The sequence below is a fragment of the Mesorhizobium sp. M8A.F.Ca.ET.165.01.1.1 genome, from assembly GCF_004792065.1.
Classification (GTDB): Bacteria; Pseudomonadota; Alphaproteobacteria; order Rhizobiales; family Rhizobiaceae; genus Mesorhizobium.
The window spans coordinates 1-57,671 of sequence record NZ_SRTH01000024.1 but is presented as its reverse complement, the minus strand read 5'-3'; the positions used below and the strand labels follow the sequence as shown (position 1 = coordinate 57,671).

Sequence of the window (57,671 nt, the reverse complement as noted above, 5' to 3'; positions counted from 1 at the left end):
TCAGCCCAGCCAGTGCTTCGGCATGCTGCAGGGTCAGGGCGCCGGCCACCGTGATCGGCGCCATCGCCCCGGCCAGGCAGAACGGCGTGATGATCAGCACCTGCCCCGCCTTGGCGAAATCGATGATGCCTTGCGCCATGGGAATGTCGAGCTGGCGCGGCGAGTTTGTGTTGATGACGGTGTAGCAATGCGCGCCGGAGCGGAACTCGTCTTCGGACAGCCCGCGGGCCAGCCTGATCATCTCGAAACTGTCATCGACCTGCGGCGTGCCGCGCGCGAACACGAATGGGAACTTGTCCGACAAGGTCAGTTGCGCCCGGTTGACGGCATAGTGGCGAAAACGATTGTCGATGTCCTGCGGCTCGATGCACGGCCCCAGCATGTGCAAGACATCGAAATGCTGCACCAGCTTGATGAGTTCTTCGAAGGCGACCAGCGTTCCGGGCCGCCGGCCGCGGTCGAGATCGGTGACGTTGGGCGCGCCGGAGCCCGCCAGGAATGTCATGGAACCCAGTTCGAGCGACAAATCGCGAGCACGCGCGCCTGCATTGGCGTGGATCGATCGCGGCGCCGAGGCCAAGGCTGCCATCACCATGTCGCGGCCGATGCGCACCATGTCGGTGTCCAGATCGACCAGCGCGCCGGCGCGGGCGAGCACTTCGCGCGCCTGCGGCAGCAGCACCTTGATGCCGAGCTCTTCCAGCACCCGCAGCGCCGTGTCGTGGATCGACGCCACCTGGTCGTCGGAAAAGATCGGCTGCGGCAGGAACGGGTTCTTCAGCGACCGGTAATTGGGCTTGCGGCTGGATTCGCTGCCCGCCTCGCCGGTGCGTCCGCGCCGGCGTTCGCGCCTGCTGTCTCGTGCCGCCTCATCGATCATCGGAAGTTCCTCCTCATTGCCGCATCGCCTTGCCCTGGGGATCATAGGGCGAGGCAGAGATGACGCGCGCAGGCCGTTCGACGCCGACAATGTGTACCGAAAGCGCCGTCCCCTCCCCGGCGAAATCGTCGTCCACCAACGCCAGCGCGACGCTCTTGCCGATCGTGTAGCCGAATCCGCCCGAGGTGACGAAGCCGACGCGCCGGCCGCCATGCCAGACCGGCTCGAAGCCGCTGGCATCGGCATCGACGGCGTCGATCTCCAGCGTCACGATCCGCTGCGCGGCGCCGGCGTCTCGTTCCTTCAGCGCCGCGTCGCGGCCGACGAAATCGCCCTTGTCGAAGGCGATGAAACGATCGAGCCCGGTCTGGCCGGGCGTGTAGCCCTGCGTGAATTCGCGCGACCAGATGCCGAAGCTCTTCTCCAGCCTGAGCGCATTGAGCGCGTAATAGCCGATCTCGGCCAGGCCGAGGTCCTCGCCGGCGGCAAGCAGCGTTTCGCGCAATGTGGCGTGCATGGTCATGGGGCAGCTGATCTCGAAGCCGAGTTCGCCGGCGATGGAGAGACGGGCAACCCGCGTGTGCACCATGCCGACATCGAACGCGCCGCAGGCCATGAACGGCAGCGCCTTGCCCGACACGTCCTGATGCGTCGTTCGTTCCAGGATCTTGCGCGCATTCGGTCCGGTCAGCAGGAAGCCGCTCATGGCATCCGAAATGTCGGTGACCGTGACGCCCTCTCGCGCCTGTCTCTCGAACCAGCGCAGGTGGAACTCCCGGAGATAATAGGAGCCCGTCAGCCAATAGTCGCCGCCGCCCCAGTTGATGACGGTCAGATCGCCCTTCAACCGCCCGTCCGGCCCGAGCATGGGCGCCAGCCGCGCCTGGCCGGCTTTCGGCAGCCGGCAGGCGAGCAGCCGGTCGAGCCACGCCTCGGCGCCCGGCCCTGAAATCGCGTAGCGCGAATAGGCCGAGATATCGATGAGGCCGGCGGCACGGCGCACCTGCAGCGCTTCGTCGCCGACGATGTCGAAGGCGTTGGAGCGCTTGAGCGTCGTGTTCTCGCAAAAACCCATCGGCGCGAAATAGGCCGGGATTTCCAGCCCCCAGGAGGCCGTCCATTCGCAGCCGGCAGCAGCCATGCCGTCATAGGCGCCCGGGCGCTTCAAAGGCCGGCCCGCCGGCAATCGCTCATTGGGAAAGGTCATGACGAAGCGGCGTGAATAGAACTGGCGTGTCGTCTGCCTGAGATATTCGCGGTTGGCGGCGAAGGCGCCGTAGCGGGCGATGTCCATGCCGAAGATGTCGGCCTGCGGCTCGCCGTAAATCATCCACTCGGCCAGCGACTTGCCGACGCCGCCGCCCTGGCTGAAGCCGGCCATGACGCCGCAGGCGACCCAGTAATTTTTCAAGCCGCGCACCGGACCGACGATCGGATTGCCGTCGGGGGTGAAGGTGAAGGCGCCGTTGACCCATTTGCGGATGCCGGCCGTCGCCAGGCAGGGAAAGCGTTCATGCGTCTTGGCGAGTTCCGGGCTGATGCGGTCGATGTCTTCCGGGATCAGCTCGATGCCATAGTCCCACGGCGCGCCGTCCATGTTCCAGTGCTTCGGGTTCTGCTCGTAAACACCGAGCAGCACGCCCTTGCGCTCCTGGCGCAGGTAGGAGAAGCCGTCGAGATCGACGGCGAGGCCGATTTCGCTGTCCAGCGCCGCGATCTCGGGAATGTCCTCGGTGACGAAATAATGGTGCTCCATCGGTGTCACCGGCAGGTCGACGCCAGCCATGCGGCCGAGCTGCTTGGCCCATAACCCGCCGGCGTTGACGACATGCTCGGCAACGATGGTGCCCTGCTCGGTGACGACATCCCACTGGCCGTCGGCGCGCGCCTTCAGCTCGACCACGCGGTTGCGCAGGATGACATCGGCGCCACGCTTCTTGGCGGCGCCGGCATAGGCGTGCGTCGTGCCGTATGGATCGAGATGGCCTTCGTTGGAGTCATGAAGGCCGCCGAGCACGCCGGTGACGTCGACGATCGGGCAGATCGCCTTGATCTCGTCGGGCGTAACCAGCCGGGCCGTCTCGATGCCGACCGACTGGAACACCGCCCAGGCCGATTTCAGCCACTCCCAGCGCGCCGGATCACTGGCGATGTTGACGCCGCCGGTCATGTGCAGCCCGATATCCCAGCCGGATTCGGCCTCGATCTCGCGGTAGAGGTTGATGGTGTAGTCCTGCAGCGCAGCGACATTGGGATCGGCGTTGAGCGCATGGAAACCGGCCGCCGCGTGCCAGGTCGAGCCGGCGGTCAGTTCGGCGCGCTCGATCAGCGCCACATCGCTCCAGCCGAACCGCGTCAGGTGGTAGAGCACCGAGGCGCCCACCACGCCACCCCCAATGACAACTGCGCGGTAGTGCGACTTCAAGACTTCCTCCCGGTCTGTCAGAGCCAGCACTCTATATGCACTGTACATAAGTGTCTAGTACGTTGAATGCGGCAGATGGGCCATCAGCAATCTCATGCCGTCCAGCGTTTCATCGGCACTTGGAGACCGCTGCTGGTCGGCATGGCGCGCTGTCACGCAAGCATCATGTTGACGCCTTAGATCGCTTTCGGGGAGGCGCGCGCGGCATCATCGATGCGGCACCTCTTTCCGTTTGTCCTTCGGCCGCTCCGGCATGCTTCGTCACAAAGAGGATTGTCCATGAAACATCTGTCCCGAACCGCCTCGCTCGGCGTCGCCCTGGCCTTTTTCACCGCTCTCACCCCGGCGCTTGCCGACGGCGTGGCCTACATCAACAAGGGCCTGGTCGGCGTCGGTCGCATCCCGGCCGACCAGCGCGGCAAGTTCGGCGAGACCTTCGGCTCGGGCTCCGGCATGGCGATCGACACATCCGGCTGGACACATGATGCGGGCACCTACAAGGGATCGCTCTGGCTCCTGCCCGACCGTGGCTACAATGTCGCCGGCACCACCGACTACCGGCCGCGCCTCAACACCATCGGCATCGAGTTCACGCCTCTCGCGCCGGGCGCTGCTCCCGCCGCCGGCCAGGAGCAGACGGGCGTCAAGGCGACGCTTGCCGAAACCATGCTTCTCACCGACGACAAGGGCGCCGATGCCACCGGCCTCGATCCGCTGTCGGATGTGCGCCCGGCCGCCGGCGACATGCCGATGCTGCCCGTCGCCACCAACGGCAAGCTCGCCCTCGACACTGAGGCTATCGTGCGGCTGCCCGACGGTTCGATGTTCATCTCCGACGAGTACGGCCCCAACATCTACAGGTTCTCCGCGCAAGGCCGCCTGATGTCGGCGACCCAGCCGCCGGCGGCCCTCGTGCCGATGCGCAAGGGCGCGCCGAACTTCTCCTCCGACAATCCCGGCCCTGGCGCCGCCGATCCTGATCCGAAGGATCCCGAAACCGGGCGCCAGAACAACCAGGGCCTCGAAGGCATGGCGATGACGCCGGACGGCAAGTTCCTGATCGCCGTGCTGCAGTCGGCTCCGAGGCAGGATGGCGGCGATTCGCCCTCGACACGGCAGAATACCCGGGCGCTGGTCTATGATGCCTCCGACCTCGCCCATCTGAAGCTCGCGCATGAATATGTCGTGCCGCTGCCGGTGTTCAAGGATGCCAAGGGCAAGACCAAGGTCGCCGCGCAAAGCGAGATCGTGGCGCTTTCGGACACGTCCTTCCTGATGCTGGCGCGCGACAGCGGCAACGGCCAGGGCCTGAAGAAGGGTGACGCGTCACTCTACCGCCAGATCAACATCGTCGACCTGTCCGGCGCGACCGACATCGCCGGCGGGCCTTTCGATGCCGCCGACAAGCCGGTCGCGCCCAAGGGCGTGCTCGACCCGTCGGTGACGCCGGCCAAGCTAACACCGTTCATCGACATCAACGACGCCGCTGAGCTTGGCCGCTTCGGCCTGCACAATGGTGGGGCGAAGGACCACAATGAGCTCTCGGAAAAGTGGGAAGCGATGTCGGTCGCCAGCGTCCTCGATCCGAAGCTGCCCGACGACTATTTCCTGTTCGTCGGCAACGACAATGACTTCCTCGCCCAGGACGGCTTCCAGGTCGGCGCCCCCTACAAGGCCGATGACGGCGCCGATGTCGACACCATGTTCCTGGTCTATCGGGTGACGCTGCCGGGTCTCGGCAAGAAGTAACGATCACCGCACAAGCGGGCGCGCCTGGCGCGTCCGCCTGAGCAGGTCGTGAAGGCAGTTACTTCAAGAACGCGGCGTCCTTCGGCACGCCCGCATCGATCGGCTTGGCCGTCCTGCTCGACACGGCCATGATCTTGCCGGCGGCCGACAGGTTGGGCCGCACGAAGACCTGGGCGGGCTCCGTTGACCCGGCTGTCGAGGTCGATGATGTCCCATCATGGCGCGAGCGCCTTGGACCGTCCGCCTACATCGACCTGTCAGGTTGAATCTGCGATCATCGCGCACCGGACTAGAGATAGGCCTTAGTTATGGACGAAAAAATGCCCGCGCGTCGGCGCACCGGCGACCTGACCAGCGGCCCGATCCCGCGCACGCTGCTGCTGTTCGCCCTGCCGGTGCTCGGCTCCAATGTGCTGCAATCGCTGAACGGCTCGGTCAATGCCGTCTGGGTGGGCCGATTCCTCGGCGAATCGGCGCTGACCGCGACCTCCAACGCCAACCTCGTTCTGTTCCTGATCCTCGGCACGGTGTTCGGCATCGGCATGGCGGCCACCATCCTGGTGGCGCAGTCGGTCGGCGCTCGCGACCTGCCCGAGGCGCGCCGCATCGTCGGCACCAGCGCCACTTTCTTTTTCCTCGTTTCGGTGGTGTTCGCGGTCTTCGGCTGGATCTGGGTCGATGCCATCCTGGGCGCGCTTGGCACGCCGGCCGACGCCTTGCCGCTGGCGCGCTCCTACCTGCGCATCATCTTCGTCGCCGTGCCGATGATGAACCTTCTGTCCTTCGTCATGACCGTGCTGCGCGGTGCCGGAGATTCCCGCACGCCCTTCATCTTCATGGCGCTGGCGGTGGTGCTCGACATCGTGCTCAATCCCCTGCTCATCCGCGGCATCGGCCCGTTTCCCGAACTCGGCATCGCGGGTTCCGCCACCTCGACGCTGATCGGCCAGACCGTGAGCGTCATCGCCATCCTCGTCGTGCTCTATGCGCGCAAGCATCCGTTGCGGCTGGCCGGCGCCAATCTCGCTCTGCTGCGCCCGGATCCGGCATTGCTGCGCATCGTCGTCTTCAAGGGCGTGCCGATGGGCTTGCAGATGATCGTCATCTCGGCGGCGGCGCTGACGGTGATGGGCATCGTCAACTCCTATGGTTCGCAGGTCGCCGCCGCCTACGGCATCGCCGCGCAGCTCTGGACCTACATCCAGATGCCGGCACTCGCCATCGGCGCCGCGGTCTCTTCCATGGCGGCGCAGAATGTCGGCGCGGGCCGCTGGGACCGGATCGGCCGCGTTGCCGCCTCCGGTGTCGGCTTCAACCTCGTCCTGACCGGCGCCCTCGTCGCGCTGCTATGGGTCTTCGACCGCTCGATCCTGGGCCTGTTCCTGAGCAGTGACAGCGCCGCCATCGATATCGCCGCCCACATCAACACCGTCGCGTCCTGGTCGTTCATCCTGTTCGGCATCACCATCGTGCTGTTCGCCACGGTGCGCGCCACGGGGGCCGTGATGCCGCCGCTGATCATCCTGGTGATCTCGGTGCTCATCGTGCGCACCGGATTCGCCTATTACATGCGCGGCGTGATCGGCGAGGAAGCACTGTGGTGGAGTTTCCCGGCCGGTTCGATCGCCTCGCTGGTCCTGGCCGCGGCCTACTACCGCTTCGGCGGCTGGCGCAGCTTGCACATGATCGAGAACAGGCCGGCTGCCGGCGAACCGCCCGACACCGGCCTTGGCATGCCGCGCCAGCGCGCGAACATGACGCCTGAAACGCCGCACGGGTGAAGCACGGCTGCCGGCCAGTTGACGGCTGTCTCAGCGTTTTTGTCTGAGCCCGAAGGCAAGCGCCACCAGCGCGAAGACGATGATCATGACCGCGAAGGCCAGGCTCGCCGCGACAGGGCTGGCATAGGTCGACACGACGCCGATGCCGATGACAGGCAGGGCGTTGCCGACAAAGCAGCAGACGAAGAAGCTGGACACCACTTCGGCACGGCGATCCTGCGGCGCGATCTCGTTCACCACCTGCAGGCCACCTCGGTAGCCAAGTGCGGCCACGACACCGCAGCAGGCCGTCGCCACGATCATCAGTGCCATCGAGGCCAGCATCTGCGCCGCCACCACCAGCAGCACGCTTGGGATCATCAAGGCCAGGGCGGCCAGCATGGCCTTGCTGCTCTGCACACGCATCAGCGCCACGATGCTGGCCGCCGCGACGATCGCCAGTTCAAAGAACAGAGCGCCGGCAACGGCATGGTTTGCCTCGTGCAGCTGCTGCGCCAGGATGCTCGGCGCCAACGCGGCATAGAAGCCGACCAACGCCATCGCGCCGAAACCGGTCACCGCCGGCGCGACGAAGCGCGTGCGTATCTTCTCAGGCACGGAGAGGTGCGGCCGCATCGAAATCCGCCCCAGGCCACCCGGCTTCGCCACGGTCTCACGAGTGCGCCAGACCAGGACCGCCACCACCGCGAGTGCCATGAGATAGACGATGAAGACCAGGCGCAGCGGCCAGGGCTCGTATTGAGCCAACAGTCCCGATATCAGCGACCCGAAACCGAGACCGAGGAAGTTGGTGCTGGTGGTGATGATGCTGGCACGTGATTTGTCGGCGGCCGGCAGAAGCTCGGCAATCCAGGCGGTCCCGGTCCCCGCGCCGATGCCGATACCAAGCCCGCTCAGGATGCGTGCCACGTCGAGCGACACGACATTTCCGGCGAACAGGAAGATAAGCGCGCTGACAATGGCCACGATCATCGCCGCCAGCGCTGCTGGCCGGCGTCCGACCACGTCCGACACGCCACCGAACACCAGCAAGGCGCCGAGATTGCCGACGACATAGACCGCGTAGATCAGCGTCAGAGTGATCTGCGAAAAGCCGAATTGCTGCTTGTAGATGATATAGAGCGGCGTCAGCACCGTGCTGCCGGCAAACAGCACCGCGATCATCGCCGCGACAGCCCGGATCGCGAGGACGTCGCCGCTGGCCTCGTTCTGGGTCTGCGCCAAATCGCGAAAGGCCATGGCCAACCTCGTCACCAGTTTCAGGGATCGCGACGTTAACGCGCCCTTACGACAGGCGTTCCGGTGAACGGCCACGCTCCTGACACCACGGTGGGCCTTGCCCCACCAGGCCCATTGCCAAAAACGCTGATCGGGGCCAGCGGCCCCGATCGGTCACGGCATCCCTTCGTGCCGTATTGGATGCAAGCGGTCTATTTGCAGGAAACCGGGCCTACTTGCAGGGAAAGCCGGGCGCAATCTTGCATTTGCCGGGACGCGGCTTGTGCGGCGGGCGGTGGTGCGGAGGACGGTGATGAGGCCGATGGTGCCAGTGCGGCGGCCGATGCGGCGGGCGCACGATGATGACCGGCGGATGCACGACATGGGTCCGCGAGAGATAGCCGGAACTGGCCCAGCCGCTGACACCGCCGCCATGGATCCTGCACCAGCCAGGCTGGCAGCCGGTCACGTCGACCCTGAAGCCGGCCGGCAGCGTCCCGACCTTGGCGTATCCCGCGCCAGGCCCGGTGCGCACGTTGAGGCTGGTCGTGGTATGGGCGCCGTAGGCGAAGGCGGCGGCGGACGTCCCCAAGACGGCGGCCAGAATGGTCGCTATCGCAAGCAGAAATCGAAGTTTCATCAGTCCCTCCATTCGGTCGCCGGCCGTTCGACTGCTTCGGCCGGGACTGCATCGCAAGGGGAGAGGCAGCGCCAAGAAAAGTCAACAAGTGGCCAACGCCAACCACCACGATCACCGGTCCGGGCGTATGGTTTCCCCTGATATAGTTGAGGATTTTTTCGTGCGCCGTTTATCGGCGCGCCAACATCCGCTAACGATTTACTATCTTTCGGCAATTCGTCGCGGACCGAGGCAGTGATCATGGGCAAAGGCAGGGTCGAGGCATTCACCGACGGTGTGGTGGCGATCATCATCACCATCATGGTGCTGGACCTGAAGGTACCGGAGGGCGAGGATTTTTCGGCCCTGCTGCCGCAGTGGCCGATCTTCCTGTGCTACGTGCTCTCCTTCATCAATGTCGGCATCTACTGGAACAATCTGCACAACATGTTCCACACCGTGCAGCGTGTCGACGGCCACGTGCTGTGGGCGAACCTGCATCTGCTGTTCTGGTTATCCCTAATGCCGGTGACGACCGCCTTCATGGGCGAGAACCATTTCGCCACGGTGCCGGTCGCGGTCTACGGTTTCGACCTTGTAATGTGTGCGACCGCCTACAGCATGCTGGTGATTGCACTGCATCGGCTGCATGGGCCGGATACCGGATTCGCCAAGGCCATCGGTCGCGACCGCAAGGGAAGGATTTCGCTTGCCGTCTACGTAGCGGCCGTTGGGCTGACCTTCCTCGACCGGTGGATCGGCGTGGCGCTCTATGTTGCCGTCGCCCTGGTTTGGCTGGTGCCGGACACCCGCTTTGCACGGGTATTGGAAAAATAGCTTCTTTGTCCGGCGCAATTCCTGAGGGAAAACCACCTCACACTTTCCTGGACTTGCTTAACCGCGCATCGCTTTCAGCTTCTCCGCCACGGAAGCGGCAAGGTCGGCGTAGCGCTCTTCCAGCCGCTCCGCCGCCTTGATGATCGAGAAATCATGGCCGAACTTCTCCAGCGCCATGCGCAGTTTCTCGACGAACTCGGCTTGCTTTTCCAGTGCGGAGAACAAGGTTTTCACCTGAGCTTCGCTGATATCAGGGTTGGCCAACATCTGTGGCACCTCGCGTCCCATCTGGTCGCCGGTGGCGGTCTGCTCCTTCAGAATTGCAACCCAATCCGTCAATCGGAAATCTCCCTTTTGGCGTCACAGCATGCGCAGCCACGACCGGACTGGTCAACCCGACGAGCCCCCACAAAGGCTTGCACAAGCCCGTTCCGGCGCTAAGTTCGGCGCCATTCGAAAAAAGGAAACCACCGCCGATGATCCCCGACGCCGAGATCCAGACTGCCCTGCCAGCGCTTGGCCGAGGCAATACCGCCGTCATCACCGGCGCCGCCAGCGGCATTGGCCTCGCGGCGGCCAAACGGCTGGCGTTGATGGGCATGAAGATCGTGCTCGCCGACATCGCTGGTCCGCGCCTCGACGATGCCTCGCGGGCCGTTGCCGCCATCGCCGGCGACGACGCCGTGCTTGCGGTTGCATCGGACGTTTCGAAGGCCGATGAGGTCGATCGCCTCGCCGACCGGGCATTCGGCGCCTTTGGCGAGGTCTCGCTGCTGATGAACAATGCCGGCGTCGGCGACAATCCTGGAAAGCCCTGGGAAAACCGCGATGGCTGGAAGCGGCTGCTCGACATCAATTTCTGGGGCGTCGTGCATGGCGTCGAAGCCTTCGCGCCGCGCATGCTGGCGGCGGCCAAGCCGGGCCTGATCGTCAACACCGGCTCCAAGCAAGGCATCACCACGCCGCCCGGCAACCTCGCCTACAATGTTTCCAAGGCTGGCGTGAAGACCTTTACCGAAGGCCTGGCGCACGCGCTAAGGAACGAGCCCGGCGGCCGCCTGTCGGCGCATCTGCTCATCCCCGGCTTCACCTATACCGGCCTCACCGAAGGCGCGACGGAAAAGCCCGCTGGCGCCTGGACGGGTGAACAGGTCGTCGATTTCATGCTGGAATCGCTGGTCAGGCGCGACTTCTACATCCTGTGCCCGGACAATGAGGCGGCGCGGCCGCTGGACGAAAAGCGCATGGCCTGGGCAATCGGCGACATTATCGAAAACCGTCCTGCCCTGTCGCGCTGGCATCCCGACCACAAGGACGCATTCGCGGCGTTCATGAAAGGCTGAGCTTCAAGCCGCGCTCTTTTTCGCGCCTCGCTTCTGGGCAACCGCCTTCTTTGCCGCCGTGGTTGCGATCTTCTCGTCGTGCCGCTTAGCGGCTCGCTCGCATTTGGCGCGGATCTCCTCGACCTCGGATTCGGTCAGGTGTTCGATGCCGATAAAGTTGTTGTGGCCCTCGCTGACCCGGATCAATTCGTCGAGCTTGGCCTGGATCGCCGCGCCGTCACGGTTCTGGGTGTTCTGGATGAGGAACACCATCAGGAATGTAATGATGGTCGTGCCGGTGTTGATCACCAGTTGCCAGGTGTCCGAGAAACCAAAGACCGGCCCGCTAACCGCCCAGACGATGACGACCAGGCAGCAGCCGGCAAAGGTCAGCGGCAGGCCGGTTATATGGGCGACCCAGTTGGCGGCCTTGGTGAAAAGCTTTTCCATGTATCGAGCGCCCTCAATGTTTGCGGCATTGAGAAACAAGCGGCGGACCTTTGGGTTCCCATCGAGAACCGAATGTAACCGGCGCAATTGAATGCACGCTCAGCGCGCATTCGGCGCAAAACACACCTTATCGGTTCAATGTCATGGTAACCGTGCAGGCAAAGAGCCTGTTCCTCCGCTTCACAGCGGTTTACCTCCAGCCCCTTCCGCCGCGCCACCCCCGCATGGCGGAAGGGGCTTCATTCCGGAAAGCGCGAAGAATAGTTCCCCGAAGAGCCAACTCGCACCCAGACAGCCGGCCGCTTCACTTACCCGCAAGGCATTGGCCTGTTGATACTCTGCACGGTCGCGACGGCCAGGCCCTGCCGTTCTCTGCCGGAACTCAAACGGCGTCGTTTTCCCAGCGGTCGAGGAAGGCCTCGATCGGCATCGCCTGCATGTCGGGAACCGCCCTGGCGAGTTTTTCGACCGGCCAGTCCCACCAGGCGAGAGCATCGATGCGCGCCGCTATTTCGGGGGCAAAGCGCGGCTTGATCGGCTTCGCCGGCACGCCGGCGACGATGGTGTAGGACGGCACGTCCCGCGTCACCACCGCATTGGCGCCGATGACCGCGCCATTGCCGATGGCGATGCCAGGCAAGATGACCGCGCCGTGGCCGATCCAGACATCATGGCCGATGGTCACGGCCTTCGAGCGCCGCCGCTCGCGGAATGCCGCATCGACGCCCAGCCAGCGAAAATATTCGTTCGGCCGATAGCTGACCTTGTGCTGGGTCAACCGCTCGATCGGATGTTCCAGCGCATTAATGCGGCTGTTGGCGGCGATCGAGCAGAATTTGCCGATCGTCGTATAGATCGCCTCGGCATGGCGTTCGAAATAGGAGAAGTCGCCGACGATGACCTCGCGCAGCACGACGCGTTCGCCGATCGCGGCGTAGCGGCCGAGCTTGCAGCCCTTCATCTCCGCGGTCGGGTGGATGCGCGGCTCAGGGTCTTTCGCGACGAGATCTTCGGAACGGTCCATGCCGGCGGCTTTACGCCGTGATGATTGGTCCCGCAAGCCGGGGCCGATCATCGGTCAGAACAGGACCAGGAAGACGTTCGCCCGCCTATTTCGGTTTGCCCTTGCTCCACACCACGTTCTGGCCGTAGAGCGGCACGGTCGTGACCGACATTTTGGCCGAGCCGTTCTGCACCTGGCGTGAATGCGACAGATAGATCAGCGTTTCGTTGGCCTTGTCGTAGATGCGGTTTACCACCTGCTTCTTCCAGATCAGGCTGATACCTTGCTTGAACACCTCCTCGCCGCCTTCGCTCGTATCAATATCGCCGATCGTGATCGGACCTGTCTGACGGCAGGAGATCGAGGAATCGCTGGGATCCTCGAACCAATTGCCCTTGTGCAGGCGGTCGATGACGCTGCGATCGAAATAGGAAACGTGGCAGGTGACACCCTCCACTTTCGGATCCTTGATCGCCTCGACGATGATGTCGTTGCCGATCCAGTCAACGCCGACCTTGCCGACTTCCTCGGCAACGGCGCTGCCGGCGCCAAGCACGACGCATGCGGCCAAGGCGCGGCCGATCAGTTTTCGCCCGGCCAGTTCGAGCCCAATCAGTTCGAGCAAAGAAGCCTCCTCGGTTCGAGTTGCCGGTCTCAGGTGGTGCAGACTGTGCGGCTTTGCAAGCAGATGGGTCAACACCACAACGGTTGCGGCAACGCGGCACTTTGCCTGCGCGGGGCCGAACCGCTAAGACTGTGGCCGAACAAGGCGCGCATGGTTTGGCCGGCGCCCCATGACGTTACAGACGGACATTTCTGATGATGCGTTCTATCCTGGTCGGCATTCTCGTTCTGATGGCCGCCGGCATCGGCTGGCTGACCTTCGACTGGTATCGCGGCCACTATGGCGGCGAACCGTTCGGCGCGCCCTTCACCCTGGTCGACCAGAAAGGCGCCCCGATCACCGAGGCTGCTTTCCGCGGACAGCCCAGCGTCGTCTTCTTCGGCTTTACCCATTGCCCCGAAGTCTGCCCGACGACGCTGTTCGAGCTCTCCGGCTGGCTGAAGACGCTCGGCGACGACGGCACGAGCCTGCACGCCTATTTCGTCTCGGTCGACCCGGAGCGCGACACGCCGCAGGTGATGAACGCCTATGTCAGCAATTTCTCCGACCGCATCACCGGCATCACCGGCGACCCGGACAAGGTCCACGCCATGGCCAAGTCGTTCGGCATCTACTGGAAAAAGGTCGACACCGGCGATGGCGATTACACGATGGACCACACCGCCTCTGTGCTGCTGCTCAACGCCAAGGGCGACTTCGCCGGCACGATCGCCTATGGCGAGAGTGCCGACACTGCCGTTGCCAAGCTGAAGCGCCTCGCCGCGAAGGGCTAGAGCTTGATCCCGAAAAGTGGAACCGGTTTTCGGACAAGATCAGGCCTGGAGGAACATAAATTCACATGACCCAGACGCGGCTCCATTTCACCACCGGAAAGATCGAGGCAGACCGCATCTTCGCGGCGCTCGAAACGGCCTTCGAGGATGAAGGCCTGCCGATCGCCGTGCTGGAGGTCGACGAAGACGCCGACATCCACGAGGTCTCGCTCTACGCCGATGGCGACGTCGACGCGGTCGAGGCGCGGCTGAAGGACATTCTCGCCGGCCTCGCTCTGTCGAGATCGATCGAGCGCGAGGCGCTGCCCGACATCGACTGGGTGGCACGGTCGCTGGAAGGCCTGAAGCCGGTGCGCGCCGGCCGTTTCTTCGTCCACGGCGCGCATGACAGCAGGAAGCGCCACAGTGGCGAACTCGCCATCGAGATCGAGGCGGGCCTTGCCTTCGGCACCGGCCATCACGGCACCACCGCCGGATGCCTCGAAATGCTGGAGAAGGTCGTGCGGCGCGAGCACCCGCGCAACGCGCTCGACCTTGGCACCGGCAGCGCGGTGCTGGCGATCGCCGTCGCCAAGCTGGCGCATATTCCGGTGCTGGCCACCGACATCGATCCGGTGGCGGTCAGGGTCGCCGCCGCCAATGCGCGGCTGAACCACGTCAAGGGCCTGATCGAGACAGTGACCGCGCCGGGCTTTCACCACCCGATCTTTGCCAGGCGCGCGCCCTTCGATCTCATCGTCGCCAACATATTGGCGCGGCCGCTGATGCGGCTGGCGCCGCAAATGGCCGGCCATATCGCGCTTGGCGGCTCGATCGTGCTGTCGGGCATCCTCGACCGTCAGCGTGACGCGGTGATCTCGGCCTATGTCGGCCAGAACTTCCGCCATATCAGTACCTTGCACCGCGAGGGCTGGGTGACGATCCACCTCAAGCATTGAGGCCGGCAAGCCGGTTGCCGATCCTCGTAGGTTAATTCCTAGAACTTGATGCGTGTTGGCAAGGCGGCATCACCGAGAGAATGCCGGCGCCGTCCCCTTTCACGCCATGGCTGGACCAGTCTCATTTGGTTGTCACCCGGCAGTCGCTGTAGCAGTTTGCGCCAGCTGGAAATCGATTCCGCTTTTCCAGGCCCATAGGTTACGGTCGCGCGGATACCAAGGAGGCCCACCATGTTCCAGACCTTCGATTCCGCGGGCGACCCGGCGGTCGGCAAGCCGCGCGTGGCGCTGCTGCGCCAATGGCTCAGCGACAATGGCCTCGATGGCTTCATCGTTCCGCGCGCCGACGAGCACCAGGGCGAATACGTGGCCGATCGATCCGCACGGCTGAAATGGCTGACCGGCTTCAGCGGCTCGGCCGGTGTCGCCATCGTGCTGCGCGACCGTGCCTTTGTCTTTGTCGACGGGCGCTACACGCTGCAGGTGCGGGGCGAAGTCGACCTCGGCATCTTCTCGATCGAAAGCCTCGTCGACAACCCGCCTGCCGTCTGGCTCAGGGATCACCTGGGCAAAGGGGCGCGGCTGGGCTTCGATCCCTGGCTGCACACGATCGGCGAGGTCAAGGCGCTGCAGGCCTCCGCCGACAAGATCGGCGCGGTGCTCGTGCCGCTCGACAGGAACCCGATCGACATCATCTGGAAGGATCAGCCCGGCGCACCCGTGACCCCGGTCGAGCTGCACCCGATCGGCTTTGCCGGCGAGCTCGCCAAGGACAAGCTGGCGCGGCTGGCGACGGCGATCGGCAAGGAAGGCGCTACCCATGCGGTGCTGACCGACCCCTCCTCCATCGCCTGGGCCTTCAACATCCGTGGCGGCGACGTGCCGCACACGCCGCTGGCGCTCGGCTTCGCCATCCTCGCCGCCGACGGGGCGCACCAGCTGTTCATAGACAGCCGCAAGTTCTCGCGCCAGGTCGCCGCCTACCTCACCCAGCTTGCCGATCCGCATGAGCCCGGCGAATTCGAGGCCGCGATCGCAGCACTTGCCAAGAGCGGCGCGAAAATCGCGCTCGATCCGGTGCTGGCGGCCGACCGGCTGCGCATGCTGGTCGAGGACAATGGCGGCACGGTGATTGCCGCGCCCGACCCCGCCCGCATCCCTCGCGCCACCAAAAACCAGGCCGAGATCAACGGCTCGCGCGCCGCGCATCGCCGCGACGGCGCGGCGGTGGCCAAGCTGTTGTGCTGGCTCGACCGGCAGAAGCCCGGCTCGCTCGACGAGATCGCGGTCGTCACCAGGCTCGAAGAGACGCGCCGGCAAACCGGCGAGGAAACCCAGATGCCGCTGCGCGATGTCTCCTTCGACACTATTTCCGGCGCCGGCCCGAACGGCGCCATCATGCATTACCGCGTCTCGCGCGCCACCAGCCGCAAGCTTGAGGCCGGAGAGCTGTTCCTGCTCGATTCCGGCGCGCAATACCAGGACGGCACCACGGACATCACCCGCACCGTGCCGATCGGCCAGCCGACCGAAGAGATGCGCGAACGCTTCACGCTGGTGCTGAAAGGCATGATCGGCATTTCCACGCTGCGCTTCCCCGCCGGCACGCGCGGCTCCGAGATCGACGCCGTCGCCCGCATGGCGTTGTGGAAGCATGGCTGCGACTTCGCCCATGGCACCGGCCATGGCGTCGGCTCCTATCTTGCCGTGCATGAGGGTCCGCAGCGCATCGCCCGCACCGGCACCGAAAAGCTGCTCGAAGGCATGATGCTGTCCAACGAGCCCGGCTATTACAAGGAAGGCGCCTACGGCATCCGCATCGAGAACCTCATCCTGGTGACGCCGGCCGAACAGATCGAGGGCGGCGACATCGCCATGCACGCTTGCGAGACGCTGACGCTGGCGCCGATCGACGTCAGGCTGGTGCGATCGGACTTGCTGACCCGTGACGAACTGCACTGGCTCGACGCCTACCACGCCCGCGTCGCGGCCGAGATCGGGCCGATGCTCGACGGCGAAACACTGGCCTGGCTGGAAAAGGCGACGGCACCACTGCCGCACGACGCGAAGATTTGAGCATCTTTCTCCCCGTTGCGCTAGGCGATGCACACATCTTTTGTGACTGCGGTGACGGATCTGTGCGAGGCTTGATTGCCAGGTGGTTCCCCCAATCCGTCGCTGCTTCGCAGCGCCACCTTTCCCCCCTCCGGAGGGAAAGGAAGGGAGCTTTGCTGGACGAGCGTTGACGGCATAAAACCTGGCGCCTTTCCTCTACCCCGTCGATCGGGGGAGAGGTGGCTCGGCGAAGCCGAGACGGAGTGGGGGTCGACCGACGCAACCTAGTCTGAGACCAATGCATGGGCCAAGCCGCCATGCACGCTGCGAAGGACGGCAGGTCAAATGGGGCAAACGATCACGCTGGCGAGATCATCCCACGAACTGCCGCGCCAGAATCAACACCGCAGCACCCGTCAAAAACATCGCCATCAACCCGCCACGCAACGAAACCGCCGCCGTGACAACCAACGCTGCCCACTCCGCCGGTCCGGCATTCAGCAGTTCCGGCGCCACCAGCGTCGTCAGCACTGCCGCCGGCACCGCGTTGAGGCCGGCTTCTACGCGCGGATGGATGTGGTCGAAGCGGGAGATGACCAGATGCCCGCCGATGCGCGTGAGATAGGTGGCGATCGCGCCGGCGATGATGATCCAGAATGTCGTGCTCATGGCCTTGTCTCCACGCCGCTATGGTGCGGCGGCAGGATGACAGCCAGCAGCACGCCGGCGATGGCGCCGATGGAGACGTGCCAGGGCGAACCCACCGTCTTGTAGGCAATGATGGACGCGCAGGCACTGGCGACGACCACCGGCAGCCACAGCGGCCGCTTGCGGAAGCCCATCACAAGGCCGAGGAAATAGATCGGCAGCAGGAAATCGATGCCCAGCGCATGCGTATCTGGAATGAGCTTGCCGAACAGCGCACCGAGCGCGCTTTCGACGATCCAGAACAGATAGACCGGCAGGCCAAGCCCCAGATACCAGGCGAAGCCCACAGTCTGGCCGGATTGCGCGCGTGCCTCGGCGACCGCGAATTGCGGATCGGTGAGGATGAAATAGCCGAGTGCTTGGCTGATGACAGGCCAGTGCGCGATGCGCCGGCCGATGCCGGCGGAATAGAGCACGTGACGGAAATTCACGGCGAAGATCGAGAGCACGACCAACCATGGCGCGACATGCTGGCCGAACAACTGGATGCCGACCATCTGGCTGGCGCCGCCATAGACCAGCGCGCTCATCAGGAAGGCTTCAAGGACCGAAAACCCATTGTCGACGGCGAGCGCACCGAACAGCACCGCGAACGGCGCCGACGCCACCACAACCGGCATGGAGAGCCTAACCCCTTGCCAGAAATCGCTTTTCGCGCCGCTCTCTGAAATCACGTCCGTCGCCATCGGCCACTCCATGAGGAGTGGCGGTATGTAGGGGGCATGCCCAGCCTTGTCACACGAATTCGCTTGAGCCAAACGATCAGCGGAAATCATCGGCAAGCCTTTCACGCCGGAATTTGGCCCGCGCTCCGTCATATCGACGCGAGATCACAATGGCTCTGCAGTTCCGCGTAAAGGCACGCTATTGTCCGGTGATTGCAGATTGGCGAAAAAAGGGGTTGCGGATGATCGTTTATAATTTCACCGGCAGGCATGCGGTCGTCACCGGGGCTGGCGGCGGCATGGGCGAGGCGATTACCCTGGCGCTGCTCGATGCCGGCGCTTCCGTCACCGCCATCGACATCAAGCCACGCCCGGCATCGCTCGCCGCCTATGACGACAGGCTCATTTTCGCGCAGGGCGATCTCACCGATGCCGCCTTTGTCGAACAGACCATCAATGCTGCGGGCCGTGAGCGCGGCGGCATCGACTATCTTGCCAATGTCGCAGGGGTGCTCTGGTTCGGCCGCGACAAGTCGGCCCTGGAGATGGACCTCGACGTCTGGGATCAGGTCTTCAACATCAACCTGAAATCCTTCGTGCACACGGCGCGGGCGGTCGTGCCACATATGCGCGCGGGCGGCCGCGGCGGCGCCATGGTGCATTTCTCGACCATCCAGTGGTATCGCGGCGATCCGACCCCGCAGGATGCCTACCAGGCCTCGAAGGCCGGCGTCTGCGCGCTCTCCAAGTCGCTCGCCATGCAACTGGCCGGCGATCGCATCCGGTCGAACGCCATCTGCCCGGGCATGGCGCTGACGCCATTGCAGGCGCGCTGGGACACCGAGGAGAAGCGCGCCGCCGTCGCCAGCTACACGCCGCTCGGCCGCATCGGCACGCCGCAAGACATGGCCAACGCAGCACTTTTCCTGCTCTCCGACGCGGCAAGTTACGTCACTGGAATTGAACTGGCCGTCGACGGCGGTCTTTTGATGCGGATGTAGCGCCGCAATCAAAGCGCTGGGCTACAGTATGTCGCGGCGAATAGGATTCGCCGACCTCCTGTAAGCTTCTGATTTTATGCATGTCGTTGTCCCGGAACCGAGGACATTTCCGGGCGACATGCATTAGCTTCCCGGCGCCGTGCCCTCGATCGCCCTGCCCCAGTCGAGCAGTGGCTTGGCGCGCATGGTGAAATCGACGAGTTCCTCGACCAGTCCCGGCCCGTGGATACCAGCCGGATCGATTGCGTGGCGAACGGCGAAGTGCCGGTTGCGGATGGCGGCGACAAGATCTTTGTCGGCGACGTGTTCGAAGCCGCGCGGCGTGCGTTTCATGCCGCCTTCGGCATCGAGTTCGAGGCCATTTTTCCCCAGCGCCGCCACCACGGCGCGAAACGTATCGGGATGGCTTGAGATGGCCTTGCGCATGGCCGTCAGCAGTTCCGGCGCCGGCTGCCACCAGGCGACGCCGGCAAAGCAGCGCTCGAGCCCGATATGGACGAAGAACACACCCTGCTCCATCTTGGTGCCGTCCGGCGACAGGATAGCTGACAGATGCCGGTTATAGGGTCGTTTGTCCTTGGCGAAGCGCACGTCGCGGTTGATGCGGAACAGCGACTTCTTGCGATCGCCACGCAGGCCGAGGCCAGCCTGCGCAAAACGCAGAGTAAGCGTCTCGACGAGATCCCCCAGTGGGTCGCGCAATTCCTTTTCGAACAGGTCGCGGTTTTCCAGGAACCACTCGCGACTCTGGTGGAAATCCAATGCCTTCAGGAACGGAATGGCCTTTGGGCCGAACCCTTTGAATGCCCCGTCCGTCACGATTTGCCGACCCGCTGCAGCCAGGTGTCCTCATCGATGACTTCGACGCCGAGTTCGCTGGCAAGCTTGAGCTTGGAACCGGCGCCAGGACCGGCCACCAGCAAATCGGTCTTGGCCGAAACCGAGCCGGCCACCTTGGCGCCGAGACGCTCGGCCATCGCCTTGGCTTCCGAGCGGGTCATCTTTTCCAGCGAACCGGTAAAGACGATCGTCTTGCCGGCGACTTCGCTGTCGGCCGAGACGGTGACGATATATGGCTTCGGCTTGACCTGCTGCAGCAGCTTCTCGAGCACGTCGTCATTGCGCTCGTTGCCGAAGAAATCGCGAAGCGCATCGATCACCGTATCGCCAATGCCGTTGATCGATGGGAAGACCGCATGCGGATTCTCCGCCGCCGCAGTCTCCTTGCCGACTCGGATAAGCTCCTCGATGGTCGAGAAGGTTCGCGCAAGTACCGCGGCCGTGGTTTCGCCGATATGGCGGATGCCGAGCGCGAAAATGAAGCGGTCGAGCTCCGGCTCGCGGCGCGAATCGATTGCCGCAAACAGCTTGTCCAGGCCTTCATAGTTGCGGTCCTCGACGCTGCGCACATTCTTGCGCGTCTTGCCGGACGCCGCCTCGCGCTGCCTTGCCTGCTCCTCGCGCCGCTCGGCCAGCGCCTTGGTCACGGCGGGGCGGCGCTCCCTCAGCGTGAAGATGTCGGCGGCTGTCTTGATCAACCCGGCATTGAAGAACGTGTCGATATTCTCCGCGCCCAGGCCTTCAATATCCAGGGCGCCGCGCGACACGAAATGGCGCAGCCCTTCCACGGCCTGCGCCGGGCAGATCAGTTCGCCGGTGCAGCGGCGGCGCGAATCCTCCTTGCCGGTCTTCTCGTTGATCTCGCGCGTCGCCGGCGAGCCGCAGATCGGGCAGGTGTGCGGGAATTCGTATGGCACGGCATCGGCCGGACGCTTGTCGATGACGACACTGACGATCTGTGGAATGACATCCCCTGCCCGCTGGATCACGACGGTGTCGCCGATGCGCACGTCGATGCCGTCGCGGATCGGCTGGCCGGTGCTGTCTAGGCCCTTGATATAATCCTCATTGTGCAGCGTGACGTTTTCCACCACGACGCCGCCGACGGTCACCGGCGCAAGCCGCGCGACCGGCGCCAGCGTGCCGGTTCGGCCGACCTGGATGTCGATCTTCTGCACGGTCGTCATCGCCTGTTCGGCCGGGAATTTGTGCGCGACGGCCCAGCGCGGCTCACCGGTGACGAAACCCCAGCGGCGCTGCAGCTCCAGCTGGTCGACCTTGTAGACGACGCCGTCTATGTCATAGCCGAGCGACGAGCGCTGCTCCTCGATCCGGTGGTAGTGCGCGACCAGTTCCTCGACCGATTTGGCCCGCACCATCAGAGGGCTGATCTTGAAACCCCAATCGGCGAATTTCTGCACCGATTCGTACTGGGTCGGCGCCGGATCGGCCGTAGTATAGCCCCACGCATAGGCGAAAAATTTGAGGTTGCGGCTGGCGGTGACGGAGGGATCCTTCTGGCGCAGCGATCCGGCCGCCGTATTGCGCGGATTGACGTAATCCTGGCCGCCGACAGCCGCCGAGCGCGCCTTGAGCGCCTCGAATTCGGCATAGGTCATATAGACTTCGCCACGGATCTCGATGATTTCAGGCCAGCCTGATCCTTTGAGCTTCGCGGGAATGTCGGCGATGGTCCTCAAATTGGCGGTGATGTCCTCGCCGACCGCACCATCGCCGCGCGTCGCACCTTGCACGAAGACGCCCTTTTCGTAACGCAGCGAAGCCGACAGCCCGTCGATCTTCGGCTCGGCGGTGAAAGCGATGTCGAGGTCCTTGTCGCGGTCGAAGAAGCGCCGGCCACGGTCGATGAAATCGGTGACATCTTCGTCGGTATAGGCCTTGGCGAGGCTGAGCATCGGCACGGCGTGGCGAACCTTGGTGAAGCCTTCCGCCGGTGCGGCACCAACCCTGAGCGAGGGCGAATCCTCACGCACCAACCCGGGAAAGCGCTCCTCGATGGCAAGATTGCGCCGTCGCAACGCGTCATACTCCGCGTCCGTGATCGTAGGCGCGTCCTCGGCATGGTAGCGCCGGTCGTGACCGGCGATCTCTTCGGCAAGGCGCTGGAGTTCGGCTTCAGCCTCGCTTTCGCTGAGCGAATCGACGGGTTTTTCGGCCATGCTTTTGTCCCTGAACGGTGGCGCGCCACAATAGAGCATGATCGTGAAAGGTGGGAACCGGTTTTCGGAAAAGATCATTCCTGAACAGCAGGATGGAGCCATATCCTGACTCGCCCCATGACGCCCGATAGTCTCATGCCGCGTTTGTATTCTCGCGCAGCAGCCGCTCGGCGGCGGCGCGCGCCTCGTCGGTGATAGTGGCGCCGGCCAGCATGCGGGCGATCTCCTCCTGCCGCGCCGTCCTGTCCATCTCGGCAATTCCGGTCGCGACACGGTCGGTGCTGCCCGATTTGGAGATCAGGAAATGTGTTGCCGCGCGCGCCGCCACTTGCGGAGCATGGGTGACGGAAAGCACCTGGACACGCTTCGACAGCCGCGCCAGCCGCTGGCCGATGGCGTCGGCCACCGCGCCGCCCACGCCGGTGTCGATTTCGTCGAAAACCAGTGTCGGCGCCGAACCGCGATCGGCAAGCGCCACTTTCAGCGCCAGCAGGAAGCGTGACAGCTCGCCACCCGACGCGACTTTCATCATCGGGCCGGGCCGCGTGCCGGGATTGGTGCGCACCCAGAACTCGATCTGGTCGATGCCCTCCTCCATGCGGCTCTCGGCCTCGCTCTTCATCTCGACGATGAAGGCCGCGCGTTCGAGCTTCAGCGCCGGCAATTCGGCCATCACCGCCTTGGTCAGGCCGACCGCCGCGGCATGGCGAAGCGAGGACAGCTGTGCGGCGGCGATGTCGTAGGTTTCGCGCGCGGCGGCGGCCTGCTTTTCCAGTCCGTGCAGGCGCTCCTCGCCGGCATCGAGGTCGGCTAGATCGGCAACCATCGTGTCGCGCAATTGCGCCAGATCGTCGACGGCGACGCTGTGCTTGCGCGAGGCCGCGCGCAGCGAAAACAGCCGCTCCTCGGCCTTCTCCAACCGTTGCGGGTCATATTCGGTGGCGCGAAGCGCCGCCTCGACGCCCGATTGCGCCGCGTCGAGCGACAACATCGCTTCATCCAGCGACTTGACCACGTCCTCGAGCAGCCCGGGCGCCTCCGTCGCCTTGCGCTGCAGCCGCCTCAGCAGGCTGGCCAGTTGCGGCAAGGGCGAGGACGGGCCCGAAAGCACATCCTGCGCGTCGTGGATTTCGGAGGCGATCTTTTCGGCGCGCATCATATGGGCGCGCAGCTCGGCAAGTTCGGTTTCCTCACCGGGCTGCGGATCGAGCTTGGTCAGTTCGGCGACCGCGGCGCGCAGATAGTCGGCCTCCCGGGCGGCGGCCGCCACCTTGGCGCGATGGCGCGTCAACTCCTGCTCGCAGGCGCGCCAGTGCCGCCATGCCTCGCCTGTCGCGCGGACGGCGCCGAGATGGCCGCCGAAAGCATCGAGCACATCGCGGTGCGCGCCCGGATCGACCAAAGCGCGTTCGTCATGCTGGCCATGGATCTCGACCAGTGCGCGGCCGACATCGCGCATCAGCGTCACGCTGGACGGCTGGTCGTTGACGAACACACGGGTACGGCCGTCCGCCGTCTGCACGCGGCGCAGGATGACGTCGCCGTCATCCTCGATGGCGTTTTCGGCAAGCAGCGCGCGCACCGGATGGTTGCGCGGAACATCGAACACGGCAATGACCTGGCCCTGCGACGCGCCATGGCGCACCAGCGAGGCATCGCCGCGCGCGCCGAGCGCCAGCGACAGGGCATCGAGCAGGATGGATTTGCCGGCGCCGGTTTCGCCGGTCAGCACGGAGAGACCCGGCTGGAAGTCGATGTCCAGCTTTTCGATCAGGACGATATCTCGGATCGACAGTCTGGAAAGCATGAGAAACCGGACCTATTGCATGCCGCCCAGAAGTGGACCCGGTTTCGGGATAACGACAGGCACGAAAACAAAAAAATTAAGGCGGCACCCGACAGTTGGAGTCGCAGCGCCGCACTATCTTTTTGTTTGAGCTTCGGATCAATCCGAAAAAGCACACTGCGCGCTTCGCTCGGAGCTCCGCGGTCAGGCGCCGGTGATCAGCTTCCCGGCCTTGGATATCCACGATCCGGCATTTTCGCGTGGCGCCAGACCGTTGCTCTGCAGCAGCTTATAGGAATCCTTGTACCACGAGCTGTCGGGATAGTTGGTGCCGAGGACCGCGGCCGCCGTCTGGGCCTCCGAGGTCAAGCCCAACGCGTAATAGCTTTCGGTGAGGCGGGCGAGCGCTTCCTCGACATGGCGGGTGTTGGAATAGTTTTCGACCACGGTGCGGAAGCGCTTGACGGCGGCGATGTACTCGCGGCGCTCCAGATAATAACGGCCGATCTGCATTTCCTTGCCGGCGAGCTGGTCGTTGGCGAAGCGGATCTTTTCCTTGGCGTCGTCGACATATTCCGACGTCGGCCAGCGCGTCACCAGGTCTTGCATCGTCTGCACGGTCTGGCGTGCTTCCTTCTGGTCCTGCGTCACGTCCTTGATCTGGCGATAGTAGCTGAGACCGATGATGTACTGGGCATAGGGTGCGTCATCCGTGGACGGATAGAGGGCCAGGTACCGCTTTGCCGACTGGATCGCGTCCTCGTAGCTGCCCTTCCGATAGTCGGCAAACGCGCCCATCACCATCGATTTGCGGGCCCATTCCGAATAGGGATGCTGGCGGTCGACGGCGTCGAACTTCTTGCTCGCCTCGTCCAGGCGTCCCGCATTCATGTTTGCGAGGCCCTGATTGTAGAGAACGTCGGCCGGCTCGGTCTGGTCGACATAGGTCGAAAGGTCGATATCTTTCTCCGACGACATGCAGGCCGACAGAAAGAGCGATGGAACAACCACCGAAAGCGCCAGGAAGACAGACCGCTGCGGCGCTTTCGATTGACCGACTCGCTTGAAGAACATGATTGGATTGCGCCCTTTCGGCGTTATTTTAGTGCCTCTTGCATGCTGTTGTCCCAAAAATGGTCCCCACTTCTAGGCGACATGCATTAATCGACGGCAGCAGCCATAAACCATAACCGCCTTGCCCGGCAACGCTATGTCCAGCCAATCGCACATTTTTGTGGCGACGGACCGCAGCGCGAAAATCTATGCAATTTCGCTGATGGATGATGCATTCATGCAACACCCATACCGCCATGCAATGCGAAAAAGATTAAGAAAATCAGATCATCCATGGCGCATAGAGCGGCGCGTTGACGGCGTTCATCTCGGCGGCCCGGCCACGCTCGCGGCGTGTCGTCTCGACGATCTCGAAGGCCGTGCGGTCCGACAGCAGGCGCCGCAGCGCGGCGGCGTTCAGCCGGTGGCCGCCGCGATAGGAGCGGAAACAGCCGATGAAGCGCGCGCCGGCCAGCGCCAGGTCGCCCATGGCGTCGAGCGTCTTGTGGCGCACGAATTCGTTGGGGTAGCGCAGGCCACCCATATTGATGACGCGGTTGTCGTCACCGATCACCAGCGAGTTCTCGAGCGAGGATCCCAGCGCATAGCCGGCGGCCCACAGCCGTTCGACGTCCTTCATGAAGCCGAAGGTGCGGGCGCGGGCGATGTCGCGGCGGAAAATATCGGCATTGATGTCCGATGCGAACAGCTGGCGGCCGATCGCCGGGCTTTCGAAATCGATCTCGACCTCGAAGCGGGTGCCGTCATAGGGCCTGAACTCGGCCCAGGAGGCGCCGTTCTCGATGCGGACCGGCTTGACCACCCTGATATAGCGGCGCTTGACGGCCAACACCTCGATGCCGGCCTGGTCGATGGCTTCGACGAACGCCATGGCACTGCCGTCGAGGATTGGGACCTCGTGGCCGTCGATCTCGATGATGACATTGTCGATGCCGAGCCCGAACAGGGCGGCCATGATATGCTCGACCGTGGCGATGTGCTCGCCCGAGGGATCGCCAAGCATGGTGCAAAGATCGGTGGCGCCGATCTCGGAAAACAGGGCGCGGAACTCACGGCCCTGCCCGTCGCCATTGAGAAGCTGGAACACGATGCCGGTATCGGCATCCGCGGGCAGGAAACTGATGGAAACTTCTTTGCCGCTGTGAACGCCGGTGCCTGTAAGCGACGCGCGCGTCTTCACTGTCGTCTGGTGGTCGTGCAAGACAATCCCCATAAGCCCGTAATGCCTAGGTCCGCTTCTCCAGCCCGAGGGCGCGGCTCTTGTTAAATCGGCAGGCAGGGCTACTTCCCCCGAAATCCCCGCATACCGACCATGGTAGGCAGCGAAGATAATGTCCCGGCAGGGAGACTCCAAATCACGGTTTCTTACTCTTTGTAACCGCGAACTGGAACCTGTATGACACGATAACCTATTGATTATACAGCCTTTTAAACGTTAACAGGCAAGCAATTTCTTGCTTGCCTGTTAACAATTGTTACAATCCGTTAACCGCTCAGTTGGCCTGGCGGCGCAGGAACGCCGGAATCTCCAGCTGATCATCGTCCTGAGTCGCCCTCACCTGCGGCGTCAGACGGCCCTGGTCGTCCAGCTGGCCGCGGCGCGGCGCGTAGAGCTGGGCGTCCTGGCTGGCGAGGCGGCGCACTTCCGGTGCGGCCTGGCGCAGCTTGGGCTCGCGCGGCTGCGCCGGCTGCAGCCGTGCAGGCTCCTCTTCGCGGCGGGTCAGGCCATTGGTCAGGCGCTTCAGGAGACCCATCGGGCCGCTGTTCTCATGGTCGGCGGGACGGCTCTTGGCGTCGACCTCCGCCTTCACGACCGGCGGAAAATCCTCGACGCGCGGCATGCGCTGCGGCGCCATCGCCACCGGCTGCTGGACCTCACGCAGCATTTCGCGCGGCTGCGCAGCCGGCTGCATCATCTGCTGGACAACAGGCTGAGGCATCGGTTGCGCGGGCGGCGCCTGGAAGATCTTGCTCTGCGGGCGGAAATCGTCCGCATGGGCGACCGGTGCCGGACGAGCCTGCGCCATGGCAGCGGCGTTCGCTTCGGCCAACTGGATGGCTTCGGCAACTGGATCGGCGGCGCGCGGCTCATACACGGCCTGCTGGACCGGCGCCGGGCGGCTTTCCACCGCGGCGACGGCCGGCCGGGCGGCCGGCTTCGGCGGCGCCGTGCGGATCGAGATCGGCGCGGCGGCGATTTCAGCGGCCGACTTGTCGATGCCGGTCGCGACCACCGAGACGCGGATGACGCCCTCGAGTTCCTCGTCGAAAGTGGCGCCCAGGATGATGTTGGCGTCCTGGTCGACTTCTTCGCGGATGCGGGTCGCCGCCTCGTCGACTTCGAAAAGGGTCAGGTCGCGGCCGCCGGTGATCGAGATCAGCAAGCCCTTGGCGCCCTTCATCGAGGTTTCGTCGAGCAGCGGGTTGGCGATCGCGGCTTCCGCGGCGGCCATCGCGCGGCCTTCGCCCGAAGCTTCGCCGGTGCCCATCATCGCCTTGCCCATCTCGCGCATCACCGAACGCACGTCGGCGAAGTCGAGGTTGATCAGGCCTTCCTTGACCATCAGGTCGGTGATGCAGGCAACGCCGGAGTAGAGCACCTGGTCGGCCATCGCGAAGGCGTCGGCGAAGGTGGTCTTGTCATTGGCCAGCCGGAACAGGTTCTGGTTGGGGATGACGATCAGCGTATCGACGCACTTCTGCAGCTCCTCGATGCCGAAGTCGGCCGTCTTCATGCGGCGCTGGCCTTCGAAGTGGAACGGCTTGGTGACGACGCCGACGGTGAGGATGCCCTTCTCGCGGGCTGCGCGGGCAACCACCGGAGCAGCACCCGTACCGGTGCCGCCGCCCATGCCGGCGGTGACGAAGCACATATGGGTGTTGGTGAGATGGTCGAGGATCTCGTCGATGCACTCTTCCGCCGCCGCGCGGCCGACTTCCGGCTGCGATCCGGCACCGAGCCCCTCGGTGACATGCGCGCCAAGCTGGATCAGCCGCGAGGCCTTCGACATGGTCAGCGCCTGCGCGTCGGTGTTGGCCACGACGAACTCGACACCGCGCAGTCCGGCGGTGATCATGTTGTTCACGGCATTGCCGCCGCCGCCGCCAACACCGAACACGGTGATGCGCGGCTTAAGCTCGGTGATGTCCGGCTTCTGCAGATTGATGGTCATTGTCTCCGTCCTTTACCTTTCACGCCGCTTCGCCGCCGCGGCCGCCTATGGGGCTGTCCCCGTCAATTAGAAACTGTCTCTCAACCACTGACTCATGCGATGCAGTTTTCCGCCCGTTCCGGTCATCCTGAGACCGGAAATACCTTTCGCCGGATGGCTCTCGAAGCTCGCCATCTGCGGATAGATCAGAAGCCCGACCGCGGCCGAGAAAGCCGGGCCTTTCGCTGCTTCTGGCAGGCCCGCCACGCCGAGCGGGCGGCCGATGCGCACATTGCGCCCCAGGATGCGGCGTGCCGCCTCGGGCAGGCCGGCCAGTTGGCTGGCGCCGCCGGTGAGCACGACGCGCTTGCCGACCGCATTGCCGTAGCCGGATTTGTTGAGCCGGTCGCGCAAGAGTTCGAGCGTCTCGTCGATGCGGGCGCGCACGATGCGCGTCATCACCGAACGCGGGATCTGCAGCGGCACGTCGCCATCGTCGCCGATCGGCTGGATCGAGACCAGATCGCGGTCGTCGGCGCTGCCCGGCAGCGCCGAGCCGTGCATCACCTTCAGCCGCTCGGCGGCATCGAGCGACGTCGAAAGCCCCTTGGCCATGTCGAGCGTCACATGATTGCCACCGATGGCGATGGCGTCGCCATGGACGAACTTGCCTTCCGAAAACACCGAGATCGTCGTCGTGCCGCCGCCCATGTCGATGCAGGCGGCTCCGAGTTCGAGCTCGTCGTCGACGAGTGCCGCCAGCCCGCTGGCATAGGGCGTCGCCACCATGCGCTCGACCGACAGGTGCGAACGGTTGATGGAGAGCTCCAGATTTCGCATCGGCGCCGCATCACCGGTCAGCACATGCATGTCGACGCCAAGCGCATCGCCCACCATGCCGCGCGGATCGCGCACGCCGCGCTCGGCATCGAGCGAGAAGCCGACGGGCAGCGAATGGATCACCTCGCGTTCGGCCTTCAGCGCCTGCTTGGCGCCGGCACCGAGCACGCGCTTGATATCGGCCTCGTCGGCCTCGTGGCCGCCGAGGTTGATGGTGGCTGAAAAGGCTTCGCTCTTCAGTCGTCCGGCGGTCATGTTGACGATCAGCGAATCGACCGTCAGCCCGGCCATGCGCTCGGCGGCGTCGACGGAGAGGCGGATGGCATGCTCGGCGCGGTCGAGATCGACGACGACGCCCGACTTCACCCCTTGCGATTTCTGGTGGCCGATGCCGATCACCTGGATCCGGTGAGAGCGGCCGCGCAGAAGCTTGCCGTCATCGTTCGGCTTCAGCTTGGCCACCATGCAACAGACCTTGTTCGAGCCGACATCCAGCACCGTCAGGGTGCCGGACCGGCGCGACGAGGCATCGCCAGAACCGCCAAGCCAGCTCATATCTTCGTCTCCGGCTTGCGCTTGAGGGTTTTCGGCTTCTCGTTGAGCGCGGCCTCGCGCTGCGTCGCCGCCTGCGGCGTCAGCTCCACGACCAGCCGGTCTGTCAGGCGCATGTCGACAGCGGCGATATCGCGCGACAACAGCCCCTTGTCATGGTCCATCTTGACGAGTTCGGCGAGCGCCTGGTCCTCGTCGTCTTCGGGCAGCTTGACGGTGATGCCGTTGTCCAACTTGAGGTCCCAGCGCCGCTCGCCGACGCGGACATAGCCTTTGATGCGGCTGGCGAGGTCGGGATATTGCTCGATCTTGGCCAGGAAATCAGGCGCCTTGGCCGGCGCGCCGGTGCCGATCAACAGCGGCAGCAGCACCTGCTTGCCGCCCGAGAACGGCGCGATGACGGCGCCATCCTTTTCGATGACGGAGAGATCATCGCCCTGCTGCCAGAGCGCGAAGGCTTCGCGCTCCTCGACGCGCACTTCCAGCGTGTGCGGATAGACCTTGCGCACCGCGGCAATCTCGATCCACGGCAAGGTAGCGATGCGCTCCCGCGCGGCCTCGGCATCGAAGCCGATCAGCGACGTCCAGCCATCGAGCTCGAGCCGGTCGAGAATGTCGATCTCGGAAGTCTGGCGGTTGCCGACCACCTTGACCTGATCGACGGCAAAGCCGGTACGGGCGGTGATGCTTTGAATGATGCCGTCGGCATGACCGCCAAGGTAGGCGCCATAGGCCCCGCTCGAAGCCAGCAGCACCGACGACATGATCGCGGCGGAGAAGCGCGGCGCCTGAAATTCACCATCACTCAGGCGCGTCAGGATGCGCACCGGGCGGCGAAGCACGCGCGGCAGAACGAAATGGTCCAACGACAATGGCAGGCCGAACAGCGACGGCCCGGCCGCGCCCCTCACCTTGCCCTGTCCCCATTTCAACGCAGACACGAAGCGTCCTCCACCATCCAACTCAACAGTTCACCAAACGAATGCCCGGCATGGGCGGCAATTTCAGGCACCAGAGACGTCGGCGTCATGCCCGGCTGAGTATTGACCTCGAGCCATACAACCTCGCCATTTTCGGAGTGACGATCGTCATAACGGAAGTCCGACCGGGAAACGCCCCGACAGCCGACAGCTTGGTGAGCCTTGAGCGCCAGTGTCTGTATTTTTTGGTAAATATTCGGTGAAACTTTTGCGGGGCATTCGTGTTTTGATCCGCCCGCGACATATTTTGAATCATAGTCGTAGAAGGAATGGCCCGTTGGGATGATCTCGCAGACGCCGAGCGCCACGTCTCCCATGACGGCGCAGGTCAGTTCGCGCCCATGGATGTAGCGCTCGACCATGACGGTATCGCCATATTTCCACTCGGACGACCCGATGACCTGCGGCGGATGCGACTGCCCCTCCGAGACGATAACGACACCGAAGCTCGACCCTTCGCTCACCGGCTTGACCACATAGGGCGGCTTCATCGGATGCTTGTTCTGGATGGAGAAACGATTGGCGACCTTTGATTCGGCGACAGGCACGCCGACCGATTTGACGATCTTCTTCGCCTGCTCCTTGTTCATGGCGAGCGCCGAGGCGAGCACGCCGGAATGGGTGTAGGCAATGCCGAGATATTCGAGGATGCCCTGGATGGTGCCATCCTCGCCAAAAGGCCCATGCAGCGCATTGAAGGCGACATCGGGCTTGAGCTCGGCGAGCACCGAACCGACGTCGCGCCCGACATCGACACGGGTAACCTGATAGCCTTCCTGCTCGAGCGCATCTGCACAGGCCTTTCCAGAAGACAGGGACACGGGCCGCTCGGACGAGAAACCTCCCAGCAATACGGCCACATGCTTGTTCTTCATTCCCCGTCATCCCCTCTCACGGCGGACTAAAAACCCAAGGATTTCCGCAACATTGAGTCCGAGTCTCCTGGCAGGTTGCCCCCCAGACGGAAAACGCGGGTAACGCGTCGAACGACTCAAATCAGGAAACGCTTTAGGGCAGAGAATCAGAGAGTTGATTCACTGGCAAGTGCTTATGATTCCGAGGGATTCACTTTGTGAGAAAATGGATGCGAAAACCGTCTCGCTGAGTCTTTGCAGCAACGACTTCACGGCATTTCGATCCCGTTGATGTTCACGCATCACGTGAACTTCAAGATGCGCTAAAGAAGCTGGCCGAGGAACTCCTGCACGGCATGCCCGGAGCGGAAATTGCCGATACGCTTGATCTCCCACTGCAGCCGGATGCCCGAATGCTCGAGCACCCGCGCGCGCACCGTCTCGCCGAGATATTCGAGGTCGTAGCCGGTCGCGGTTCCGGTGTTGATCATGAAGTTGCAGTGCATCGGCGACATCTGCGCGCCGCCGATCATCAGGCCGCGGCAACCCGCCTTGTCGATTTCCTTCCAGGCCGATGTGCCTTCCGGATTCTTGAAGGTCGAGCCGCCCGTCTTCTCGCGGATCGGCTGCACGGTCTCGCGGTGGTTCTGCACCGCCTCCATCGCCGCCTTGATCGCTGCCTTGTCCTCGGCAAAGCCTTCGAAGACGGCCGACGTGAAGATCAACCCGGCAGGCGCCGCCGAATGGCGATAGGCATAGCCCATCTCGGCATTGCTCAACGTCTGGACATTGCCCTTGCGGTCGAGCGCACGCACCTCGACGACGCGCTCGCGCGTCTCGACGCCATTGGCTCCGGCATTCATCCTGAGCGCGCCGCCGATGGCGCCTGGAATGCCGTGGTAGAAATGGAAGCCGCCAATGCCGGCCTCGAGCGCCACTGCCGCCACACGCTTGTCGGGCGTGGCGGCACCTGCCCTGATCCTGATCGGGGAAATGACTTCGGCCTCGCCAAAGCCCTTGGCGGAAAGCCTGACGACGAAACCCGGAATGCCGCCGTCGCGGACCAGAAGGTTCGAGCCGACGCCGACAATCGTCAGGGGAATTTCTTCGGGAACCGCCTTGAGGAAAGCGGCAAGGTCCACCTCGTCCGCCGGCTGGAACAGCGCCTCGGCAAGGCCGCCTGCCCGGAACCAGGTGATCTTGTCCATCTCGGCATTTGGCGTGATGCGGCCACGCAGGCCGGCAAGCCGGTCGCCAAGTCTGTCGATCAGGGCCTGGCCGTTCATCATGAGGCGGCGAGCTCCTTCGGCAGCGCATAGGCCCATTGGGTGATATTGCCGGCACCCAGGAAGACGACGAAGTCGCCAGGCTTGGCGATGTCGCGGATGACGGGCGCGATATCGGCCGGCCCCTCGATGTAGCGCGCGTCGCGATGGCCGCCGGCACGTATGCGCGACACCAGCGCGTCCGAGGTCACGCCGTCGATCGGCTCTTCGCCGGCGGCGTAGACCGGCGCCACCATCACCGTGTCGGCATCGTTGAAACAGGCGGAGAACTCGTTGAACAGATCATGCAGCCGGGTGAAGCGGTGCGGCTGGGCAATGGCGATGACACGCCCATTGGTGGCGCTGCGCGCCGCCTTCAGCACCGCCGAGATTTCGACCGGGTGGTGGCCATAGTCGTCGAACACGTCGACACCGTTCCAGGAACCGGTATGCGTGAAGCGGCGCTTGACGCCGGCAAAGGACGACAGGCCCTTCTTGATTGCCTCGGCCGACAGGCCGAGTTCGTGCGCGACGGCGATCGCGGCCGTCGCGTTGGACACATTGTGGCGGCCAGGCATCGGCAGGCGCAGGCCCGCTATCGTCGTCTGGCCGCGGCCCTTGCGGTCGCGGATGATCACGTCGAACTCCGAGGTCGCTCCCGCCATGCGGTGGTTGGTGAAGCGCACATCGGCCTGTGCGTTCTCGCCATAGGTGATGACGCGCCGGTCCTCGATGCGCCCGACCAGGGCCTGCACTTCCGGGTGATCGGTACACATCACGCCGAAACCATAGAAAGGCACGTTCTCGACGAACTGGCGGAATGCTTCGCGCACATTGTCGAAGTTGCCATAATGATCAAGATGCTCGGGATCGATGTTGGTGACGACGGCGATGTCGGCGGGCAGCTTGAGGAAGGTGCCGTCGCTTTCGTCGGCTTCGACCACCATCCACTCGCCGTCGCCCATGCGCGCATTGGTGCCATAAGCATTGATGATGCCGCCATTGATGACGGTCGGGTCGAGCCCACCGGCTTCGAGCAGCGTCGCCACCATCGAGGTCGTCGTCGTCTTGCCATGCGTGCCGCCGATGGCGACAGCCTGGCGGAAACGCATCAGCTCGGCCAGCATCTCGGCGCGGCGGACAATGGGTAGCAATTTCTCCCGCGCGGCCTTCAGTTCCGGATTCGACTTCTTGATCGCCGTCGAGACGACGATGACCTCGGCATCACCGAGATTCTCGGCCTTGTGGCCGACGAAGCATTCGATGCCCTTGTCGCGCAGCCGTTGCACATTGGCGCTGTCCGCCTGGTCGGATCCTTGCACCTTGTAGCCGAGATTGTGCAGCACCTCGGCGATGCCGCTCATGCCGATGCCGCCAATGCCGATGAAATGCACGAGGCCAATGGTCTGCGGCATCTTCATGGGTGCGTCCCCTTCCTGAAATCCGATACTGTTTTGCGGGACGCAATAGCCTCTGTGAGATCGGCGAGCAACCGTGCCGCGTCCGGCCGGCCGACCGATTTGGCCGCGGCAGCCATCGTCGCGAGCCGCTCCGGCTGGTCTATCAGGGCGCCGAGCAGTGCCGCGATACGCTCGGACGAAAGCGATGATTGCACATGCACTTCGCCGCCGCCGGCGGCGGCAAGCGCCGCCGCATTGGCCGCCTGGTCGTGGTCGAGCGCAAAGGGATAGGGCACCAGCAGTGCCGGCCGGCCGATGACGGCGATCTCCGAGACGGTGGAAGCGCCGGAGCGCGAGATCACCAGATGCGCCGCCGCAATGCGCGCCGCCATGTCGGTAAAGAACGGCGAGACCTCGACGGCGACGCCGAGCGCGGCATAGGCCGCCTTCACCCGCGCCACGTCGTCCGCGCGAGCTTGTTGGGTAATGACGAGGCGTCTGCGCTGTGCATCGGAAAGCAGCGCGACTGCCCCCGGCATGGCATCGGAAAAGAATTGCGCGCCCTGACTGCCGCCGAACACCAGCAGGCGGAAAGGCTCATCCCCGGTTGAAGCCACGTAAGGTGTCCTGGCTGCTTCGAGCACCGCTGGCCTGACCGGATTGCCGGTCGTCACCGTCTTGGCGCCGGCCGCACTCTCATCTTGCGGCAGGAAGCCGCCGGCGATCGCGTCGACGCGGCCGGCCAGCGCCCGGTTGGCGCGCCCCATCACCGCGTTCTGCTCGTGGATCAGCGTCGGCACCTTGCGCCGCGTCGCCGCATAGAGCGGCGGCAAGGTCGGATAGCCGCCAAAGCCCACGACGGCCTCCGGCTTGATCCTGCCGATGACGGCGGAGGCCTGACGCACGCCACTCCAGATTTTCCAGAAGGCGCCAAGCAGGGCGAAGGGGTTTTTCGAGCCCAACGTCGCCGACTGGATGGGATGGATGGCCGCTGCCGGGAAATGGCCGGCAAACCGTTCGGCGCGGGTGTCGGTCGCCAGATGCACCGCCCAGCCGCGCTCGATGAGTTCATGCGCCAGCGCTTCGGCTGGAAACAGATGTCCGCCGGTTCCGCCCGCGGCGAGAAGGATAACGCCTCTGGCCATGTCACTCCGCCGGCATGGCGCGCTGCGGCAGCGCAAAGCCCATCTGCTTGCGCTTTTCCGGCCGCTTGCGCGTCAGCGCCAGCACCATCCCCATCGAGATGGCGATGGCGATCTGCGAGGAGCCGCCATAGGAGATGAAGGGCAGCGTCATGCCCTTGGCCGGCACCAGCTGCAGGTTGACGCACATGTTGATGACGGCCTGCAGGCCGAACACGGTGACCAGGCCGCCGACCGCATAACGGGTGAAGTCGTCATGCTCCTTCAGCGCCGTGTTGAGACCGCGCAGCACGATGAAGGCGAAGATCGACATGATGAAGAAGCACATGATCAGCCCGAACTCCTCGCCCGCGACCGAGAAGACGAAGTCGGCATGGCTGTCGGGGATGACCCGCTTGACGGTGCCCTCGCCCGGCCCGACGCCGAACCAGCCGCCATTGATCAGCGCGTCACGCCCCATGTCGACCTGGAACGTGTCGCCTTCGCCGGTGAGGAACTTGTCGATGCGCAGCGCGACGTGCGGAAACACCGTATAGGCGGCGAAGACGCCGCCGACGCCGGCCGCACCGAGCACGATGATCCACAGCCACGGCAGCCCGGCCATGAAGAACATGATGCCCCAGGTGCCGGTGGTCAGCATGGTCTGGCCGAGGTCCGGCTGCGCCACCAGCAGCGACACGACCAGCACCAGCAGCAGCATGGCGAACAGATTGCCGGGAATGTCGGGCTGGCGTTTGTGTTCGGCGAACAGCCAGGCGCACATGATGACGAAGGCCGGCTTGAGGAATTCCGACGGCTGGATCGACAGGCCGGCGAGCGAGACCCAGCGCCGTGCGCCCTTCACCTCGACGCCGACATAGAGCACCGCCACCATCAGCACCAGCATGAGGCACAGCATGATCAGCGACATGCGCCGGATCTCTCTGGAATCGAGGAAGGAGACCGCCAACATCACGCCGAGCGCGGGCACGGTGAAGATGATCTGTCGGGTGGCGAAATGGAAACTGTCGAGGCCGATGCGTTCGGCGACCGCGGGACTTGCCGCGAAGGACAACACGATGCCGAGCCCCATCAGCGACAGGAACGCCGCCAGGAACCAGCGATCGATGGTCCACCACCAGGTTGCGACCGGACTTTTGTCGAGACGGCTCTGCATTATCGTGCCCCTCCGATGGGTTTGACGCCATCTATAGCGCTCGCAGCTTGCCTGAAGGCTTCGCCGCGGACCTCGAAATTCTTGAATTGGTCGAAACTGGCGCAGGCCGGCGACAACAGCACCACCGCCTCGCCGCTGTCGTCCTTGGCCGCGTCATGCGCGGCATGCTCGACCGCGGCCGCCAGCGTGCCCGAGATTTCGTAGGGCACGGCCTCGCCCAGCGTCGCCGAAAAGGCGGGGGCGGCCTCGCCGATCAGATAGGCCTTGGCGATGCGCGGGAAGAAGCCGCGCAACGGTTCGATGCCGCCCTCCTTGGGCAGACCGCCGGCGATCCAGTAGATGCGGCTGAAGCTGGACAGTGCGGGAGCAGCCGCATCGGCGTTGGTCGCCTTGGAATCGTTGACGAACAGGACATGGTCCTTGCGGCCGACCTGCTCCATGCGGTGGGCGAGGCCCGGGAAGCTTTCGAGCCCCGACTGGATCTCGCCGAGGTCGAGACCGACCTTGAGGCAGGCGGCGACGGCGGCCAGCGCGTTCTGCGCATTGTGCTGGCCGCGCAGCGAGCCGATGCCTTCGAGGAAGGCGACACGGCTGTAGCGGCCATGCACCGCTTCCATCAGGTTGGTGCCGTCGGCGAAATAGCCGTCGGTCAGCGGCAGCCGCTTGGAAATACGGATGACCTGCCGCCCCGCCCGCTCCAGCCGCTCGGCGATCTGCGCGCACCAGGAATCGTCGATGCCGATGATCGCCGTCTCGCTGCCCGCCACCAGCCGCTCCTTGATCGAAGCATAGTGCTGCATGGTGCCGTGGCGGTCGAGATGGTCGGGCGTAAGGTTGAGCAGGATGCCGGCCGTCGGATTGATCGAGGGCGCAAGGTCGATCTGGTAGGACGAGCATTCGACCACATAATGCCGGTCGGGCTTCGGCGGATCGAGCGTCATCACCGCGCGGCCGATATTGCCGCCCATCTGCGTGTCGCGCCCGGTAGCTTGAAGGATATGCGCCGTTAGCGCCGTCGTCGTCGACTTGCCGTTGGTGCCGGTGATGGCGATGAAGGGAGCATCCGGAGCGCTGAGTGTCCTCTCCCGGCAGAAAAGCTCGATGTCGCCGATCACCTCGACGCCTGCGCCACGCGCGAGCTCCAGCGTCCAGTGCGGCTTGGGATGGGTCAGCGGCACGCCGGGCGACAGCACGAAAGCGGAAAAGCCGGCCCAGTCGGCGCCACGCAGGTCGCCGGTTGCGATGCCGGTGGCGGCGGCCTTGGCGACGCTGTCGGGATTGTCGTCCCAGGCCAGCACTTGCGCACCGCCCTCGATCAGAGCGCGCGCCGTGGCGATCCCCGAGCCGCCGAGCCCGAAGAGCGAAACACGCTTGCCTGCGAAGGATGCGGCGGGGATCAAATGGCAGCCTATCTGAGCTTGAGGGTGGAGAGGCCGACCAGCGCCAGGATGACGGCGATGATCCAGAAGCGGATCACCACCTGGCTTTCGGTCCAGCCGAGCTTTTCGAAATGATGATGGATCGGCGCCATCAGGAACACGCGCTTGCCGGTCATCTTGAAGTAGCCGACCTGGATGATGACCGAGAGGATCTCGACCACGAACAAGCCGCCGACGATGACGAGCACGATCTCGTGCTTGGTGGCGACCGCGACCGTGCCGATCAGGCCACCCATGGCGAGCGACCCGGTATCACCCATGAAGATCGCCGCCGGCGGCGCGTTGAACCAGAGAAAGCCAAGGCCGGCGCCAATGACCGCGCCAAGCACGACCGCCAGTTCGCCGGTGCCCGGCACGAAATGGATCTGCAGGTATTCAGCGAAGACCGCGTTGCCCGAGAGATAGGCGATGACGCCGAAGGACGCCGCCGCGATCATGATCGGCACGATCGCCAGACCGTCGAGGCCGTCGGTCAGGTTCACCGCATTGCCGGCGCCGACGATGACGAAGCAGGAGAACGGGATGAAGAACCAGCCGAGGTTGATGATGAATTCCTTGGCGAAGGGGAATGTCAGTGACGACGAGAACGGCGCCTGGCCATTGTGCATGATCGCCCAGGCGGCGATGCCGGCGATAACGAATTCCAACGCAAGCCGCGCCTTGCCGGAGAAGCCGAGATGCGACTGCTTGGTCACCTTCAGATAGTCGTCATAAAAGCCGATCGAGCCGAAGCCGAGTGTCACCAACAGCACCACCCAGACATAGATGCTGGACAGGTTCGCCCATAGAAGCGACGAGCCGATGATACCGGACAGGATCATCAGTCCGCCCATGGTCGGCGTACCCGCCTTCTTGAAATGCGTCTGCGGCCCGTCGGCGCGGATCGGTTGGCCCTTGCCTTGCCTGAGCCGCAGCGAATTGATGATGGTCGGCCCGAAGATGAAGACGATCAGCGCCGAGGTGATCAGCGCCCCGCCGGTGCGGAACGTGATGTAGCGGAAGACATTGAAGACAGAGACCTTGTCCGCGAAATCGACCAGCAGTGTGAACATGCGCTTTCGTCCCCCGACTAGGTCTGGTTGCTGGTTGTCGTCTCGGCCGGGAATTTGCCCAGCAGCGCATCGACCAGTTTTGCAAAACCGATGCCCTTCGACGATTTGATCATCACCACGTCGCCCGGCCTTAGCGCGGCGAGCAGCAGCGGCTTCAACTCCTCGACGCCGGCGCGGTATTCCGTCCTGATATCGTCCGGCAGCGCTTCCGCCAGCGAGCGCATCTCCGGCCCGCCGAGAAAGACTGTCCGCGTGCCCGTGCCGACGATGAGATCGGCAAGGGCGGCATGCAGCTTTGCCGAATGGTCGCCGAGCTCCAGCATGTCGCCGAGCACCGCGATGCGTCTGCCCTCGCCTGTCACCGGCGTTGCGTTGAGTAGCGCCATGGCGGCCGCCATCGAGGCCGGATTGGCGTTGTAGCTCTCGTCGATCAGCGTGATCGGGCCACCGTGCATAGGGCTACCGGGCTGGCCCGAAGTCGGGCCACCGGGATGCCGCAGCACATGGCGCTTGCCGCGCCCGCGCTCGGCGGAGAGATCGGCCAGCGCCAATGCCACCTTGTCGAGATCGGCGCCGACCAGATGCGCGGCGCCTAGCACCGCCAGCACGTTCTGCACCATGTGCCGGCCAGGCGCTCCGATACGAGCGATCATATCGTGGCCGCTGATCCTGGCGGCGATGTCGGAATGGTCGGCATGCAACTCGCACTTGACCAGCTTGAACGTCGAGCGCGCATTCTCGCCGAAGCCATAGACATGCTCGACGCCGGCAGCTTGCGCCATCTTGTCCAGCAGCTTGAAACGCGCATCGTCGCGGTTGAGAACCGCGGCGCCCTCGGGTTCCAGCCCTTCAAAAATCTCGGCCTTGGCCCTGGCGATCTCGTCCAGATTGCGGAAGAAGCCGAGATGCGCGGCCGCGATCATGGTGACGATGGCGACATGCGGCCGCACCATCTTCACCAGCGGCCGGATCTCGTCGGGATGGTTCATGCCGATCTCGAACACGGCATAATCGCAGTCATCGGGCATGCGCGCCAAGGTCAGCGGCACGCCCCAATGGTTGTTGAACGACTGCGCCGAGGCATGCACCTTGCCGACGGCCGAAAGCACGTGGCGCAGCGCCTCCTTGGTGGTGGTCTTGCCCGCGGAACCGGTGACCGCGATGATCTTGGCCTGCGAGCGGGCGCGCGACGCGACACCGAGCTTTTCCAGCGCAACCAGAACGTCCTCGACGACGATGATCGGCGCGGTCAGCCGGCCAAGCGACGGCAGCTTGCCTTCTGCCACCACCAGCACGCCGGCGCCGGCCTTGATGGCCGCGGTGACGAAGTCATGGCCGTCCATCGTCTCGCCCTTGATGGCAAAGAAGGCGTCGCCCGGCTGCAGGCTGCGGCTGTCGATCGAAATGCCCGATATACCTTCGGGCATGGGGCCGAGCGGCCGCCCGTCCGTGGCGGCAACCAGCGCTTCCGAAGTCCACAGCAAACTCATGCGGCACGCTCCCTGAGCGCGGCGCGCACTTCCTCGTGGTCGGAGAAATGCAGGGTTTCCGAGCCGATCGTCTGGCCTTCCTCATGGCCCTTGCCGGCCACGATCAGCGTGTCGCCGGCATGCAGCATGCGGACAGCCTCGTGGATTGCCTTGCGCCGGTCACCGATTTCGATGGCGCCGGGCGCCGCGGCAAGAATGGCGGCGCGGATGCTTTCGGGCACTTCGGAGCGCGGATTGTCGTCGGTGACGATGACGACATCGGCGAGCCGGGTCGCGATCTCGCCCATGATCGGTCGTTTGCCCCGGTCACGGTCGCCGCCGCAGCCGAACACGACCATCACGCGACCGGTGGTGAACGGACGCACCGAGGCCAGCACATTCTCCAGCGCATCCGGCTTGTGGGCGTAATCGACATAGACCGGAGCCCCGCTCGCCGTGGTACCGACAAGGTCGAGCCTGCCCGGCGCGCCTTTCAATTTCTCCAATGCCCCCAAGGCCTTGGCGACAGGTGTTCCGGTGGAAATGGCAAGCCCCGCCGCAACCAGCGCGTTGGCGATCTGGAAATCGCCGGCGAGCGGCAGGTCGATTTCGTGGATCACACCGTCGGCTTCGACCTCGGCACGCTGGCGATGACGCTCATGCTCGACCCGCTTCAACCTGAGGAAATCGCCATGACGGCCGACCGTCAGCACGTCGAGCCCGGCGGCCCGAGCTGCCTTTATCGTGGGTTCCGACCAAGGATCGTCGGCGAAGACGATAGCCGGTGCGCCGTTCGGCAGCAGCGTGTCGAACAGGCGCAATTTGGCACGGTGATAATCCTCGACCGTCGGATGGTAATCCATGTGGTCGCGGCCGAGATTGGTGAAGCCGCCAGCCGAGAGCTTCACCCCATCGAGGCGGCGCTGGTCGAGCCCGTGGCTGGAGGCCTCAATCGAGGCGTGGCTAACGCCGGCATCCGCCAATTCCCGCAGCAACTGATGCAGGGCGACCGGATCGGGTGTCGTCAGTGAACCATATTCGTTGCGGCCAGGCGCGACCACGCCGGTGGTACCGATCGAGGCGGCAGCGTATCCCGCCTGCTCCCAGATCTGCCGGGTGAAGGCGGCGACCGACGTTTTGCCACTGGTACCGGTCACGGCGACCATGGTTTGCGGCTGCCTGCCGAAATAGCGGGCGGCACTCAACGCCAGTGCCAGGCGCGGATCATCGACCGCCAGCACCGGAACCGGCAAATCGGCCAGGCCACTGCCTTTGCCCGTGACGATCGCTGCAGCGCCACGTCGGGCCGCGTCGGCGGCGTAGCTCGCGCCATCGGCCTTGGTTCCGGCAAGCGCGAAAAAGACGACGCCGGGTTTCACCTGGCGGGAATCGGACGAGATGCCTGTAACCTCCAGATCGACGGAAGCTGTTCCTTCGACTGGCAGGATACCGGCTAGATCTTTGAGCTTCATCGAGTCCCGTTCACCGCAACAAAATAGCGCGCAGTTGCCGGCGCGCCCCAAGAATCACTGATAGGAAACCAGCGTTGCACCATTTTCATGGCTGAAATCTGGCTTCACGCCAAGCATGGCCGCTGCACGCCTGATGATATTGCCGGCCATGACCCCCGCATTGTTGGCCGCGACGTCGGTCATCCCAGGCTTTTCCGGATGCGGGGCGTCGGCGATCGTGAACACCAAATATTGCGGATCGTCCATCGGGAAGGCGGCGACAAAGGTGTTGAAATTCAATTCCTTCGAGTAACGGCCGTTGATGACCTTCTCGGCCGTTCCGGTCTTGCCGCCGACGCGGTAGCCGGGAACCCGGGCATTTCTGGCCGAACCCTTCTCGGCGTTGAGCGAATAGAGGTAGCGCATGCCCTCGACGGTCTTTTCGGTAACCACTTTCTTGGCCGCCGCCATCGCATCCTCCTGGCTGCGGACCAGAAATGTAGGCTGCATCAGAAAGCCGCCATTGACCAGCGCCGCGCAGCCGACAGCCGCTTGCAGCGGCGTCGTCGACACGCCATGGCCGAAGGCGATGGTGAACGAATTGACCTGCTTCCACACCTTCGGCTCGGTCGGGCGGGCGACTTCGGGCAGTTCGGTCTGCATCTTCTCCAGAATGCCGAGGCGATGCAGGAATTCGCGGTGCGCCTCGATGCCGACCAGCTCGGCCTCCCTGGCCGACCCGATGTTGGACGAATAGAGGAAGACCTCCGGCAGCGACAGCACACGGTTCTTGCCGTGGAAATCGTGAATGGCCTGGTGGCCGACCCGGATTGGATGCGAAGCGTCGAAGCGGCTCGACATCGTCGCCTTGCCGGAATCGAGCGCCATGGCCGAGGTGAAGCTCTTGAAGGTCGAGCCCATCTCATAGAGCCCCGCCGACATCCGGTTAAGCCGGTCCTTGTCCTGCGCGTTGTAGGGATTGTTCGGATCGAAATCCGGCACCGAGGCCATGGCCACCACTTCGCCGGTCTTGACGTTGAGCACGACGGCGCCAGCGCCCATGGCGCGATAGCGCTCCAGGCCGGCGGCGATCTCGTCGCGCACCACATGCTGGACGCGCAGATCGATCGAAAGCTTCACCGGCCTGAGATCCTTCGCCACCGCCAGGCCCGACGCCTGCAGGTCGCTCAGGCCCTGCTCATCGATATATTTCTCCATGCCGGAGATGCCCTGGTTGTCGATGTTGGTCAGGCCGACGATGTAGGAGGAGGTCTCGCCGCTCGGATAAAAACGGCGCTTTTCGGTGCGGAAGCCAAAGCCGGGAATGCCGAGCTGCATGATGTCGGCCTGCTGCTTGGGCGTCAGTTGCCGCTGCAGCCAGACGAAGCCGGCGCCGCTCTTCAGCTTGTGATAGGTCTGCTCGTAGTCGATTTCGGGCAGCACCGTCGACAGCTTCTCGATAGCCTCATCGGCATCGACGATGCGGCGCGGCTCGGCGAACAGCGACGCCGTCTTGATGTCGGTGGCCAGAACTTCACCGTTGCGATCGACAATGTCGGGACGTGACGCCGTCACCCGGCTTTGCGGACCGCCCGACAGGTCGGGTGTCTGGAAACCGAGATAGACCAGCCGCCCCGATATGGTCGAGAAGATGCCGAAGAACACCGCCATCGTCATCACGATGCGGGCCTTGCCCTTGCCGCCGGTCGCCTTGCGGGCGCCTTCGACCACGATCGACCCGTCCTCGCTTGTCCTGGCGCGGCCTACCGTGGCGAAGCGCTTCAGCAGTTTGCCGATCATTGGGCGATGTCTCCGGTGACGACGGGATCCTTGTCGCCCGAGGGCGCCTTGTCGGAATTGTCGGCCACGGCGCCCTGGCGCCCGTTCAGGATGTCCTGGATGTCGAGCGCCTTGGCCGGCAGGTCGCCCAGGCCCACGATCTGCCGGCCACTGACCGGCTCCAATGCGAGCTGCGCCTTATAGAGTTCGGCCAGCTTCTGCAGCCGCGACGGCTGGGTGAGCAGGCTCCAGTCGGCCTTGAGCAGGTCGATCGTGTCCTCCTCAAAGCGTATCTCGGCATGGATCTTCTGCACGGCCGCCAACTGGTCCTCGGCCTCGCGCTTGGCCTTGTAGGTCAGGGCCGCTGCCGAAACCATGACGGCGATCAGGACAATGTCGCTGGTACGAAACACGTGCTTACCTCTCCCCCGGCCGATCGATGCCGGGAAGCTTTGGAAGGCCGAAAATCGAAAAATCGTCGCCGCGCGCCGGCGCCTCGGTGCGGACCGCCGCGCGCAGCCTGGCCGAGCGGGCGCGTGGGTTGGCCGCAACCTCGGCGTCGCCTGCCGTCACGCCGCCACCAGCCTTGCGGAAAGTCGCGGTGCGCGCCTGCGCCTCCGGCATGTGGCGCGAGCCGGTCATGGCGTCGGCGCGATCGGCGATGAAGCGCTTGACGATGCGGTCTTCAAGCGAATGGAACGTCACCACGACAAGTCGGCCGCCTGGCTTCAGCGCGCGTTCGGCCGCGAACAGCGCCTTGGCCAATTCACCGAGCTCGTCATTGACGAAGATGCGCAGCGCTTGAAAAACGCGGGTCGCCGGATGGATCTTGTCCTTCGGCGCGCGGCCGATATGCGTCTCGATGGCGTCGGCGAGTTCCAGCGTGCGCTCGAACGGCCGTTTTTCCCGGCGCGCCTCGATCATGCGGGCGATACGGCCGGCGTGACGCTCCTCTCCGAGGAAGCCGAAGATGCGGGCAAGGTCGCCCGGCTTGAAACTGTTGACGACATCGGCGGCGCTCAGGCCCGCCTGCGCCATGCGCATGTCGAGCGGGCCGTCGAAGCGGAAGGAAAAGCCGCGCTCGGCCTGGTCGATCTGCATCGAGGAGACGCCGATGTCGAACACGACGCCATCGGCGCTGTCGATGTGTTCGTCGAGCGTCGAGAACGGCGCCTGCACCAGCCTCAGCCGACCGCCGGACTGCGCCTCGAGGTCGCGGCCGGCCGCGATGGCATCCGGATCGCGGTCGATGGCAACCACGGACGCGCCGGCCGCCAGGATGGCCTTCGTATAGCCGCCGGCGCCGAACGTACCGTCGATGACGATGTCGCCCTCCGCGGGCGCCAGCGCTTCGAGCACTTCGCCAAGAAGGACCGGAATGTGGCGGACCGATCCGCCAACGGCGTTGTTATCATCGCCGTGGCCCACCATCATTCCGGTCGCTCCCCAGCCTTGGCCTCGTGAGCCTTCGTCCCCTGCCGAAGCTGCAAAAGCCTGGCCCGCGCCTGCGCCCCGTAGGTCGCGAGCCGTCCCGGCTCCCAGATCTGAAAGAAATTGCCGCGCCCGACAAAGGCCACTTCCGCCGAGATGCCGGTATGTTCGCGAATGAAATCGGTCATGGTTATGCGGCCGTCCTGGTCGAGTTTCAGGAACGCTCCGTCGCCATGGCAGAAGAACGACATGTCGTCCGCCGTCTGCAGGAAGGGGTCTTCCCGAGCGATGCGCTGCTCGTAGCGGTCGAGCAGGTCGAGCCCGCCGACATCCATCGCCGTCAGGTCCAGGCAACGCAGCGCGTAGAGTTCCGAATAGCCGCGCTTCTGCACCACGGCACGAAAATGCGCGGGAACGGACACCCGCCCCTTCGCATCGATCCTGCTCACCGTGTTCGACAGAAACCGGTCCATCACACGTTACAGCCGCTTGCGCCGCCGCACCCCTCTTCATCGTGTCGCACGCGCCACCGCCGCGCGTTGCCTGCCCCGCACCCACCTCGTCCACAGGGGCGAAAACCGGCAAACGCACAGCCGCCGCGGCTGCCCGATTGGCGAACGCTTTACCCTGACGCGGAACGAAGGCTTTGATGTCGAAATGGGATATCATGGGGCACTATGGGCGTCAACGGGAATAGGCTTCTCAGACACGCGCGCCACGCCGACGAGAAAGGCTTTGACAGCGCACCTCGTCTTTATGATCCATTAAGCCTAACGAAGCGTTTAGAGCCTGCCTGGCCCAACTGGAGGCGCCTTGCCGCAAACCGCGGCCGGGCATAGCGTCTCGTCCATCTCACCGACCACCAAGGGATTTGAAATCGATGCCTGAAACTGCGAAGTCGCGCGCTGCGGCCCTTCCCCATTTGCGTCGCAGCGGGTTCGCCATGGGCGATTCCATTCCCCTGCCCCTGACCATGGCCGCCATCTTCCATGCACCGGGCGACGCCACCGGCTTCAACCAGTACGGCCGCTTCAGCAACCCGACCTGGGATGCCGTCGAACACATGTTGTCCCATCTGGAAGACGCGCCTTGCGTCGGCTTTCCCTCGGGGATGGCGGCGATCTCGGCGGCATTCTTTGCCGTGCTCAAGGCCGGCGACCATATCCTGCTGCCTTCGGACGGCTATCACACCACCAGGGCGCTGGCCGATCGCTTCCTGGAGCCGCTCGGCGTCACCTACGATGTCAGGCCGACATCGACCTTCCTCGACGGCGGCTTCGCGGGTTACCGCCTGGCCTTCGTCGAAACGCCCGCAAATCCGGGACTGGACATCTGCGATATCGCCGCTGTCGCCGAAGCCGTTCACAAGGCGGGCGCGCTGCTGGTGGTCGACAACACGACGATGACGCCCTTCGGCCAGCGCCCTCTCGATCATGGTGCCGATATCGTTGTCGCCGCCGACACCAAGGCGCCCAATGGCCATTCCGACGTGCTGTTCGGTCATGTCGCCAGCCGCAATGCGGACATCATCGCCGCCGTGACCGGCTGGCGCGAGGTCTCGGGCAGCATCCCCGGCCCGTTCGAAGCCTGGCTGGTGCATCGCGGCCTGGAAACATTGGACGTGCGTTTCGACCGCATGTGTTCGTCGGCGGAAGTGATCGCGCGGCGCCTGCAGGGCCATAGGGCGATCAGGGGCCTGCGTTATCCCGGCCTGGAAGGCGATCCCTCGCACAATCTTGCCCGCGCCCAGATGGAGCGCTTCGGCTTCCTCATCTCCTTCGAACTCGCTTCCGAGCAGAAAGCCGAGGATTTCATCAACGGCTGCGAATTGATGCAGGCCGCGACCTCCTTCGGCGGCGTCCACACCTCGGCCGAGCGGCGTTTGAAGCGAGGCGACGCGGTGCCGGCTGGCTTCGTACGCCTGTCGGTCGGCTGCGAGCCGGTGGAAGAACTCTGGAAGGCGATCGAGGCCTCGCTGGACAGGGTCAGCGGCTGACAAATCCACTACGAGCCGAGGTCATCGGCTTCGATGTTGCGGCGACCATGCAGCACGCGAAGAATTTCGATCGCATCACCGCCGACCCGGTACAAGGTGAGGTAGTCGCCGACGACCAGGTGACGAATACCGGTGCTATGTCGTCGCGTGGCGCACCTGAGACGGGATGCAACGTCAGCAAATCCCAACGTCTTTCCAGCGCATCCACGAAGCGAACAGCAGCGCGCGGGTCGTGGCTGGCGATGTAGTCGCCGATGCTTTCGAGATCGACGGTGGCTTGAGGAAGCAGTCGGTATTTCACTCCTGGAAGCCTTGGACCTCGGCCCTCCTCAGGTATTTCGCGCGCAGTCGTTCCATGATTGGCTGGCCGTCTTGCGCAGGCCCGCTGTCGATCCCCTCCTGCACCAGCTTGCGCAGTTCTTCGACCGTGTAGCCCATCAGGTCGCGGCGGTCCTTCCATTGCCGCAACGCATCGCGGATCACCTCGCTCGCCGAGGCGTATTCTCCAGCCGCGACCACATCGTCGACCGCCCGCGCCAGTTCCGGCGAAAGCGTGATGCTGCGTTTGTCCACCTGACCCATGATAGGCTCCCGATGATGAGCCGCGATGGTACGATTTAATCGCACCAGTTTCAAGGAAGTCGGCGGAGATCTCTGGGTGTGGCGACGCAAAGTAGCTCCGCGCCCTTGAATCAGAAGGTGCGGCCAAGGGCGCAACCTTCTGATATCGAAAGACTTAATCCATATATGATGGAGAAAAATTGCCAGCCGGCCTGTAAGCCGGGTTTTGTATGGCCCTCGCCCCTTGCGAAGCGAGAACGTGGCGGCCATTCATCTTGGGCGCATGTTGCCATGCGCCTCACGCAACCTACCCGGACGGTGAGCCGGAAACAGCCCTCGAGGGTTTCCCCTCGCACCGCCCCTATTCGGTCTTGCTCCCGGTGGGGTTTACCGTGCCGCTCCTGTTGCCAGTCGCGCGGTGGGCTCTTACCCCACCCTTTCACCCTTACCCCGACAAAGTCGTGGCGGTTTGTTTTCTGTGGCGCTTTCCCTGGGGTCGCCCCCGCCGGCCATTAACCGGCACCGTGTCTCCATGGAGCCCGGACTTTCCTCACCCGCGGCCTTTCGGCGTTTGCGGGTGCGGCCGCCCGGCCAGCTGGCAGGGCGTATAAAGGGGTTCACACCACAAAACGCAACCGAAAAAGCCGATTGTGACCGGTTCTCGTCAAGCCGGCGCGCCGACAGCCGCCAGCTGAACCTTGACCTTGCTACAGTAAGCCGCGGAAACCGGGTTCATGCGAGTGGCGCCATGGCCGGCATTGTATTTGAGGATCGTGCCGCAGGTCGTGCCGCCACCCAGGTCGCGCGCCATGGCGAGGTACTTCATGCCGTATTTGATGTTGGTGTCTGGATCGAACAGGCCCTTGGCCGACCCATTGTAACCCATCATCCGCGCGGTTGCCGGCTTGATCTGCATCAGGCCGATCTCACCGGCGCCGCCGACCATGTTCGGCCGATAGTTGCTCTCGATCTTGATCACGGCGTGGGCCAGCGACACCGGAACCCCGTAGCTCGCCGCGTAGCGGGCGACAATCGCGGAATATTGGCCGCTGCTCGCCACTGCCGCGGTCGCCGCGGCGACGTTGCTGAGACCGATCGATGCCGTCGTCGTCATGTCAACGGTCTTGCGGCCGCGTTTCGTCTGCCTTTTGGCGGGGGTTTTCCTTGCCTTGGTCCAGCTTGCCTTTTCCACTTTCGCGGAAGCCTGCTTCGTCGTCGCCTTCGCACTCTTGGTGCTTTTGGCCGAAATGGCCTTGCCTTTGGCGGATGTCGCGACCAGACCCTGGTCGGCCCGCTGGCTTAACGGTGCGGCGCCGGCCGCGCTGAAGGCAAAACTCATTACCCCGGCAGCAAGAGCTGCCGTTAAAACGGTCAATTTCTGCATGTGATCCTGTTCTGTTGGGACCACGCGAAGACTTTCGCGCGGCATCGCTTGATCAATATCGGATCACCCGGGGGCTGGACGTCCGACAAACTGTACGAAAGGCCCTTTGAAGCCCGATTTGGCGCCAATGAAGGCGGGGCAAGTCACTTTAAGTGACAGGTTGTAACTTTACGGTTGAGGAGGATTACTTGGACCGGCTCTTGACGTGAGGTCAACTCGTGACGGAGGCAAGCAGCCTCTGGAGCGTGCGCATCGTCGAGCCGTCGGCAACTCCGTCGACCCGGCGCGGTCGGAAATGCCGTTGGAAGGCCTCGACGACGATCCGTGTCCAATCGTCGAAAACGCCCGTTATCTCGACACCATAGCCATAGAGCGACAGCATCGACTGCAGCGCCTCGACATCGGCACCGTAGTCGCCTGGCTTCAGCGCGGCTCCGCGCCTGACGGGCGCGGCTGGCACGAGATGACCGACACCGGCCTTAAACAGCACGGCCCATGGAAACTTCTCGCCAGGATCAATCTTGCGACCAGGCGCCACGTCGGAATGCGCCAGCACCCGCTCGGCGGCGATCGCATGCCGTGCTGCAATCCCCTTGCACAGCCTGATCACCGCATTGATCTGGCGTCGCGGAAAGCCGGGATAGCCCAGCGAATGGCCCGGATTGACGATTTCGATGCCGACCGAGCAGGAATTGATGTCGGTGTGTCCGAACCAGGAACTCTGGCCGGCATGCCAGGCTCGGTCGCTTTCCCGGACCATCTGCACGATGTGGCCATTCTCATGGACGAGATAGTGCGACGAGACTTCACTCGCCGGATCGCACAGCCAGGCTTCGGCCCCGATACCGGTCGCCATGCCCGTATAGTGCAGCACGATCATGTCGGGCTTCTGCCTGTCGCGCCTTGGCCCGAAATTCGGCGATACCCTGACCTCGGCACTCGGCTCGTCGGGCAGGAAGCCGCTCATGCGTGCCGCAGGCCCCGCTCGATCATCTCGTAGGCGGCGTTGATCGCCGCGACCCTGGTCGTCGCGATCTTGATGAATTCCTGCGGCAGTCCGCGCGCGATCAGCCGGTCCGGGTGGTTGTCGGACACCAGCTTGCGGTAACGCTTCCTGACCTCCTCGAACGGCTTGCCGCGCTCGATACCGAGCACGACATAGGGGTCGCCGGCGCCAAGATTGACATGCCGCGCCATGATCGATTCGTAGTGCGCCTCGTCGATGCGGAAGATCTCGGCGATACGATGCAGGAAAATGCCTTCGCGCTCATGCACCAGCCCGTCGGCCTTGGCGATGTGGAACAGGCCGTCGAGTATGTCTTCCAGCATCACGCAATTGGAGTGCCCGGAGCCGCACATCTGCGCCATGCGCTCGGCATAGGTTTCGAAACCGGCCACATCCCGCTGGGCGAGATCGAACAGCCGCGCAACATTGCGCGTCTCTTTCGCCGGCACTTCGAAGATTTCCTGGAAGGCGCGCACCTCATCCTGGGTGACGATGCCGTCGGCCTTGGCCATCTTGGCCGAAAGCGCGATCATCGCCACTGAGAAGGCGACGCGGCGGCGCAGGTCGGCGTCGCCGGAGAAAACCGTGCGCACAGCCTCGACCACGTCGGCGACGCTAGACGTGGTTGAAGACGAAACCCGGGTGATGAAGTCGCCGAGGCGGTCCCAAATCGACATGGCCAGCTTCATAGAGCCAACCGGTCCCCGCTATCAAGCCAATAACGGCCAACTTGTCGGGCCTGTGAACGAAGGGCGCTTTGCTGGTTCCAACAGTCACCCCTACGAGAAAAAGGCCGACATCAAGCCGGCCTTCCTCCCAAGACACTTACTGCTTACAAACTACTGCGCGGGCGCAGGAGCAGGCGTTGCCGGAGCCGGCTCGGCAGGCTTGGTCGAATTGTCAGCCGGGGCCGCAGGCTTCATCGGCTGCTCGGCGGCCGGCGGATTGGTGCTCTGGGTCGTGGTCTTGTCGGTACCGCTGTCGCTGCATGCCGCGACGCCAAGCAGGACAAGCGCCGAAACCGACGCAAGAATGAGCTTTTTCATGACATCTCTCCTTCAACACACGCTCACGTTGCAGTGAACGGTCGAAGGGAAAATGCATGACCGGGCCAAGGGTTTCGTAACGTTGCGTTTCCACCTGTAACATCAATGGCATGCAGGCGACATTGCTGCCGGCGCTTCGGCGCTTTAACAACGACACCGGACAACGGAATACCGGAGACAACCGCATGACCGCCAAATGGGATTTCTGGATCGATCGCGGCGGCACCTTTACCGATATTATCGGCCGTGACCCGCAAGGCGGGCTGCATCCGCGCAAGCTGCTGTCGGAGAATCCCGAAGCCTATGCCGATGCCGCCATTCAGGGCATCCGCGATCTGCTCGGCCTTGGACCGGCCGCCGCGATCCCGTCCAGCCTGATCGGCGACATCAAGATGGGAACCACGGTGGCCACCAACGCCCTTCTGGAGCGCAAGGGCGACCGTGTGTTATTGCTCATCACCAAGGGGTTTCGCGATACGCTCAGGATCGCCTACCAGGCGCGACCCGACATTTTCGCCAAGGAAATCATTCTTCCCGAGCAACTCTACGAGCGCGTCATCGAGGTCAACGAGCGCGTGCTCGCCGACGGCCGCGTCGAACGGCTGCTCGATATCGCGGCTTGCCGGCCGGCCATAGAACAAGCGAAAGCCGATGGCATCGATGCCGTTGCCATCGTCTTCATGCATGCCTGGAAATATCCCGATCACGAGAAGGCGGTGGCCAGGGTCTGCCGCAAGCTTGGTTTCGGCCAGGTCTCGGTCAGCCACGAGGTCTCGCCGCTGATCAAGCTGGTCGGCCGCGGCGACACCGCGGTGGTGGATGCTTATCTGTCGCCCATCCTGTCGCGCTATGTGCAAAGGGTGGCGGGAGAACTGGGCGCGGCGCCAATCTCCCCCCTCGTGGGGGAGATGTCGGCGAAGCCGACAGAGGGGGGCGCTGCCCCGCCAACGTCTCGTTCTGTCGCGCCCCCCTCTGTCCTGCCGGGCATCTCCCCCACAAGGGGGGAGATCAGCCAATCCCCGCCTCGCCTGATGTTCATGATGTCTTCCGGCGGCCTCACCGCCGCCGACATGTTCCAGGGCAAGGACGCGCTGCTGTCGGGTCCGGCCGGCGGCGTCGTCGGCATGGTCGAGACGGCCAAGCTCGCCGGCTTCGACAAGGTCATCGGCTTCGACATGGGCGGCACCTCCACCGATGTCGCCCACTATGATGGCGAATATGAGCGAGCCTTCGACACCGAGGTCGCCGGTGTGCGCGTCCGCGCGCCGATGATGCGCATCCACACCGTCGCCGCCGGCGGCGGCTCGATCCTGCATTACGAGGCCGGCCGTTTCCGCGTCGGACCGGACTCTGCGGGCGCCAATCCCGGCCCGGCCGCCTACCGGCGCGGCGGCCCGCTGGCGGTCACCGATGCCAACGTCATGCTCGGCAAGCTGCAGCCCGATTTCTTCCCCTCGATCTTCGGCCCCGGCCAGGACGCGCCGCTCGACGCGCAAACCGTGCGCGCGAAATTCGCGTCACTTGCCGCCGGGATCGGCGATGGCCGCTCACCGGAAGCGGTCGCCGAAGGCTTCGTCACGATCGCTGTCGAGAACATGGCCAATGCGATCAAGAAGATTTCCGTGCAACGTGGCTACGACGTCACCGAATATCTGCTGAACTGCTTTGGCGGCGCCGGTGGCCAGCACGCCTGCCTGGTCGCGGATGCACTCGGCATGGAGGCGGTGCTGATCCATCCTTTCTCCGGCCTGCTTTCGGCCTATGGCATCGGCCTGGCGTCGGTCTTTGCCTCACGCCAGCAGGCGCTGCTCAAGCCGCTCGCCGAGGAATCCAGAGCGGAGATCGGCAACCTCATCGCCACCTTGAAAAAGGCCGTGGTCGCGGAGTTGGCGGCGCAAGGCATCGCCGAGGGCTCGGTCGCCACCAGGCCGGTGCTGCACATCCGCTATGACGGCACAGATACGGCACTGCCGGTGAATTTCGAGGCAGACTCGATCTTCCAGGCCAGGCGCGATTTCGAAATCGCCCACAAGGCGCAATTCGGCTTCGTCTATGACGACAAGCCGATGATCGTCGAGACCGTCGGCGTCGAAGGCACCGAAACCGGCCAGACGACCGCCGAAGCATATGCGCCGGCCGGGCCGGGACGGGTCAAGTCCGCTTCGGAGACCCGGCGTATCTACACGGAAGGCCGGTGGCATGAAGCTGGCGTCTACCGTCGTGAGAACCTCAGGCCGTCCAGTCTGGTTGCGGGCCCCGCCTTGATCATCGAGTCGAACCAGACGATCGTCGTCGAGCCGGGTTGGCAAGCCGAAATCACCAACCTCAATCACGTCGTCATACGCCGCACGGAAAGGAAAGCGCGCGCCGCCGCCCTTGGCACGCAAGCCGATCCGGTGATGCTCGAAGTCTTCAACAATCTGTTCATGTCGATCGCCGAGCAGATGGGCGTGAGGCTGCAGAACACCGCCTATTCCGTCAACATCAAGGAAAGGCTGGATTTCTCCTGCGCCGTCTTCGACCACACCGGGGCGCTGGTCGCCAATGCGCCGCACATGCCGGTGCATCTCGGCTCGATGGACCGTTCGGTCGAGACCATCATCCGGCTAAACTCCGGCGACATCCATGCCGGCGACGTCTTTGCCTTGAACGCCCCCTATAATGGCGGCACGCATCTGCCCGACATCACCGTGGTAACGCCGGTCTTCGATGACGCCCAGAAGAATATCCTCTTCTGGACGGCCTCGCGCGGCCATCATGCCGACATTGGCGGCACCGCCCCCGGCTCGATGACGCCGCTCGCCACCACGGTCGACGAGGAAGGCGTGCTGTTCGACAATTTCCGCATCGTCGACCGCGGAAAATTCCGCGAGACGGAGCTGCATACGCTGCTCACCGAGCATCGCTATCCGGCCCGCAATCCGCACCAGAACATTGCCGACCTGAAGGCGCAGATCGCAGCCAACGAGAAGGGCGTGGCGGAGCTGCGCAAGATGGTCGCGCATTTCGGTCTCGACGTCGTCGAGGCCTATATGGGCCATGTCCAGGACAACGCCGCCGAAAGCGTGCGCCGCGTGCTGGAACGGCTGCCGGACACGTCGGATTACGAATATCCGACCGATACCGGCCAGGTGATCAAGGTGAACATCACGGTCGACCGGAAAAAGCGCGAAGCGACCGTCGACTTCACCGGCACGTCGAAGGTCGAGAAGAACAATTTCAACGCGCCCGAGCCGGTCGCCCGCGCCGCCGTGCTCTACGCCTTCCGTGTCATGGTCGAGGACATGATCCCGATGAATGCCGGGTGCCTGAGGCCGATCAACATCGTCATTCCCGACGGCTGCATGCTCAAGCCCACCTACCCTGCCGCCGTCGTCGCCGGCAATGTCGAGACTTCGCAGCACGTGACCAACGCTCTGTTCGGCGCCATGGGCGCGATGGCCAATGCGCAGGGCACGATGAACAACCTGACCTTCGGCAACAAGCAGTACCAGTATTACGAGACGATCTGTTCCGGTTCGCCCGCCGGCCACATGAACTCCGGGCGCGGCTTTGCCGGCACGTCGGGTGTGCACACCCACATGACCAATTCGCGCCTTACCGACCCGGAGGTGCTGGAGCTTCGCTTCCCCGTGGTGCTGGAGGATTTTCACATCCGCGAGGGTTCTGGCGGCAAGGGCAAATGGAACGCCGGCGACGGCACCAAACGCACCATCCGCTTCCTCGAGAATATGGAATGCGCGATCCTGTCCTCGCACCGCAACCGCCCGCCGCAAGGACTGGAAGGCGGCGGCGATGGCGAGGTCGGCTCGACCAAGGTGCGCCGCAAGGATGGCACGGTCGAGGTGCTGAAGGCATGCGACCAGACGGTGCTGGATGCAGGCGAGGCTGTCATCCTGACGACACCGACGCCGGGCGGGTTTGGCAAGTGTAACACGCAAGGTAAAATGATATCGAGGTGAGAAACTGCGGGGACCATCCGACCGTGGACAAAAAAGATTTCGGGTTCGGCGTGCGGATCAAAACCATCAACCCGCGAAGAGCAGCTTCGCCATTCTATGCCGAAACACTTCGGGGCCAATGAGGAGCTAGCGCCCATATGGATGAGTACACGCGCCTCCCGAACTATGATCCCGATTTCTGTCGGAGGGTCGCCAAATGGGGAGCTATAGTCTGTTTTTTGGGAGTTGTTTTAGAGGCGTTCATCTTTTCGCTTGCCGACCCAGCGCGAGGCAGTTGCCCTGGGTGGATCATTCGCGACGTAGGCGGGCAACCCATACCACTAAAGGTAATATTTGTGCTGACGCTGTTTCCTGCATTTTGGGCTTGCTTCGTTTTTGTAAGGTGGAGACATTTTTCTAAGACAAATGCATGCTGCCGCCACAGGAACGTATGTGCCGCCCTTTTCAAAACTCTTAGGTCATCCCAAAATCGACCCCTTCACATTCCCTCATGATCAAGTGTTTCGAACCGTGATCGTGCTGTGGTGCATATTCTGTACAAGCCCTCTTTGGTTGATGCTCACTCTCTGTACAAATACATTTGGCTATCTTGGTTTCAGCCGCTGACTGCGACACGGACTCGCCCTCGATTTTCCACGTCCGTTGCCAAATGAGATTGCGCCAAGGTCGCACCTACATTTGCGCGCCACACCAAGACCTGAACCCGCGTCAACAGGCTGTCACCGGCCTGTCATGACCCTGCGCTACCCGCTTGCGGCAAAGCAAATGGGGAATCACTTTGCCATGACGGACGTCTCCTCGGATCTGGTTTTTCGCCGCGGCAAGGAAGTTGGAAGAGCGGTCTACCAGAACCGCGCCCTTTCGAAAGCCGGCATCTCGGAACGGCTGTTCGCCCTTCTGTTTTCCGGCCTGGTCTATCCGCAGATCTGGGAAGATCCCGAGGTCGACATGGACGCGATGCAGCTCGGCCAGGGCCACCGCGTCGTCACCATAGCATCGGGCGGCTGCAACATCCTGGCCTATCTCACCCGCTCGCCGGCACAGATCGACGCCGTCGACCTCAACGCCGCCCACATCGCGCTGAACCGCATGAAGCTGGAGGCGGTTCGCCATCTGCCATCGCAAGGCGATCTGTTCCGTTTCTTCGGTGCGGCGGACACAAGCCACAATTCCGAAGCCTACGACCGCTTCATCGCCCCGCATCTCGATCCGGTCAGCCGCCATTACTGGGAGCGCCGCAACTGGCGCGGCAACAGGCGCATAGGCGTTTTCGACCGCAATTTCTACCAGACCGGCTTGCTTGGCCTGTTCATCGCCATGGGGCACCGCACGGCGAAATTCTTCGGCGTCAACCCGGCCCGCATGATGGAAGCCAGGAATATCGACGAACAGCGCCGCTTCTTCAACGAGGAGCTGGCGCCGGTCTTCGACAAGAAGCTTCTGAAATGGGCGACCTCGCGAAAAGCCTCGCTGTTCGGTCTCGGCATCCCACCGGCGCAGTATGATTCGCTGATCACCTCCGGCGACGGCACCATGGCCAGCGTGCTGAAGGCCCGGCTGGAAAAGCTCGCCTGCGATTTCCCCCTGGAAAACAATTACTTCGCCTGGCAGGCTTTCGCCCGCCGCTACCCGGAACCAGGCGAGGCCGCCCTGCCCGCCTATCTCGAAAAGCAGAACTACCAGACCATCCGCGGCAATATAGACCGCGTCGCCATCCACCATGCCAACCTGATCGAATTCCTCGCCGGCAAGGATGCAGGCGTCGTCGACCGCTTCATCCTGCTCGATGCGCAGGACTGGATGACCGACGACCAGCTCAATGCGTTGTGGTCGGAAATCACCCGGACCGCCTCGGCCGGCGCCCGCGTCATCTTCCGTACCGCCGCAGAGCCCAGTCTGTTGCCGGGGCGCGTCTCGACTTCGCTGCTCGATCAGTGGGACTATCAGGACCAAGCATCGCGCGAATTCTCGGCTCGCGACCGCTCCGCCATCTATGGCGGCTTCCACCTCTATGTGAAGCGCGCAGCATGAGCACGACGGAGCTGCCGGCCAGCCACGCCGAACTGATGGACGGCGTCTACCGCTGGCAGCGCCACATCTATGACCTGACCCGCAAGTACTACCTGCTTGGCCGCGACCGGCTGATCGCGGGGCTGGACGTGCCGCCGGGCGGCGCCGTTCTGGAGCTCGGCTGCGGAACCGGGCGCAACATCATCCTCGCTGCCCGCGCCTATCCCGATGCCCGCTTCTTCGGCCTGGATATTTCGGCCGAAATGCTGGAAACGGCGAGCAAGGCGATCGACCGCGAAGGCCTGTCGGACCGCGTCATGCTGGCAAGGGGCGACGCCACCGATTTCGACGCCAAGGCGCTATTCGGCAAAGGCAGATTCGACCGGGTCTTCGTCTCCTATTCGCTATCAATGATCCCGGGCTGGGAGAAGACGGTCTCGGCAGCACTTGCCGCGCTGGCCCCGACGGGCTCGCTGCACATAGTCGATTTCGGCCAGCAGGAAGGCCTGCCGGGGTGGTTCCGCGCGTTGCTGCGCGGCTGGCTGAAGAAATTCCACGTCACGCCACGCGAATCCCTGCGTGATGTTCTGGAATCGCAGGCCGAGCGAACCGGCGCAACCTTCTGTTTTCGCACGCTTTATCGTGGCTATGCCTGGTTGGCTGTGATTGGGCCACACAGCTAGCTAGTTGTGGAGCCTCAACAGGTTGTCCTCGGTTAGAGCGAGGCGACTGATAGGTGTTTTGGACTTTAGGCTCCCGTGGGGACGGTGCCAATTGTATCTGTGCAGCCAGACCGGCAACTCTGCGGCGCGGTG

Annotated in this window: 48 protein-coding genes, 1 other RNA gene and 2 pseudogenes (1 of these 51 running past the window's edge); 12 read left to right on the top strand and 39 right to left on the bottom strand. The window is 64.0% G+C overall.

Annotated elements, in window-relative coordinates; translation table 11 throughout:
• On the bottom strand, positions 1-880 hold the 5' portion of the coding sequence (locus EN808_RS32980) for a trimethylamine methyltransferase family protein (RefSeq protein ID WP_135918057.1). 674 nt of this gene lie to the left of the window's left edge; only the first 880 of its 1,554 coding nucleotides appear in the window; it begins with the start codon at positions 878-880; the stop codon falls past the left edge of the window.
• Positions 881-893: 13 nt separating this feature from the next.
• A complete protein-coding gene (locus tag EN808_RS32975) occupies positions 894-3,305 on the bottom strand; it encodes an FAD-dependent oxidoreductase (protein ID WP_135918056.1) in 2,412 nt (803 codons plus the stop codon).
• Positions 3,306-3,584: 279 nt separating this feature from the next.
• Between EN808_RS32975 and EN808_RS32970 the strand changes: the two genes are divergently transcribed.
• Both EN808_RS32970 and EN808_RS32960 read left to right on the top strand, forming a co-directional pair.
• Positions 3,585-5,054, top strand: coding sequence for an esterase-like activity of phytase family protein (locus EN808_RS32970; RefSeq protein WP_127871671.1), 1,470 nt, complete (start codon positions 3,585-3,587; stop codon positions 5,052-5,054).
• A 320-nt stretch (positions 5,055-5,374) separates the two neighbouring features.
• Positions 5,375-6,835, top strand: a complete 1,461-nt coding sequence (locus tag EN808_RS32960; RefSeq protein ID WP_245512114.1) for an MATE family efflux transporter — start codon at positions 5,375-5,377, stop codon at positions 6,833-6,835.
• 30 nt (positions 6,836-6,865) lie between these two features.
• On the opposite strand, the gene EN808_RS32955 is transcribed toward EN808_RS32960, so the two are convergent.
• Both EN808_RS32955 and EN808_RS32950 read right to left on the bottom strand, forming a co-directional pair.
• Positions 6,866-8,074, bottom strand: a complete 1,209-nt coding sequence (locus EN808_RS32955; protein WP_135918055.1) for an MFS transporter — start codon at positions 8,072-8,074, stop codon at positions 6,866-6,868.
• 211 nt (positions 8,075-8,285) lie between these two features.
• Positions 8,286-8,693 carry an SH3 domain-containing protein gene (locus tag EN808_RS32950; protein WP_127871674.1) on the bottom strand — a complete coding sequence of 136 codons (408 nt, stop codon included), beginning with the start codon at positions 8,691-8,693 and terminating at the stop codon, positions 8,286-8,288.
• A gap of 240 nt (positions 8,694-8,933) precedes the next feature.
• On the opposite strand from EN808_RS32950, the gene EN808_RS32945 reads away from it, so the two are divergent.
• Entirely contained in the window at positions 8,934-9,509 is a 576-nt protein-coding gene (locus EN808_RS32945) for a TMEM175 family protein (protein WP_127280053.1), read from the top strand.
• 57 nt (positions 9,510-9,566) lie between these two features.
• On the opposite strand, the gene EN808_RS32940 is transcribed toward EN808_RS32945, so the two are convergent.
• Positions 9,567-9,848 carry a hypothetical protein gene (locus EN808_RS32940; protein ID WP_023792142.1) on the bottom strand — a complete coding sequence of 94 codons (282 nt, stop codon included), beginning with the start codon at positions 9,846-9,848 and terminating at the stop codon, positions 9,567-9,569.
• A 137-nt stretch (positions 9,849-9,985) separates the two neighbouring features.
• On the opposite strand from EN808_RS32940, the gene EN808_RS32935 reads away from it, so the two are divergent.
• On the top strand, positions 9,986-10,852 hold the full coding sequence (locus tag EN808_RS32935) for an SDR family NAD(P)-dependent oxidoreductase (protein WP_127871677.1): 867 nt from the start codon (positions 9,986-9,988) through the stop codon (positions 10,850-10,852).
• Positions 10,853-10,855: 3 nt separating this feature from the next.
• On the opposite strand, the gene EN808_RS32930 is transcribed toward EN808_RS32935, so the two are convergent.
• The 3 genes from EN808_RS32930 to EN808_RS32920 form a co-directional block, all read right to left on the bottom strand.
• Complete coding sequence (locus EN808_RS32930) at positions 10,856-11,281, bottom strand: low affinity iron permease family protein (protein WP_127871678.1); 426 nt, start codon at positions 11,279-11,281, stop codon at positions 10,856-10,858.
• 382 nt (positions 11,282-11,663) lie between these two features.
• Positions 11,664-12,305: a DapH/DapD/GlmU-related protein gene (locus EN808_RS32925; protein WP_127280862.1), complete on the bottom strand. Its 642-nt coding sequence runs from the start codon at positions 12,303-12,305 to the stop codon at positions 11,664-11,666.
• 85 nt (positions 12,306-12,390) lie between these two features.
• Entirely contained in the window at positions 12,391-12,909 is a 519-nt protein-coding gene (locus EN808_RS32920) for a CreA family protein (protein ID WP_127280861.1), read from the bottom strand.
• 194 nt (positions 12,910-13,103) lie between these two features.
• On the opposite strand from EN808_RS32920, the gene EN808_RS32915 reads away from it, so the two are divergent.
• From EN808_RS32915 to EN808_RS32905, 3 genes are all read left to right on the top strand, one after another.
• On the top strand, positions 13,104-13,682 hold the full coding sequence (locus tag EN808_RS32915) for an SCO family protein (protein WP_135866380.1): 579 nt from the start codon (positions 13,104-13,106) through the stop codon (positions 13,680-13,682).
• A 65-nt stretch (positions 13,683-13,747) separates the two neighbouring features.
• On the top strand, positions 13,748-14,620 hold the full coding sequence (locus EN808_RS32910; protein WP_127281158.1) for a 50S ribosomal protein L11 methyltransferase: 873 nt from the start codon (positions 13,748-13,750) through the stop codon (positions 14,618-14,620).
• 231 nt (positions 14,621-14,851) lie between these two features.
• Positions 14,852-16,696: an aminopeptidase P family protein gene (locus EN808_RS32905; protein ID WP_135918054.1), complete on the top strand. Its 1,845-nt coding sequence runs from the start codon at positions 14,852-14,854 to the stop codon at positions 16,694-16,696.
• Positions 16,697-17,047: 351 nt separating this feature from the next.
• Here the strand turns inward: EN808_RS32905 and EN808_RS32900 are convergent, their stop codons facing one another.
• Positions 17,048-17,344: an AzlD family protein gene (locus tag EN808_RS32900; protein ID WP_127279896.1), complete on the bottom strand. Its 297-nt coding sequence runs from the start codon at positions 17,342-17,344 to the stop codon at positions 17,048-17,050.
• Entirely contained in the window at positions 17,341-18,069 is a 729-nt protein-coding gene (locus tag EN808_RS32895) for an AzlC family ABC transporter permease (RefSeq protein ID WP_127279895.1), read from the bottom strand. The genes EN808_RS32900 and EN808_RS32895 overlap by 4 nt, the downstream gene beginning before the upstream one ends.
• 221 nt (positions 18,070-18,290) lie before the next feature.
• On the opposite strand from EN808_RS32895, the gene EN808_RS32890 reads away from it, so the two are divergent.
• Positions 18,291-19,049, top strand: coding sequence for an SDR family oxidoreductase (locus EN808_RS32890; RefSeq protein ID WP_127279894.1), 759 nt, complete (start codon positions 18,291-18,293; stop codon positions 19,047-19,049).
• A gap of 123 nt (positions 19,050-19,172) precedes the next feature.
• Here the strand turns inward: EN808_RS32890 and EN808_RS32885 are convergent, their stop codons facing one another.
• The 21 genes from EN808_RS32885 to mraZ form a co-directional block, all read right to left on the bottom strand.
• Entirely contained in the window at positions 19,173-19,868 is a 696-nt protein-coding gene (locus tag EN808_RS32885; protein ID WP_127871684.1) for a TIGR02453 family protein, read from the bottom strand.
• Entirely contained in the window at positions 19,865-22,069 is a 2,205-nt protein-coding gene (ligA, locus tag EN808_RS32880; protein ID WP_135918053.1) for an NAD-dependent DNA ligase LigA, read from the bottom strand. The genes EN808_RS32885 and ligA overlap by 4 nt, the downstream gene beginning before the upstream one ends.
• Before the next feature lie 133 nt (positions 22,070-22,202).
• Positions 22,203-23,876: a DNA repair protein RecN gene (gene recN / locus EN808_RS32875; protein ID WP_127871686.1), complete on the bottom strand. Its 1,674-nt coding sequence runs from the start codon at positions 23,874-23,876 to the stop codon at positions 22,203-22,205.
• 183 nt (positions 23,877-24,059) lie between these two features.
• The gene (locus EN808_RS32870; protein WP_127279708.1) at positions 24,060-24,929 is read right to left on the bottom strand and encodes an outer membrane protein assembly factor BamD; all 870 of its coding nucleotides are present in this window, start codon (positions 24,927-24,929) and stop codon (positions 24,060-24,062) included.
• Positions 24,930-25,191: 262 nt separating this feature from the next.
• Positions 25,192-26,142 carry a UDP-3-O-acyl-N-acetylglucosamine deacetylase gene (lpxC, locus tag EN808_RS32865; protein WP_127279709.1) on the bottom strand — a complete coding sequence of 317 codons (951 nt, stop codon included), beginning with the start codon at positions 26,140-26,142 and terminating at the stop codon, positions 25,192-25,194.
• 280 nt (positions 26,143-26,422) lie between these two features.
• Complete coding sequence (gene ftsZ / locus EN808_RS32860; protein ID WP_127871687.1) at positions 26,423-28,102, bottom strand: cell division protein FtsZ; 1,680 nt, start codon at positions 28,100-28,102, stop codon at positions 26,423-26,425.
• A 66-nt stretch (positions 28,103-28,168) separates the two neighbouring features.
• Entirely contained in the window at positions 28,169-29,476 is a 1,308-nt protein-coding gene (gene ftsA, locus EN808_RS32855; protein ID WP_010910249.1) for a cell division protein FtsA, read from the bottom strand.
• Positions 29,473-30,414 (bottom strand): cell division protein FtsQ/DivIB, encoded by a 942-nt coding sequence (locus EN808_RS32850; RefSeq protein WP_135918052.1) that lies wholly within the window; start codon positions 30,412-30,414, stop codon positions 29,473-29,475. The genes ftsA and EN808_RS32850 overlap by 4 nt, the downstream gene beginning before the upstream one ends.
• The gene (locus EN808_RS32845; protein ID WP_127280468.1) at positions 30,402-31,328 is read right to left on the bottom strand and encodes a D-alanine--D-alanine ligase; all 927 of its coding nucleotides are present in this window, start codon (positions 31,326-31,328) and stop codon (positions 30,402-30,404) included. The genes EN808_RS32850 and EN808_RS32845 overlap by 13 nt, the downstream gene beginning before the upstream one ends.
• A 302-nt stretch (positions 31,329-31,630) precedes the next feature.
• A complete protein-coding gene (murB, locus tag EN808_RS32840) occupies positions 31,631-32,596 on the bottom strand; it encodes a UDP-N-acetylmuramate dehydrogenase (protein ID WP_135918051.1) in 966 nt (321 codons plus the stop codon).
• The gene (gene murC / locus EN808_RS32835) at positions 32,593-33,993 is read right to left on the bottom strand and encodes a UDP-N-acetylmuramate--L-alanine ligase (protein ID WP_127871689.1); all 1,401 of its coding nucleotides are present in this window, start codon (positions 33,991-33,993) and stop codon (positions 32,593-32,595) included. The genes murB and murC overlap by 4 nt, the downstream gene beginning before the upstream one ends.
• Positions 33,990-35,117, bottom strand: coding sequence for an undecaprenyldiphospho-muramoylpentapeptide beta-N-acetylglucosaminyltransferase (gene murG, locus EN808_RS32830; protein WP_127275790.1), 1,128 nt, complete (start codon positions 35,115-35,117; stop codon positions 33,990-33,992). Before murG ends, murC begins: the two co-directional genes overlap by 4 nt.
• 1 nt (position 35,118) lies before the next feature.
• Positions 35,119-36,270, bottom strand: coding sequence for a putative lipid II flippase FtsW (ftsW, locus tag EN808_RS32825; RefSeq protein WP_127275791.1), 1,152 nt, complete (start codon positions 36,268-36,270; stop codon positions 35,119-35,121).
• Positions 36,270-37,670, bottom strand: a complete 1,401-nt coding sequence (murD, locus tag EN808_RS32820) for a UDP-N-acetylmuramoyl-L-alanine--D-glutamate ligase (RefSeq protein ID WP_135918050.1) — start codon at positions 37,668-37,670, stop codon at positions 36,270-36,272. Before murD ends, ftsW begins: the two co-directional genes overlap by 1 nt.
• An 8-nt stretch (positions 37,671-37,678) precedes the next feature.
• On the bottom strand, positions 37,679-38,761 hold the full coding sequence (mraY, locus tag EN808_RS32815; RefSeq protein WP_015317207.1) for a phospho-N-acetylmuramoyl-pentapeptide-transferase: 1,083 nt from the start codon (positions 38,759-38,761) through the stop codon (positions 37,679-37,681).
• 17 nt (positions 38,762-38,778) lie between these two features.
• On the bottom strand, positions 38,779-40,251 hold the full coding sequence (locus tag EN808_RS32810; RefSeq protein ID WP_127275793.1) for a UDP-N-acetylmuramoylalanyl-D-glutamyl-2,6-diaminopimelate--D-alanyl-D-alanine ligase: 1,473 nt from the start codon (positions 40,249-40,251) through the stop codon (positions 38,779-38,781).
• Positions 40,248-41,702 (bottom strand): UDP-N-acetylmuramoyl-L-alanyl-D-glutamate--2,6-diaminopimelate ligase, encoded by a 1,455-nt coding sequence (locus EN808_RS32805; RefSeq protein ID WP_135918049.1) that lies wholly within the window; start codon positions 41,700-41,702, stop codon positions 40,248-40,250. The genes EN808_RS32810 and EN808_RS32805 overlap by 4 nt, the downstream gene beginning before the upstream one ends.
• 54 nt (positions 41,703-41,756) lie before the next feature.
• Positions 41,757-43,481, bottom strand: coding sequence for a penicillin-binding protein 2 (locus tag EN808_RS32800; RefSeq protein ID WP_127275795.1), 1,725 nt, complete (start codon positions 43,479-43,481; stop codon positions 41,757-41,759).
• A complete protein-coding gene (locus EN808_RS32795) occupies positions 43,478-43,873 on the bottom strand; it encodes a hypothetical protein (protein ID WP_127275796.1) in 396 nt (131 codons plus the stop codon). The genes EN808_RS32800 and EN808_RS32795 overlap by 4 nt, the downstream gene beginning before the upstream one ends.
• Positions 43,874-43,877: 4 nt before the next feature.
• Complete coding sequence (gene rsmH / locus EN808_RS32790) at positions 43,878-44,894, bottom strand: 16S rRNA (cytosine(1402)-N(4))-methyltransferase RsmH (protein WP_127275797.1); 1,017 nt, start codon at positions 44,892-44,894, stop codon at positions 43,878-43,880.
• Positions 44,891-45,364, bottom strand: coding sequence for a division/cell wall cluster transcriptional repressor MraZ (gene mraZ / locus EN808_RS32785; protein WP_127275798.1), 474 nt, complete (start codon positions 45,362-45,364; stop codon positions 44,891-44,893). Before mraZ ends, rsmH begins: the two co-directional genes overlap by 4 nt.
• A gap of 407 nt (positions 45,365-45,771) precedes the next feature.
• On the opposite strand from mraZ, the gene EN808_RS32780 reads away from it, so the two are divergent.
• On the top strand, positions 45,772-46,887 hold the full coding sequence (locus tag EN808_RS32780) for a cystathionine gamma-lyase (RefSeq protein WP_127275799.1): 1,116 nt from the start codon (positions 45,772-45,774) through the stop codon (positions 46,885-46,887).
• Between the two features lie 8 nt (positions 46,888-46,895).
• On the opposite strand, the pseudogene EN808_RS32775 reads toward EN808_RS32780, so the two are convergent.
• The 7 genes and pseudogenes from EN808_RS32775 to EN808_RS32745 form a co-directional block, all read right to left on the bottom strand.
• Positions 46,896-47,188: pseudogene (locus tag EN808_RS32775) on the bottom strand (type II toxin-antitoxin system RelE/ParE family toxin).
• Entirely contained in the window at positions 47,185-47,469 is a 285-nt protein-coding gene (locus EN808_RS32770) for a type II toxin-antitoxin system ParD family antitoxin (protein WP_127275800.1), read from the bottom strand. The pseudogene EN808_RS32775 and the gene EN808_RS32770 overlap by 4 nt, the downstream one beginning before the upstream one ends.
• 178 nt (positions 47,470-47,647) lie before the next feature.
• An RNA gene (gene rnpB, locus EN808_RS32765) (RNase P RNA component class A) lies at positions 47,648-48,047 on the bottom strand.
• Positions 48,048-48,112: 65 nt separating this feature from the next.
• Positions 48,113-48,832: a transglycosylase SLT domain-containing protein gene (locus tag EN808_RS32760; protein ID WP_127275801.1), complete on the bottom strand. Its 720-nt coding sequence runs from the start codon at positions 48,830-48,832 to the stop codon at positions 48,113-48,115.
• Positions 48,833-49,043: 211 nt separating this feature from the next.
• On the bottom strand, positions 49,044-49,799 hold the full coding sequence (locus tag EN808_RS32755) for an N-acetylmuramoyl-L-alanine amidase (RefSeq protein ID WP_127275802.1): 756 nt from the start codon (positions 49,797-49,799) through the stop codon (positions 49,044-49,046).
• Positions 49,796-50,515 (bottom strand): DnaJ family molecular chaperone, encoded by a 720-nt coding sequence (locus tag EN808_RS32750; protein ID WP_135918048.1) that lies wholly within the window; start codon positions 50,513-50,515, stop codon positions 49,796-49,798. Before EN808_RS32750 ends, EN808_RS32755 begins: the two co-directional genes overlap by 4 nt.
• 162 nt (positions 50,516-50,677) lie before the next feature.
• Positions 50,678-50,884 carry a hypothetical protein gene (locus EN808_RS32745; protein ID WP_127275804.1) on the bottom strand — a complete coding sequence of 69 codons (207 nt, stop codon included), beginning with the start codon at positions 50,882-50,884 and terminating at the stop codon, positions 50,678-50,680.
• A 185-nt stretch (positions 50,885-51,069) separates the two neighbouring features.
• Between EN808_RS32745 and EN808_RS32740 the strand changes: the two genes are divergently transcribed.
• The 3 genes from EN808_RS32740 (at position 51,070) to EN808_RS32730 (ending at position 57,539) form a co-directional block, all read left to right on the top strand.
• The gene (locus EN808_RS32740) at positions 51,070-54,846 is read left to right on the top strand and encodes a hydantoinase B/oxoprolinase family protein (RefSeq protein WP_135918047.1); all 3,777 of its coding nucleotides are present in this window, start codon (positions 51,070-51,072) and stop codon (positions 54,844-54,846) included.
• A 732-nt stretch (positions 54,847-55,578) separates the two neighbouring features.
• Entirely contained in the window at positions 55,579-56,877 is a 1,299-nt protein-coding gene (locus EN808_RS32735) for a DUF3419 family protein (protein ID WP_135918046.1), read from the top strand.
• A complete protein-coding gene (locus EN808_RS32730) occupies positions 56,874-57,539 on the top strand; it encodes a class I SAM-dependent methyltransferase (RefSeq protein WP_135918045.1) in 666 nt (221 codons plus the stop codon). Before EN808_RS32735 ends, EN808_RS32730 begins: the two co-directional genes overlap by 4 nt.
• Here EN808_RS32730 and EN808_RS32725 read toward each other — a convergent pair.
• Positions 57,540-57,671, bottom strand: a pseudogene (locus tag EN808_RS32725) (IS481 family transposase); the annotation flags it as partial. It lies immediately after the preceding gene.

Coding starts and splice junctions, on each gene's coding strand:
- ftsW (WP_127275791.1), bottom strand. CDS start 36,270: ATGCAGAGCCGTCTCGACAAAAGTCCGGTCGCAACCTGGTGGTGGACC.
- EN808_RS32770 (WP_127275800.1), bottom strand. CDS start 47,469: ATGGGTCAGGTGGACAAACGCAGCATCACGCTTTCGCCGGAACTGGCG.
- EN808_RS32955 (WP_135918055.1), bottom strand. CDS start 8,074: ATGGCCTTTCGCGATTTGGCGCAGACCCAGAACGAGGCCAGCGGCGAC.
- EN808_RS32805 (WP_135918049.1), bottom strand. CDS start 41,702: ATGAAGCTCAAAGATCTAGCCGGTATCCTGCCAGTCGAAGGAACAGCT.
- EN808_RS32960 (WP_245512114.1), top strand. CDS start 5,375: ATGCCCGCGCGTCGGCGCACCGGCGACCTGACCAGCGGCCCGATCCCG.
- EN808_RS32735 (WP_135918046.1), top strand. CDS start 55,579: ATGACCCTGCGCTACCCGCTTGCGGCAAAGCAAATGGGGAATCACTTT.
- murB (WP_135918051.1), bottom strand. CDS start 32,596: ATGATGAACGGCCAGGCCCTGATCGACAGACTTGGCGACCGGCTTGCC.
- EN808_RS32845 (WP_127280468.1), bottom strand. CDS start 31,328: ATGAAGAACAAGCATGTGGCCGTATTGCTGGGAGGTTTCTCGTCCGAG.
- EN808_RS32945 (WP_127280053.1), top strand. CDS start 8,934: ATGGGCAAAGGCAGGGTCGAGGCATTCACCGACGGTGTGGTGGCGATC.
- rsmH (WP_127275797.1), bottom strand. CDS start 44,894: ATGATGGTGGGCCACGGCGATGATAACAACGCCGTTGGCGGATCGGTC.
- EN808_RS32780 (WP_127275799.1), top strand. CDS start 45,772: ATGCCTGAAACTGCGAAGTCGCGCGCTGCGGCCCTTCCCCATTTGCGT.
- EN808_RS32935 (WP_127871677.1), top strand. CDS start 9,986: ATGATCCCCGACGCCGAGATCCAGACTGCCCTGCCAGCGCTTGGCCGA.
- EN808_RS32755 (WP_127275802.1), bottom strand. CDS start 49,799: ATGAGCGGCTTCCTGCCCGACGAGCCGAGTGCCGAGGTCAGGGTATCG.
- mraY (WP_015317207.1), bottom strand. CDS start 38,761: ATGTTCACACTGCTGGTCGATTTCGCGGACAAGGTCTCTGTCTTCAAT.
- ligA (WP_135918053.1), bottom strand. CDS start 22,069: ATGGCCGAAAAACCCGTCGATTCGCTCAGCGAAAGCGAGGCTGAAGCC.
- EN808_RS32950 (WP_127871674.1), bottom strand. CDS start 8,693: ATGAAACTTCGATTTCTGCTTGCGATAGCGACCATTCTGGCCGCCGTC.
- recN (WP_127871686.1), bottom strand. CDS start 23,876: ATGCTTTCCAGACTGTCGATCCGAGATATCGTCCTGATCGAAAAGCTG.
- EN808_RS32750 (WP_135918048.1), bottom strand. CDS start 50,515: ATGTCGATTTGGGACCGCCTCGGCGACTTCATCACCCGGGTTTCGTCT.
- murG (WP_127275790.1), bottom strand. CDS start 35,117: ATGGCCAGAGGCGTTATCCTTCTCGCCGCGGGCGGAACCGGCGGACAT.
- EN808_RS32910 (WP_127281158.1), top strand. CDS start 13,748: ATGACCCAGACGCGGCTCCATTTCACCACCGGAAAGATCGAGGCAGAC.
- EN808_RS32895 (WP_127279895.1), bottom strand. CDS start 18,069: ATGGCGACGGACGTGATTTCAGAGAGCGGCGCGAAAAGCGATTTCTGG.
- EN808_RS32930 (WP_127871678.1), bottom strand. CDS start 11,281: ATGGAAAAGCTTTTCACCAAGGCCGCCAACTGGGTCGCCCATATAACC.
- EN808_RS32925 (WP_127280862.1), bottom strand. CDS start 12,305: ATGGACCGTTCCGAAGATCTCGTCGCGAAAGACCCTGAGCCGCGCATC.
- EN808_RS32800 (WP_127275795.1), bottom strand. CDS start 43,481: ATGATCGGCAAACTGCTGAAGCGCTTCGCCACGGTAGGCCGCGCCAGG.
- EN808_RS32740 (WP_135918047.1), top strand. CDS start 51,070: ATGACCGCCAAATGGGATTTCTGGATCGATCGCGGCGGCACCTTTACC.
- ftsA (WP_010910249.1), bottom strand. CDS start 29,476: ATGAGCTGGCTTGGCGGTTCTGGCGATGCCTCGTCGCGCCGGTCCGGC.
- EN808_RS32870 (WP_127279708.1), bottom strand. CDS start 24,929: ATGTTCTTCAAGCGAGTCGGTCAATCGAAAGCGCCGCAGCGGTCTGTC.
- murC (WP_127871689.1), bottom strand. CDS start 33,993: ATGAAGATGCCGCAGACCATTGGCCTCGTGCATTTCATCGGCATTGGC.
- EN808_RS32915 (WP_135866380.1), top strand. CDS start 13,104: ATGATGCGTTCTATCCTGGTCGGCATTCTCGTTCTGATGGCCGCCGGC.
- mraZ (WP_127275798.1), bottom strand. CDS start 45,364: ATGGACCGGTTTCTGTCGAACACGGTGAGCAGGATCGATGCGAAGGGG.
- EN808_RS32760 (WP_127275801.1), bottom strand. CDS start 48,832: ATGCAGAAATTGACCGTTTTAACGGCAGCTCTTGCTGCCGGGGTAATG.
- EN808_RS32905 (WP_135918054.1), top strand. CDS start 14,852: ATGTTCCAGACCTTCGATTCCGCGGGCGACCCGGCGGTCGGCAAGCCG.
- EN808_RS32730 (WP_135918045.1), top strand. CDS start 56,874: ATGAGCACGACGGAGCTGCCGGCCAGCCACGCCGAACTGATGGACGGC.
- EN808_RS32810 (WP_127275793.1), bottom strand. CDS start 40,251: ATGAGTTTGCTGTGGACTTCGGAAGCGCTGGTTGCCGCCACGGACGGG.
- EN808_RS32900 (WP_127279896.1), bottom strand. CDS start 17,344: ATGAGCACGACATTCTGGATCATCATCGCCGGCGCGATCGCCACCTAT.
- EN808_RS32970 (WP_127871671.1), top strand. CDS start 3,585: ATGAAACATCTGTCCCGAACCGCCTCGCTCGGCGTCGCCCTGGCCTTT.
- lpxC (WP_127279709.1), bottom strand. CDS start 26,142: ATGGGGATTGTCTTGCACGACCACCAGACGACAGTGAAGACGCGCGCG.
- ftsZ (WP_127871687.1), bottom strand. CDS start 28,102: ATGACCATCAATCTGCAGAAGCCGGACATCACCGAGCTTAAGCCGCGC.
- EN808_RS32745 (WP_127275804.1), bottom strand. CDS start 50,884: ATGAAAAAGCTCATTCTTGCGTCGGTTTCGGCGCTTGTCCTGCTTGGC.
- EN808_RS32890 (WP_127279894.1), top strand. CDS start 18,291: ATGATCGTTTATAATTTCACCGGCAGGCATGCGGTCGTCACCGGGGCT.